Consider the following 57,671-nt stretch of genomic DNA (forward strand, 5'->3'; position numbering starts at 1 on the left):
CGCTCTTGTCCTCCTCTTTATTTATTAAGGGTTTTACGTTAAGTTGACACCAATGGTCCTGAGTGAACCATCCCACAAGAAGGGCAGTATGCAACCCAAATAACTAATGACTAATGATTAATGACTAATGACTAATGAATCAACCACCAGCTACAGCCGGGACAATACTCACTTCATCACCATCTTTGAGGGGTGTCTCTATCCCGTCTAAAAAGCGGATATCTTCGCTATTCACATAGAAATTTAAAAAGCGTCGCGCCTGTCCTTTCTCGTCACATAACCGGGCTTTGATTCCAGGGCAGTTTTGCTCTAAAGAATCGAACAGTTCAGAAACATTACTACCACTACAGGTCAGGGTAGCTTGGTTATTTGTAAATTTTTGCAGCGCGGTGGGAACTAAAACTTTAACAGCCATAGAAGTAGAAAATTATGAGTAAAAGGGGAGAGTTAAGAGTACAGTTAGGAGTTGAAAGTTAGGAAGAAAACTCTTAACTCACAACTTCTAACTATACGAGGACTTGTTGCCATTCCAAGCGGTCAAGTGTACGAGAGCGCTCTAAGGCACGTTCAAAGCTATCTAGTTTAGCATCAATTGTCAAAGGTTCGCCGACGTAGCCTTGTACTGCTTCTTGGGTTTTTAAACCATTACCAGTGATGTAAACCACTGTGGTTTCATCTGGGTCAATCTTGCCGGCTTCGACTAATTTTTTCAGCACAGCAATGGTTGTACCACCTGCTGTTTCTGTGAAAATACCTTCGGTTTCGGCTAGTAGCTTGATGCCGTCAATAATTTCGGCATCATTGACTGATTCAATATTACCGCCAGTTTTCTTCGCTAGCTCAACAGCATAAATACCGTCGGCGGGATTGCCAATGGCTAATGATTTAGCAATTGTATTAGGTTTCACTGGTTTAATAAAGTCGCGCCCTTCTTTAAATGCTTGGGCGATGGGTGAACAACCTTCGGGTTGAGCGCCACTGAAACGGACATCTTTAGCTTCCACCAAACCGACTTCCACAAATTCTTGGAAACCTTTATAAATCTTGGTGAATAGGGAACCAGAAGCTAGAGGTGCAACTACATGATCTGGTAGTTCCCAACCAAGTTGTTCTGCAACTTCAAAGCCTAAAGTCTTGGAACCTTCAGAATAATATGGACGTAAATTAATATTGACAAAACCCCAGCCGTGTGTATTAGCCACTTCCGAGCAGAGACGATTTACCTGATCGTAGTTGCCCTTGACTGCCATCAGTGTAGGACTGTAGATTAAGCTACCCAGAATTTTACCTGCTTCTAAATCTGCGGGGATGAATACACAACAATCTAAACCGGCATGAGCTGCGATCGCAGCTGTAGAATTAGCCAAGTTACCAGTGCTAGCACAGGAAACGGTGGTGAAACCCAATTCACGCGCTCGGCTGAGAGCCACTGATACCACCCGATCCTTAAAGCTCAGGGTGGGCATATTTACTGCATCATTTTTAATATAAAGCTTATTTAAACCCAGGCGACGAGCCAGGCGGTGGGAACGGACGAGGGGAGTCATCCCTGTTCCCACATCAATTACATTGTCAGTTGCAACGGGTAGAAAGGGACGGTAGCGCCAAATTGAATTGGGACCGGCGGCAATTTTTTCACGAGTAATCGTCAGACGTAACTCACTGAAGTCATACTTAACTTCCAGTGGACCAAAGCATAACTCACAGACATGACTGGCTTTAAGTTCGTATTCCGCACCACATTCTTTACACTTTAAAGCTTTTAAAGTCGAAGTTGTTGATTGGGTATCTTTGGTGATTGCCTGAGTCATAAATGAAGCCTTCCCTGTTTTGTCGCTCAACTGTCGCCTGATACTAACACGAGTTAAAATACCCGTCAAACATACCCGACTATTTTTGTCGGGTATAGCTGTGTAATTCATCTCACATTCAGGTTTAACAAGGACTCAATCCCTTAGACAGAGCGCTAAATCAGGCATCACACACCACTAGTCAGAGGAGACACAACTTCTAAATTCTTAGGATTGACTTGAGGACATGAAAAGCCTTGAATCCTTAAGAGTCGGGACTGATTCGGTGGGTCTCACCCTTGCTAACTCAAGGCATTTGACAGGAGCGATCGCTATGACAATGACAGGATTGGATATTTTTGATACCACAATTCAGACAACTATTCCTTGGGTAAATGACTTGTGTAATAAGCTGGGATGGGAAAGTAAGCACCAAGTCTTTCAGGCACTACGTGCTACATTACACGCTTTGCGCGATCGCCTAACGGTAGCAGAAGCCGCACATTTAGGAGCGCAGTTACCCATTCTATTGGGGGGATTTTATTACGAAAACTGGCGACCTGGCGCAACTCCCACCAAAGAAAGGAATAAAGAAGTATTTTTACAGCATATTCGTGATTACTTCCGCAACACAGACCCGGAAATTGATGCGGAACGAGTTGTGCGTGCGGTATTTCAGCTATTGGCTGAACGCATTACCAGAGGTGAAATTGATGATGTGATCAATATGTTACCGCCGGCTTTGCGAGAACTCTGGCCGGAAGAAGTCAGAGCGTAATGTAGAGGTAAATAGACCACGCAGTATGGGCGCAAGGCCTTGCGCCCCTAAGAATTAGCCCCCACTCACAGGGGGAATTAGCACGACTTCATCACCATCTTGCAGTAGGCTATCTGGTTCGACAAATATTAAATTAATGCCAAAACGGGTAATATCACGCCATTGGCTGAGTTCTGGGTGTTCGGCAATCAGGCGATCGCACACTGCCCTAACTGCTGTACTGTTTGGAAATTCCAGTTTCAGTTCTGAAGCACCACAGGCTTCTTGATAAGCTGCAAATAACTTGACGGTTATCGTAATTGTAGACTGGGACATAAAAAATAATTCAAAATACGCTCTTCGCTTGAACTCGCAGACAATCTAGACGCTATTTTGTGTGGTTTAGTTACTGGTTTGCTGAATTTGCAGTTATTGGTAAAAGTGAAGGAACCGCCCAAGAGTAAAGAACAGGTAATTAATAAACGTTGAAACATTCAATCCATGATGATTGCAAGATAGCAATCCACGAATATCACAGTGACTGTAATATTACTCTATCAAGGGAATTGCATTTTTAAATAAACTGTAGGGTGTGTTGTCGCGCAGCGCAACGCACCGTTAAGAATCCCAGAGACAAAGTGCGTTAGCCTACTGCATAACACACCCTACTAAAATAATGATTTTTTTCATCAATAAAATCGCATTTTCAACACCGGATTCGACTAATGGGAATACACATTGGTGTGCCAGCAACGGGGTCTGTAACAATCTGGGAATTTAGCCCAAATACTTCCTGCACAGTAGTTTTATTCATTACTTCTTCTGGCGTACCACAAGTATAAACCCTACCCTGCTTTACCGCTACCAAATAATCTGCATAACGACAAGCTTGATTTAAATCATGCAACACCATCACTAAAGTTCTACCATGATTTTGGTTTAATTCCCATAGCAAATCTAAAACTTCAATTTGATGTGCTAAGTCTAAAAAAGTTGTAGGTTCGTCTAGTAGTAATATATCAGTATTCTGAGCCAATGCCATCGCAATCCAAGCCCGTTGTCGCTGTCCACCAGAAAGAGTATCTAACTCCCGTTCAGCGAATTCTTTCATTCTAGTGGTTTCTAAAGCTACCTCTACAAAACGTTCATCTTCCTTCGTCCACTGCTGCATCCAATTTTGATAAGGAAATCGCCCACAAGCCACTAAATCCCTGACTGTTAAACCTTCTGGTGCGACTGGCCCCTGAGCTAGAATTCCTAATTTTTTAGCAACATCTTTTGTTGATAACTTAAATAAATCTGCCGCATCTAAATAAACTGTGCCTCCATGCGGTTTTAATAACCTGGCTAACCCCCGCAAAAGTGTAGATTTACCGCAACCATTCGCACCAACCAAGGCAGTAATTTTTCCTTGGGGGATATTCAAGTCTAAATTTTTGACTATCGTTACACCATCATAACCTAAAGTTATGTTGTTAGCTGATAATTGAGGAGAAATCTGAGTATCTAATTTCATTTTTTTCTACTTTTTACTAATAGATAAATAAAGTAAGGCGCGCCAATTACCGCAGTCACAATTCCACAGGGAAGTTCCACGGGGGCGAACACTATTCTGCCTAACAAATCCGCGACAACTACAAGCATGGCTCCACATACTGCGGATACGGGAATTAACCCCTGATGATTACTACCAACTAGCTGACGGGCAATGTGAGGCGCAATTAATCCGACAAAACCAATAGTTCCAGCCGTGGCGACTGCTGCACCAGAAAGTGCGGCACTAATTAATATTAAAAAACTGCGTTGTGACTCGACTTGACTACCTAAACCTGTTGCTAATTCATCGCCTAAAGCTAAAGCGTTTAATTGTGGGGCGCTGGCTAAAGCTAAGGGGATAAATACTATCAACCAAGGTAATAAAGCTACTAGCTGTTCCCAACTGCGGCCATAAACACTGCCAGCTAGCCAAACTAAAGCTTGACTAACATTATAAATCTCGCCAAATGTCACTAATAGGCTAGTGAAAGCACCTGTTACCGCAGAAATTCCTACACCAATTAAAATCAAGCGAATGGGATGAGTACCACTATCCCAAGCGAGTAGGTAAATGATTATAGAAGTCGTTAAAGCCCCAATAAAGGCGGCTATAGGCAAACTTCCCGCAGGTAAGTTGGGAAACAGCACAATTAAGGCCACAGCCGCTAAACCAGCACCTGCATTAATTCCAATAATACCTGGAGCGGCTAAAGGATTTCTGGTGATACCTTGCATAATTGTGCCAGAAGTTGCTAAGGCCATGCCCACAAGTCCAGCAGTTAAAGTTCGTGGTAATCTGAGGGTTTTAATCACAAAAGCATATTCGGGATTACCTGTATCTATGCCTAAAACTGTTTGAATTACCGCTAGGGGTGGTGTGGGATATTCGCCAATGGAAGTGCTAATTACCATTGTTACTAAAGTAATAATTACTAAAATTAGTAAAACAATGGGAACACGTTTCTGGAGGCGGAAAGAAATGGGAAATGTTTTAGAACGGAAAATTAAGCTATTATTCCTCATTTTTTGATTTTATTTTTGGCTAAATAAATGAAGAAGGGCGCACCGACTAAGGCGGTCATAATTCCTACGGGGATTTCTTGGGGTCGAATTACCAATCTGGCAAAAATATCGGAACTTAATAGGAGAATTGAGCCGAAAAGGGCGCTATAAGGTAAAATCCATCGGTAATCTACCCCAACGAAGAAGCGAACTATATGGGGAACAATTAAACCAATAAATCCAATCCCACCAGCAACTGCGACTGCACTACCTTGTAAGAGAAAAACACTAATGGCGGCGGAAATTTTTATCCATAGAGTTTTTTGACCTAATCCTTGGGCGATATCTTCTCCTAAACTGAGTATTGTGATTTGTCTTCCCAGGAGGAATGCCAAGATTAAGCCAATAGAAATGTAAGGCAATACTTGAGCAATGAGACTGCTATCTGCACCGGCTAGGGAACCTGCTAACCAAAAGCGAATTTCTTCTAATGTGCGTTGACTGACGATTAAAATGGTAGTAATCAGTGATGCAAGTAAGGCGCTAATAGCTGCACCAGCCATAGTTAAATTGAGAGGTGTGATTCCACTGCGACCCAGGGAAGCTAAGAAATAAACGCTGATAGCGGTAATTCCCGCACCTGCGAAGGCATACCAAATATAAACACTGGGTGCAGATGTGCCAAAGATAAAGATGGCGATGACAACGGCGAAGGATGCACCGGCGTTAATTCCCAATATGCCTGGGTCGGCTAAGGGGTTGCGGGTTATACCTTGCATGAGTGCGCCAGATACGGAAATTGCTGCACCTACCATGACAGCGAGGAGCGATCGCGGTAGTCTGACTGTACGAATAATTAAATGGTCTTTTGAGCCATCAAAGTCTATCAAGGCTGTATAAACTGTTTGCCAGGAGATATCTGCTGCGCCGAGAGTGACGCTGAAAATTAGGCATATTAGGAGAATTAGTAGTCCTAGAACTAAACCCGCAACGGGTAAAGTGAGGGACTGCAAAAATCCTCTGTTTAAAGAGGACATTGATTTATTCATTACCTATGTGATATTTCTTCTCAATAGAGTTTAAACTGGTTGATAATTTATATCAAGTATATATAAAATTAAATAACACAAATTCTTATCTATTTAAATAGATATAGCGGTGATTCAGTTAAGTGAGATACAAGAACCCCACCCCCAACCCCCTCCCCGCAGGCGAGGAGGGGGCTATGATATACTTCATTCAAGTGCATACCGCTATAAGTGGAATTAATCAATTAAAAGCAGAGATTTAAATTGATTTAAATGCAACCACTAAAGCAGTTAGGAGATTGTTAATTGCTTGAAGTTCTTGAATTTAATTCTCACTCCCAAATGCTGTATTTCTTTCCAGGTAAGCATTTGGGAGATATTTTCAGAAAAATCTGACTCTTTGTCAATAAAGCTGCTCTAATTTCTCGAAGTCTCGCTGTACTTCTATTGACAGAGCTTTATTATTAGGGTCTGTCTTCAGGGCTTTTTTGAGATAAATTCTGGCTTTCAACAGTTGATTTTCCGAAATTAAAGCCCGTCCCCAGATTTGATAAGCGATCGCCTGCCATTGTCGCACTTCTGTGTCTGTGGGTAAACGTGCGGCCAAAGCTTCCACCAAGGCGATCGCTTGGGGAAATCTTCTCTCTTTTAAAAACCGTTGTAGTTGCTCATAAGTCTTCCACTTCAGCCTCTGTTCTATTTCCGCCAGATTGGGTGGCTTTGGTGTTGTCGGTGGCTTTGGTGTGGGCGGTTTTTCGGCTGTAACTGTGGTGGTTGTTGGTGCTTTTTTTGGGCGTGTGGGCTGAGTAGCATTACGCCCAGAAATTGAAACATTACTTGACTGTGGGGCGATATCCTCAAAAGGGACTACCGTTAAAAGGACTTTGTAAGCCTCTGTCAAAGCAATAAACTTGTCTTTAGCTCTGATGTCATGAGGGTTAATATCGGGATGGTATTGCTGCGCTAACCGTCTGTAAGACGATTTGATGTCAGCAAAAGAGGCTCCTGACCTTAGACCCAATAAACGGTAGCAATCTCCAAGATCCATCTTGAACTATCAGCTATTTGCTTCCAGCCGTAAACTATTAACTATAAAGAATAATAATATAGTTTATGGTTTATATTTGACTGTTTTTGTGGAATTTTACCTGGGGCTATCAGGCTGTTTCACGGATATCACCCATTTTCTGGTCTGGTGAGTCATGCGAAGCGACCCGGTTGATGGGACAATGAAAACGAGAAATCATACTGGACTGATTTCGTTTCCAGCCCAAAGGAATCTTGAGAAATGTGGAAAAAAATTGTATTTACTTTGCTCTTGGTGTTGAGCATCAGTCTAAATAATCCTGGTGTAGCTGCTGCGGCTGGATTCAACAGCTTTGTAGACTCTTATGATGGCTATGAGTTTTTATACCCTAACGGCTGGGTACAAGTTAAAGTTGCCGATGGCCCTGATGTAGTGTTTCACGATTTGATTGAAATGTCGGAAAATGTCTCTGTGGTCATTAGCCCGGTTCCCGACAACAAAAGTTTGACAGAATTGGGGACACCCACAGAAGTAGGCTATAAGCTAGGAAAAGCGGCTCTTGCTCCTCCTGATTCTGGTCGTTCGGCGGAATTGATCAATGCTTTTGAGAGAGAATCAAAGGGGAAAACATACTATATCTTAGAGTATGAAGTGAAATTGCCTAATCGGGAAGACCGACACAATGTGACTAGTGTTGCTGTCAGCCGTGGTAAGTTGTATACTTTCAACGCTTCAATTCCCGAAAGACGTTGGTCGAGAATTCAAAGCTTGATGGACTATGTTGTAAGTTCTTTTTCGGTGTATTAATAAGAATCGGGGGAATCTAGGGAAATTTCTAAATTCTTCCCTAATGCCTAATTGAAAATTGCCATTTTTAGCAAAAATGAAAACACCTCAATTTGTACTTGCTTCAGCTTCACCGGCGCGCCACCGCTTGCTGCAAACTGTTGGGATTACGCCGATAGTTCAGCCTAGTGATTTTGATGAGTCGCAAATTCAACTCGATGAACCTGCACAGTTAGTACAAATTTTGGCACAACGCAAGGCGGAAACTGTGGTTCCCCAGTTTGAATCAGCTTTGATTATGGGTTGTGATTCGGTGTTGGGTGTGAATGGTGAAATTTATGGTAAGCCAGCCGATGCTTCCGAAGCGATCGCTCGTTGGCAATTAATGCAAGGTAAGTTTGGTGACTTGTATACTGGTCATGTGTTGATTGACCTTAGCCAAAACCGGACTTTAGTTAAGTGTCAGGTAACAAGAGTATACTTTGCCAAAATGAGCGATCGCACTATTCAAGCTTATGTTGCTACAGGCGAACCCCTCAAGTGTGCTGGTGCTTTCGCCCTTGAGGGTTTTGGTAGTTTATTTGTGGAGAAAATCGAAGGTTGTCACAGCAATGTCATTGGACTGAGTTTACCCCTGCTGCGACAGATGCTAGAAGATTTGGAATATGATGTGACTGATTTCTGGCAATAGCGAATTTTGCGTCAACCAGTAGGTGTTTAAAAAGCAAGTTGGATTTTAACGTCGCAAATGCTGACACTGTATGGTTTTGACCCTATAATTTTGATATTGAGGTTGACGCAAAGGTATGAAACTATTGCTGTAGTTGCTTTTGAGGATATTTGCTCAAGTGTTAGTATTGACACCTTCGTGCCTGAAAGGTTATTGTTGTTTTAGATTGACGCAACCGCACCTTGAAAACTACATATTTAAAGGCTTTCAGACCTGGGCAGTTAAAATCACCCATAATCCCTATCAGGGATTGAAACAAAGTTGCCATTAAGGACACCTCGAAAGTCTCCTAGGTTAAAATCACCCATAATCCCTATCAGGGATTGAAACGACATGATCAAAAGTCGATACAAGGAATTTATTTTTGTTAAAATCACCCATAATCCCTATCAGGGATTGAAACGCCGAGTGAAATTAAGAATTTTATTCGCGGCGGTTTTGGGTTAAAATCACCCATAATCCCTATCAGGGATTGAAACGAACATTTAACTCGCGCTGGGGTGGAGGTGCGTTAAAATCACCCATAATCCCTATCAGGGATTGAAACAAAAAGCAACTCATCGGACGATAAAGACAACAAGGTTAAAATCACCCATAATCCCTATCAGGGATTGAAACAAGTAAGACATCTCTATTACACAAGCCTATTACGTTAAAATCACCCATAATCCCTATCAGGGATTGAAACATTTCTTGTGGTATCGGATTTTGCTGTGCATCATCGTTAAAATCACCCATAATCCCTATCAGGGATTGAAACGTTATGGAGTACCAAGGCTTACAGACTATATTAGTGTTAAAATCACCCATAATCCCTATCAGGGATTGAAACGCTTGGATTGCTCGCTGATTTGAGCCTCCAATTCCGTTAAAATCACCCATAATCCCTATCAGGGATTGAAACTGAGTAGCGCGATCGCACTTCGCGATCGCTAAAGTTAAAATCACCCATAATCCCTATCAGGGATTGAAACGAGTTTTCCCCTGTGCGGTCGGTGGCAGGCTCCAGTTAAAATCACCCATAATCCCTATCAGGGATTGAAACAACACTGACATCATAATAGTTATTCGGCATTATGTTAAAATCACCCATAATCCCTATCAGGGATTGAAACAAAAAAGTTGAATGGGTTAGGCTGAGAAACTGTTTTAGTTAAAATCACCCATAATCCCTATCAGGGATTGAAACCTCTGTATCCCGTGTAGCCCTGAAAGACGCTGCGTTAAAATCACCCATAATCCCTATCAGGGATTGAAACTACCGCATCCAGAGGAACGAGGCAAAAACGTATGTTAAAATCACCCATAATCCCTATCAGGGATTGAAACAACCCAATCGTTTCTCTACGCGTGTTCACTGGCGTTAAAATCACCCATAATCCCTATCAGGGATTGAAACCTGGTTTGAGTCTGTCTTTAATGCGATAAATAGGTTAAAATCACCCATAATCCCTATCAGGGATTGAAACAAAGCCAATATTAAAGGTGTGATAACTGGTGATAGAGTTAAAATCACCCATAATCCCTATTAGGGATTGAAACTAATATAGATATAATGGGAAGTTAAGGAAATAAGCCATCGCCAAAGAAGTATACCAGCCAAAACCATTACAGGTATAGCTTGGGGTTCAATTTTGAATTTTGACTGATCAAAGGTACTCAAAATGAGCGATAACAAATTGCTACAAAGGATTAAGTTTGACAGAAATATTTTGGCTGGTAAACCAATTATTCGGGGATTAAGAATACCAGTAGCAATGATTTTAGAACTACTAGCTAAAGGTGCTAGTAATCAAGAAATTATGGAAGATTACCCAGAATTAGAACCAGAAGATATCCAAGCAGCCTTATTTTACGCTTATTATCTGGTTTCTCAAGAAGAGGTTGTAGACAGAGCAACTGCATCCTAAGGCATATATGAAATTTTTAATAGATGTCAATGCTAGTCGCACTTTGGGTAATTGGTTACAAAAATTAGGTCATGATGTAGTTTTTGTAAGTGACACCAACCCCGAAATGATAGACGAGCATATTTTAGAATGGGCAGTTGCGGAAAAAAGAGTTATTGTCACTACAGATAATGATTTTGAACAGATGATTTGGCAGCAAAGAAAGCGTCATTGTGGAGTTTTACGTTTAGAAAATTTACCTCGTGAAGCTAGGAATGAGTTATTAATAGATACTTTAAACTTATATAGTGAAGATTTACTTAATGGCAGAATTGTAATTGCTATGAAAAATAAGTTTCGGATTCGTCAGGCTAATTTTGAATAGGTTGATTTGAGATTATTTCAAGTTTACAGCACTTCCTTCTGCTATGAGGTACACATAGCGGGCAAGATGCCCGCACCACAAGAGTTTTATCATTAATATCTGTACCTCATAACACCGGGAACTGCTGTATTTACCCAAAAGTTGGAGAGACGCGATAAATCGCCGTCTCTACAGAAAATATATCCGTCAATTATTTTTTGACAAAATACTACCCACCACTGACCTCTTGCGGTCTTCTTTGCGCCTTTGCGCCTTTGCGCGAGAAAAAAATATTTTCTTATATTACCGCCAAAACAGAAGTGACACAGCAGCAGGTAGACTGACTACTAGATAGCATTTGCAAGAAAAAGATGTCAAACACTCCTACCACCTCGCTGAGAGAACAACAACATCCCTTAATTCATCAACTAGCTGATACCATTGAAGCAGTTTGGCATGAACACTTAGAACTATCTCCTTACCACTTACCGGCTGAACTAGGGTATGTAGAAGGAAGACTAGAAGGCGAGAAACTGGTTATAGAAAATCGCTGCTATCAAACACCCCAATTCCGCAAAATGCACTTAGAACTAGCGAAAGTGGGGAATATGTTGGATATATTGCATTGTGTGATGTTTCCTCGTCCAGAATATGACATACCCATGTTTGGCTGTGACTTAGTTGGAGGTAGAGGTCAAATTAGTGCTGCGATCGCAGACCTATCTCCTGTAGACTTAAATCGCACCTTACCAGAATCATACAACACCGAACTCAGCGCACTCAAACAGATAAAATTCTCCCAACCCCGTGATTTACCCGAATGGGGTCATATATTCTCAGAATTCTGCCTGTTTGTGCGTCCAGGTTCCCCAGAAGAAGAGACAATGTTTCTTTCCCGTGTCAAAGAAATGTTAGATATTCATTGTACCCAAGCGATCGCCTCCAGTCCAGTTTCCCCAGAAAAAGCCCTACAAATTCTAGCTGGACAACGTAACTATTGTACTCAACAGCAACAAAACGACAAAACCCGGCGGGTATTAGAAAAAGCCTTTGGTGAAGATTGGGCAGAAAATTACATGACCACAGTATTATTTGATCTCCCAGAATAAAAAGTGCTTGCTTCATAAATTAATACTGATTAATCTCCCCCCACTCCCCTCATCTCCCCCATCTGTAGGTTCTGTTACGTTTTCCTGTAACTGATGAATGTAGAATTTATTTATTCAATGAGAGTTTAATGGAGTTAGACAACAGCAGCAAGTTCTTGGAGAAGATATTTCCAATATAAATGACTGCAAAAAAACTTACTAATTGGTTCACCAAAAAGTTAAGGAAACTGTAATGTTAGGAATACTTTCTTTGACATATATTTGTAGTAGGTCGCTAACTAATACCATTTTTGAATGATAGCTGGCGTGAAATAGCCATAAATGCACCTAATTAGCCTGAATAGGCAGGCTTAGTTTGTGAGTCTGTGACACTGGTTTTATGGGCAAATAAAGCGCATCTATCGACATTTTACTGAGGCTCACACCTAATTACTCACATCCAATTGGTATGACTAAATACTCACTTGTGCCGCAGAAAAGTTTTTTTGAGCTTGTTGATATAATCTCTAAAAACTTAGCAGAAGTGATTTAAGTTTGAAAAAACACTTGTGAGATTCTTCTCGCAAATAAACGTCCGTGCGATTATATTTACTAAGTTTATACCAGGCTGCAATCAGAAAACCACTGTTGTTTGTTTTTATTGTTATCAGCGTGCAAATTACTGAAAATTGTTTGATATCAAGTTCGGTTAATTATTGACGATTACCACAATTTAGTACCCCACCCCAGCCCCTTCGATGCAAGCGAGAAGGGCAGACAAAGTATAGAGGTTTAATAAGTAATCAAACGAACATGATCTGACCCAATCTAACGCCAATTAAAAAAAAGAGTGCAATGGATACAAACCAAGAAACTGAGATCAACTCTAATGCCTCTTAATTCCTAATTACGAATTACGAATTACGAATTACGAATTCCCTTTTTTATTTTCATAAGCACAATTCAACAAACGGGCAACAACCATGTCAAGGGTGACTGAGAAGCAAGGCTCAAAAGAGCTGCTACTTGATCCGGAACAACCTAAGATTTGGTGGGGTATCGCTGTAGCCCTACCAATTGTCATCGCTGCTGGTTTACTCACTACTGCTAAAGTTGAGCAGCTAAAAAAAATAGGCCTACCTGTACCCGTAAAACCACTGGCCAATAGCATTAGTTCTGTGGGGCGTTTGGAACCAAAAGGGGAAGTTTTGAGACTTTCGGCTCCCGCAGCTGGATTGCAGTCTTCATCACGAATTCAGCAGCTTTTCGTGCGCGAAGGTGAGCGAGTGAGAAAAGGTCAAGTATTGGCGATTTTAGACAACCATGATACCCAAATAGCAGCCCTAGAGGAAGCAAAAGCCAGACTGCAAGAAGCACGGGCTAATTTAGCTCAAGTCAGAGTCGCTTCACCTAGAGATATTCAAGCACAAACCGCAGTCATTGCTCGCTTACAAGCCCAGTTAAACGGAGAAAGGGATGCTCAACAAGCGGCAATTGCGCGGATAGCTGCCCAGCTAAGTGGAGAAAAAGTTGCTCAACAAGCAGGTGTTGAACGCTTAGAGGCTGAACTCAGAGGACAACAAGAAAACTTAAGAGCAACTGTTGCTCGCATCCAAGCCGAACAGCGTGATGCTCAAGTTGATGCTGGACGGTATGATTATTTATACGGTGAAGGTGCTATTTCCCAGCAAGAACGGGATACCAGAAGACTCAGAGCGCAAACTGCTAATCAGCAAGTTCGAGAAACCCAAGCTAGCCTACGAAAGGCGCAGGAGACTTTACGAAAACAATTAGCCGAGGCTAGAGCTACTCAGGTACAAACTATTGCCACTTTGCAACAACAGCTAGTTGAAGCTAGAGTGACTCGTGATCAAACTATCAGGACTTTGCAAAGTCAGATTAACGAAGAACAAGCCAGATTGAGCCGAATTCAAGACTTTCGTCCGACTGATATTCAGAGGGGACAAGCTCAAGTTAGTAATGCGATCGCTAATGTAAAACGAGCCGAAGCCGAACTAAAATTAAGCTACGTTCAATCGCCAATTGCGGGAGAAATCTTAGCAGTTCACACCAAATCAGGAGAATCTATCGGTGCAAGTGGCATTGCTGAGATTGGCGAAACCAATCAAATGACCGTTGTTGCTGAAGTTCCTGAAGATACTATTTCTCAAGTACGTATAGGTCAAACCGCTACTGTCACGAGCGAAAATGGAGCCTTTACTGGGGAATTAACAGGAACCGTCACTGAAATTGGTAGAAAAATTGGCAAGAAAGATGTCTTGAGTACAGATCCCGTAGCAGATGTAGACGCTAGAGTTGTGGAAGTCAAAATTACCTTAACTCCAGAAGATAGTCAGAAAGTGTCTGGTTTCACCAATGCTAAGGTACTTGCTCAAATCAATAAAGAATCAAATCCTAATCCTAATTCTAATTCTGATTCTGATTCTGATTCTGATTCTAATTCTGATTCTGATTCTGATTGAACATTAATACCAATAGTCAAAAAGCATTTGACTAGAACCAAACTTTAGATTTTGGATGAAATATTTCCATCCAAAATTTAAACTTTAATAGCTTGTTCAATTACGAATTACATTAGCGTAGCTCTACCAAAGGGAGCATTACGAATTACGAACTACGAATTACGAACTACAAATTACATATAATGGCTCGTAAAATACCCCTGTCTTGGCTACAACTGACGAGAGATAAAAGTCGCCTAGCCGTTGCTTTGGCAGGAATTGCCTTTGCTGATATTCTCATGTTTATGCAAATTGGTTTTCGGGATGCACTCTATTATAGTAACGTGCGGTTACATGGTAGCTTAAAAGGCGACATCGTTTTAATTAATCAACAATCTAATGCATTGCTAGCAATGCAAACCTTTTCTCAACGAAGGTTGTATAAAGCTTTAGAATTAGAAGCGGTAGAATCGGTACATCCCATATATTTGGACTATACAACCTGGAGAAATCCCGTCACGGGTCGTCCTCGGAGTATTTTAATCTTTGGGATGAATCCAGAGACTAATCTATTTGATTTACCAGGTATGCAGGAGAACTTAGAGAAGTTAAAACTACCTGACGTGGTTTTATTTGACAGTTCTTCTAGAGAAGAATATGGTCCAATTGCTTCTGAGGTAGAGAAAGGAAATACTTTGACAGCAGAAGTCCAAAGAAGACGAGTTAAAGTAGATGGACTCTTTACTTTAGGTGCATCTTTTGGCGCTGATGGTAATTTAATTACCAGTGATGTGAATTTTTTGAGAATATTCGCCAATCGTCAACGAGGATTAATCGATATTGGTTTAATTAGATTAAAACCAGGACAAAATTCTACTGTTGTTGCTCAACAATTGCGGAATTACTTACCTAAAGATGTCAATGTTTTAACAAAACAAGAATTTATTGATTTTGAGCGTAATTACTGGGCTAGCAGTACGGCGATTGGATTTATCTTCACTTTAGGGACAATTATGGGTTTTATTGTCGGGACTGTAATTGTGTATCAAATCCTTTATACTGAAGTTTCCGATCACTTGTCAGAGTATGCGACATTGAAGGCAATAGGTTATACACAAAATTATTTGTTAACTGTTATACTTCAAGAAGCGTTACTATTAGCTTGCTTAGGATATATTCCAGGATGGATTGTGGCTATGTTCATGTACTCCAGTGCTAGAGATGCTACACTACTACCAATTTACATGAGTTATGAAAGAGCCATCACTGTGTTAATCTTAACTATAATTATGTGTTTTGTTTCCGGTGCGATCGCTGTACGTAAATTACGTTCTGCCGACCCAGCAGATATCTTTTAACAGCTATCAGTTATCAATTGCAAATTGAATCTAAAATGTTAATATTTATCTAGCACTCTGATTTATAATTTGTAAGTGATAGATATTAATTATTTACAGGATACACGCTTCCGTCTCGGAAAAAATCACACCTAAATACCTACTTGAATATGAGACAAGAACCTGTAATTGCCATAAAAAATCTCAACCATTACTATGGTAAAGGCGCACTTAAAAAACAGATTTTATTTGACATTAACTTAGAGGTTTATCCAGGGGAAATTGTCATTATGACTGGTCCATCAGGTTCAGGTAAAACAACGTTACTGAGCTTGATTGGTGGATTACGGTCTGTACAAGAAGGGAGCTTAAAATTTTTAGGTGTAGAAATGTTTGGCGCTAGTCAAAATAGACTAGTACAAATTCGGCGTAACATTGGTTATATTTTTCAAGCGCACAATTTGTTAGGTTTTTTAAGTGCCACACAAAATGTGCAAATGGCGGTGGAATTAAATAATAATGTCACTACCAGTCAAGCCATTTCTAAGTCACAAGCCATGCTGGGGGCGGTTGGTTTAAAGGATAAAGTAACTTTTTATCCAGACAGCCTTTCTGGTGGACAAAAACAAAGAATCGCGATCGCCCGCGCCCTAGTCAATAGTCCTCCATTAGTATTAGCAGATGAACCTACGGCAGCTTTGGACAAACAATCAGGACGGGATGTCGTGGAAATTATGCAAGGTCTAGCTAAAGAGCAAGGAACTTCCATCTTGCTAGTGACTCACGATAACCGGATTTTGGACATAGCGGATCGCATCGTCGAAATGGAAGATGGTCTTTTAACCCGTGATTCCCCAGGTGCAGTAACTGGTGAAAAACCATAATTTCTATCTAACTCATAACTCATATCATGTTTATACTCAGCACGGGCTAAACGCCCCGCTACCGCTAACAGCACACTTATCTTGCAGGATCGGGTCTTTTCATTTCTGAAGGCTTCTCCTGTAAAGGCATATTTGGTTGACGACTGGTGCGGAAAGTGACATTCACGCCTTCACTAGATTGTTCTAAAACCAGTAGAGGTGTAGGTTTAGCCTTTTGATCCCAATGCATACGGGCAATTCGTCCTTGAATTGTCGGTTGCCAAGTATCATCACCTTCAACGGGGCTAAGATAAGTTTCCACACAGTCAATAATTTGGCTAATCGTGGCAGAAGTCGCTTGTGTTGGTAACTTAATTAACCGAATTTGAATGCGAAACAGCACTCTTTTAGCCACGTTGGCACCAGTACCAGTCTCATATTCCACATCAAACATTTCATCTACCTGCCGTCCAGTGCTACTCGCAATGCCGACGATTCCTTGCTGGGCTTGATTGGGACGCAGTGATTGAGATATTTTCTCTTTGACCTGAATTTTAATTTGATTCAAGATTGCAAAGTGAAACACCTTTTCTGACATCCGCATTCGCAGATAGTCTAAGTTAAAATCCCGTGAATTCACTAAGTCGGGATTAGTTTCCATTTTGCGAATAGTTTCCAGCGCTAGTTTAAACTTCTTTTCTAGTTCTCGCGCCCGAAATTTTTCAAACCTAATTTTCTTCTCTAACTTCTGTAGCTGAATTTTGCCGTAGACGATTAAAGCCACCACCGATAAAGACAGTCCAGCAGAGGTCATCACTAAGAATTGTGGTAGTTGAGATTGAGTGCCTAGAACCTGCTGAGAGATGGTTGCTGTCTTGGTGATCGGAGATTGGGCAATAAAGATGGAATTTCTCATGATTGGTCACTATAAAGAAGAAATGCTTGACTTATTTTGTTAGGATGCCCAAATCCTGAATCCTATTTAGCTGTATGATAATTATTTTTTACAACTAATCGGAAATTCTATATGCACAGTCGGCCAAATTTCCTTGGGGGACATCCTCTAACTCTAAAACAACTCTCCGAGGATTCATTCAGGAATATTTGTCTAATTGCTACAGATATGGATGGGACACTGACTACAAGAGGCAAGTTTTCGGCTGCATTGCTCAAAGCTTTAGAAGATTTAGCGGCTGTGGGCATTAAAGTATTAATTGTCACTGGACGTTCGGCTGGGTGGATGAGTGGATTAAGTAATTTGTTGCCTATTGTGGGTGCGATCGCTGAAAATGGTGGTTTGTTCTATCCATCTGGGCATGATCAACCAGTCAGTTTAACGGCGATCCCTGACTTAGAAGCCCATCGCCGGAGTCTAAGTGTAGCTTTTAAAGAATTAAAAACTAAATTTCCTCAAATTCAAGAATCAGCCGACAATCGTTTTCGGATAACAGATTGGACATTTGATGTTGCAGATTTGAGTCCAGAGGAATTAGGAATACTGAGTAATCTTTGTCAGAAAATGGATTGGGGATTTACTTATAGTAATGTGCAGTGTCACATTAAACCCCCAGGACAAGATAAGGCTGTCGGATTATTACAAGTGTTACGAGAATACTTACCTGAATTTTCATCAGAACAAGTTATGACCGTTGGTGATAGTCCCAATGATGAAAGTTTATTTAACCAAGATCATTTTTCTGTTTCTGTAGGTGTAGCAAATGTACTGAAATATGTAAATCAGTTGCAACATCAACCTACTTATATGACTACTGTTGCTGAAGGGGAAGGTTTTTGTGAGTTATGCAGTTATATTTTGCCCAGCCGGGAAATACAGCACAAAATTTAAGAATTCTCATTTCAGGGTCTGCCTAAAAGTGAGGTTAATAAATATTTAACCAATGAATAGTTGCCATAGAGGAGGAATTAAGGGTAGTGTTATGTATAAGTGTTAATTTAGCTCTATTTTGGGTAACTCTATATCCAATAGTATCGTCAATGACAAATAGGTAATCTCATATCTTGCAGCTAATGATTAGAATTGCGGCTACCCAAACAAAACCTGCCCACCCAGGTGATAAAACCTTTGATTTTGCTCTCATAGTCAGTACCTGCCGACTGTGTTTGCTTAACCAAGAAAGTGCGTTGAGGCAGTCGGGTTTTTGGGGTTTCCCCCCGGAAGAACTACCGTAAAGCCTATGGCTACGCCACGCAAGAAGCTATGCATTGGGAAGCATTACCAAAAGGTTTTGGATATCTCCCCTCTAAGCAACTGGCTTACGGTTTCTAGTTATTTGAGCTTTGTGCCAGATGTGAGTAATGCCTGAATCGTTAGACGTGATCTTTGATGTTGATGATTCTTACAATCTAATCTAATTCTATATCAAAAATTATTTATGTCAGTCCAAGAAAGTAGTTTTGGGGAGAAAGCACATTTAATTATTGGTAATAGTAACCAAGAACATTCTGACTTGCAACCAAGTTCTAGTTCTGTAGGGAAGTTGGCTCGGAAAAAAGGCACTATTTCCAGATTTCTGGCTCCCTTGACTCAGGATACTTTTAAACAAGTTGTCACAGAAGTTGAGCATAAATTACAGATTGTTCATCAAACCCTATCAATGTTAGATAGTCAAGGGTTTGAAACTATTCTCCAAGAAATGTTGCATTCCATTACCCTAAAAACAGGGGAACTATTAGGAGCAGACAGAACAACGATATTTTTATTAGATGAAGATAAACAGGAATTGTGGTCAATTTTAGCTGAGGGGGAAGAAAAAGCTTCCTTAGAAATTCGGATTCCAGCAGATAAAGGTATTGCTGGCGAAGTTGCTACTTTTAAAAAAGTCATAAATATTCCTTTTGATTTGTATGAAGATCCGCGTTCAGTTTTTGCGAAAGAACAAGACAAAAGAACTGGCTATCGTACCTATACAATGCTCGCTTTGCCACTATTGAATGATGAAGGACAATTAGTGGCAGTGGTGCAATTATTGAATAAATTAAAATTATCAAATCAGGCAGATGATCCGATTTCAGAACGTATTGATAGAGCCGGATTTAGCCAGGCTGACGAACAATTGTTTCAAGAGTTTGCTCCTTCGATCCGATTGATTTTAGAGTCGTCGCGCTCGTTTTATATGGCGACTCAAAAACAGAGGGCGTTAGCAGCGTTGATGAAGGCGATTAAGTCTCTGAGTCAAAGTAGCCTGGACTTAGAAGATACTCTGAGACGGGTGATGCAAGAGGCCAAGGAACTAATGAATGCTGATCGCAGTACTCTATGGCTTCTCGATCGCGATCGCCATGATTTATGGACTAGAATTACCCATGATGATGGCTCTACTAGAGAGTTGCGAGTCCCTGTAGGTAAAGGATTTACTGGCATCGTAGCGGCATCTGGACAAAAGCTGAATATACCTTTTGACTTGTATGAGCATCCAGATTCAGGTACGGCCAAACAAATGGATCAGCAGAATGGTTATCGTACCTGTAGTTTATTGTGTATGCCCATATTCAATGCTGATCAAGAATTAATTGGGGTGACACAATTAGTTAATAAAAAGAAATCAGGAGATTTTCCCGCATATAATCCGGCTACATGGCCAAAAGCGCCGGAATGCTTCCAAGCTAGTTTCAACCGCAACGATGAAGAGTTTATGGAAGCTTTTAATATTCAAGCGGGAGTTGCACTACAAAATGCTCAGTTGTTTGCCATAGTCAAGCAACAAGAACAAATGCAACGGGATATTTTGCGTAGTCTTTCTGATGGCGTAATTTCCACCGATAAGTCCGGTGCAATTATTGCAGCCAATAAAAGCGCCAGAGAAATATTAGGATTAGAACCAGAATACCGTTTAGAAGGTAAATTAATTACGGAAGCGATCGCGATTAAAGAAGGTGACTTTAGTAGGTGGTATAGAGACGCTTTACAAACCAATAATTTAAAGCTGCGCCAGCAATATTACCCTGACCGGACACTCATGAGTGATGGTCTAGAAAAGCACAGTATTAATTTGTCAATTAACACAATTGCTGATGCTAGCGACCAAAAGCAAGTCCGGGGGGCGCTGGTGGTGATGGAAGATATCAGCGATGAAAAACGCCTGAAAAGTACCATGTACCGCTATATGACTCAGGAATTAGCGGAAGAATTACTGAAATTGGATGATGCTAAACTAGGAGGCGATCGCAAAGAAGTTTCCATTTTATTTTCTGATATTCGCGGTTACACCACTTTAACTGAAAGTTTGGAAGCTGAAGAAGTGGTAAGTATGCTCAACGAATATTTTGAGTCAATGGTAGAGGCAGTTTTTAAACATAAAGGCACTCTAGATAAATATATCGGGGATGCCATCATGGCTGTTTTTGGTTCCCCTCTAGCTTTGGCAGATCACGCCTGGATGGCCGTGCAAACATCGCTAGAAATGCGCCATCGCTTGCTGGATTTTAATCAACGTCGCTTCGCTGATAGTAAGCAAGAAATTAAAATCGGCATTGGGATCAATTCTGATACTGTCATTAGTGGCAATATTGGCTCTAGTAAACGAATGGAATTTACGGCAATTGGAGATGGGGTTAATCTTGGTTCCCGACTAGAAAGCATTACTAAACAGTACGGTTGCGATATTATTATCAGTGATAGTACTTATAAACCTTGCCAAGACAAAATTTGGGTGAGAGAATTAGACCGCATTCGTGTCAAAGGTAGAAATGAGCCAGTAGGTATTTACGAATTGGTAGGTTTGCGTTCCGATCCCATTAGTAGTGAAAAATCAGAAATAATTGAACATTATCAGAAAGGACGCAAATATTACCTCAAGCAGCAGTTTGACTCTGCCAGAAAAGAGTTTGCCGAAGTTTTAAAATTTGACAAGGATGATCTAGGTGCTACATTGCATCTCAACCGTTGTAACCACTGGTCGCAATTCCCGCCCACAGAGTTGGAATGGTCGCAGGGAGTCTGGACTTTTGAAGAGAAATAATTAAGCCACGGAAGACGCGATTTCTCGCGTCTCTACAACTGTTACATAAATTAAATATTTGCAAATAAATTTAATATTATTTAAAAAAACATTAAAAAGATAAAATTCATTACTTTTTGAAGTCATGAATATGTTTGTAAAAGATAATTTATATGTGTTGTGAGAACGACTCTTTCAGTTAGACTCTAAAAATAAAACGCAAGCAATTATTTTTCTTATGAATACTACTTCTACAGTTGAATTCAAGCGGCCTAATTGGCAAACAGCTATCATGTTTGCCTTGGGCTTTTGGTTGAGTGCTAGCCTAGTTTTAGACTGGGTAATTATGCCTAGCCTTTATCTTTCTGGCATGATGAGTCAAACAGATTTTACTACAGCAGGCTATGTGATTTTTTGGAATTTTAATCGCATGGAATTGTTATCTGCGGCTGTAGTCTTGACTGGCGTACTGGCTGTCAGCAAAACCAAATCTAGCTGGAATCCTCAAGTTATTATTTTTGCAGTCATGCTGCTGACTATTACTCTACTGGATACCTTTTTCCTGACTCCGCAAATGTGCGCTGTTGGAACTCATCTGAATTTATTCACCACCACTTCTGCAATTCCAACCCAGATGAATTTACTACACAGTGGTTATTTTGTATTAGAAGCAGTCAAACTATTGGCAGGCGGAACACTTTTAAGCTGGTGCTGGCGAGAACAAGTTTAGCTAGAATATGCTTAAGCTTCAATTGCATCCAAAAACACAAAGAGGCTAAGTATATTTGAGCTTTTTTGTGTTTTTTAAATTATTCAGAATCGGGTGACGCTTCATTGTTAAAAAATAGCAACCGTGCAGCCAGGATAGCAAACCCTACAGCCGCGATCGCCTTTAATAAACGCGTAGGTAATAATTCCGCCACAGCACCCCCGGCTAATGATCCCAAAAGACTAGTTAGCAACAATGCGCCAGCAGTACCGAAAAATACAGCTTTCCGAGATTGAGAACCTCCTGAAAGTGCGATCGCTGCTAATTGGCTTTTGTCACCTAATTCTGACAGAAAAACTGTAATAAAGCTGAGTCCTAAAAGATGCCAGTCCATATTTTTGGGAGAATGGGGTGAGTGTGAGTTTGTTAATTACGAATTACGAACTACGAATTATGAATTACATCCCAAAACAGCATCAGGGAAATAAACAGTAACATCATCCCTGCTGATTTTTCTACAGTTTTGGGACTGAGGCGATTAGCCATCCAACCACCTAAAAGCACACCTAACAAGCTGGTGGTAATCAGCGCCGCACCAGATCCGAGAAACACTACCCACGGTGCATGAGATTCTGCACTCATCAATAATGTGGATAGCTGAGTTTTATCGCCAATTTCTGCAAGAAATATTGTAATGAAAGTGGTAGCGAAAATTGCTAGTACTGATTCCTGCTTCTTTTGACTATCAGTAACTACAGGCTGAAGTGGCTCAATGATTGCAGTCGTTAAGTTCGATTCGTTACAGTCTTTTATTTCTAGTTGGTGTTCAGTCTCAGATGTGACAGAAAAAGTTACAGGTACAGAGTCAAGATTCACAGGCGGTAGCTCTAGTTGCTAGATGGCTTTCATATTTGTCTCATTTTCTCAGATTGTGGTCATAAATTGCAACCCCATTGCCCAAAATGCCGCCCTGATTGCGGAACGGGTGGGGACACCCATCCCACAAGAAAATTTGGTGTTTTTTTTGGAAGTCGCTAAGGGAACACCAAAAAATAAATTACCCAAAAATTGTAGGGTGGGTATAGCCCAAGGGGTATGGCTACGCTAAAGCGCAGCGTAACCCACCTTAAATTCAAGGATCATGGTGGGTTACGGACTACCGTCCTAACCCACCCTACAAATTGGGGATTTTTTTATTTGGAACTCCCTAACTGATAACTGATAACTGTTAACTGATAACTGTGTGATGCTGTTTTGTCGGTTTGGATATGAGAAGCCAAAGAAAATAAGGTGTGCCGATGAGGGCTGTAACTAATCCAGAAGGAATTTCTTGAGGAGCTAGGACAACACGACCCACGATATCAGCTAAAGTTACTAAAATTGCGCCTAAAATCGCCGCTATTGGTAATACTTGGCGGTGTCGATCGCCTATTAATATCCTAGCAGTATGGGGAGCAATTAATCCCACAAAGCTGATAGTTCCCACTGTGGATACTGCCGCAGCTGCCAAAGCAACAGCGATCGCTAATATTACACCACGAGATGCCTGTAAACGCATTCCCAAAATCCGGGGGAAGTCTTCCCCTAACGCCATCAAATCGAGTTTGCGGGCAAATAACCACCCCAAAGGCAGTAAAATCACCGGAAAAGCCAACAATTGCCACACCTCATCCCACTGACGAGCGTAGGTGCTACCAGCTAGCCACACTAAAGCCTGGGCTACCTGCAATTTTGATTTCACCACCAATAGGTTAATTCCAGCCGCACAAAAGGCAGACACCGCAATTCCGACTAATGCTAACCTCGCTGGTGCGACACCGTTTTGCCAAGCGGCTACATAAACCACCCCAAAGGCGACAACTGCACCGATAAAAGCCCCAATTGGGATAAATGTCACAGGCGTATTAGGTATCATTACTATTACCAGCAAAGCTCCAAAACCTGCTCCCGAAGTAATACCCATAATTTCGGGGCCAGCTAGGGGATTTCTCACTACTCCCTGCAACAATAAGCCACTGATAGCTAAAGCTGCCCCTGCTAATAATGCTACTAGTAGGCGGGGTAGGCGTAAGTATAAGACAATTCTTTCTGTGAGAGCGTCACTGTTACCATTAATGACTTGAATGAGTTGATGAATATTTAAATTAATATTGCCGAGGGATAGTCCTAAAACCAGCACAAATAATAAGCAGAATAACCCACCTAAAAGTAAAACAGGATATGAAAAACGGGGTTTTATAAGTATTTTTAAACCATGATTTCCACCGGATTTAGTCAATAAACGAGGCGATGAACGCACTAGCCAGACTAAAAACGGTGCGCCCAGTAAAGCTGTGATTCCACCGGCAGGTAATTCACTGGATATTTGTTGTGCAACTGTATCAGCAGCTAGTAAAAACACTGCTCCCCAGATTGCGGCAGATGGTAATAAAATCAGGTGTCGCCGACATCCCATTAATTTGACTACATGGGGTGCAACTAAACCGACAAAGCCAATTGTCCCGACCACACTCACGGCTACAGAGGCTAAAAATACAGCTAGGAGGATACTGCATAAGCGTGTCCACTGCACTTTTGATCCCAAAGAACGAGCTAAATCTTCGCCTAGCAGTAGGACATCTAAGGGTTTGGCAATTGTGAAAACTGCGATCGCTCCTAATAATACTCTAGGTGCAGCATAAATACTTCCCTGCCAATTGGTTTGTACGAGGGAACCCGCACCCCAAAAAAATAAATCACTGGTTTCGTTTTCGTATAACAGTTGTAAAGCGGAAGTGAACGCCGCTAAAGCTAGGGAAACTGCCATTCCTGAGAGGGTTAGCCTAATGGGGGTGATGTCTTTACCGACAGCAGCTATGGTGTATACAAGTAACGCCGCTAATAAACCACCGATAAATGCGATTAACAAAGGCGACCAAGCAAATATTTGTGGTGCAAAGATGGTGGTGGCGGTGACGGCTAAATAAGCGCCAGCATTTACTCCTAACGTTGCGGGTGAGGCTAGGGGGTTACGGGTGACTGTCTGGAATAATGCGCCGGCTATTCCCAAGGCTGCACCTGCTAATATGCCAATTACGGTGCGGGGTAGTTTGATGTAACGCACGATGTTATGTAGGGCGCTATCATCTGGGGTGAATATGGCGGTGATGACGGTGGTGGGATGTTGGTTGATGTGGAGGATGAGGAGTGTTAGTAGTATTAGGGTTCCTGTGATTAGGGGGCGAGTTTTGAGCATGGGGGAAGGTTTAAACGCAGAGGTACGCGGAGTTTAACGCAAAGGTACGCGGAGAGTGTCAGTTAGGGATTTGATGATTTTTTCTATTAATATTTGGGCTGATAGGTGTCCGCCAAATAGCCAAGTGTCTGGTGCGATCGCATATAATCTTTTTTGTTGGACAAATTCTAGTCCTTTCCATACGGGGTTGTTTTGTAGTTGTTGTTGGTAGGTACTGTTGGGTGCTGGTATGTAGATGAAGTTGGCGTTTTCTACTTTTGGTAGTGCTTCTACCCAAACTGTATTGAAGCCAAAACGGTCAAATTTACCTTTCCAGGTGTTGTTTAAGCCGATGGCGGTTAGTATTTGTGCAGCCATTGAGTTATCTGTGAACAGGCGCATTTGAGGGGTGTTTTCACTGAATTGTGCTAGGACAAAATCAAGTTTTTCAGTATTTTGGATGCGGGTGGCTGCTTTTTGGATCGTGGTTTGTGTTTGCTGTATTACTGTTTCAGCTACATCTTGACGGTTGACACGTTCAGCAATTTGTCGGAATGTTTGCTGCATTTCATCTAGTTGACTCAGTTCTCCCGCCGATGGATAGGGGTTAAAGAGTAAAGTGGGTGCGATCGCAGATAGGGTATCGTAAATGGTTTGATGTCTTAACTCTACACCTAGTATTAAATCAGGTTTTAATTGCGCGATCGCTTCTAAACTCGGTTCTTGGCGTGTCCCTACATCAACTACACTGTCAGCTAAGGATGGTTGTACATTCACATATTTTTGATAGCCCCGGATATCTGCAACCCCTACAGGTTGCATTCCTAAAGCTAGGAGGTTTTCTGCATACACCCATTCCAGGGCAACTACTCTGGTGGCAATTTTGCTAAAATTTTGGGGACGGGGAGAACGATTACAAGCTACGGTGAAGGCGGAAGCTGTCGCCGCAGTTAAAAAGTTACGTCTGGTAAATTTGCTCATTTTGCTATAGCTATCCTATTTGAATTTATCGTTCGCGTAGCGTGCGCGAAGCGCATACCGCCAAGTCGCCAAGGTCGCCAAGTGAAGAAGTAAAGAGGTTCAGAAATGATTTAGGACTGCTATAAGGGACTTCCAAAAAATAAATTATCCCAATAAACGAACCGCAGAGACGCAGAGGACACAGAGTTATGAGACCTTGAGAGATTTTTTACGTTAGGTGATTGGGTGTTTTTTTATTTGGAAGTCCCTAAACTAATTCGTAATCTTTAATCCTTAATACCCAATCCCTAGATGACAAGGTAAACAGGTAGGATAGCCATTGATTGGATGAGGAATTACTGTCATTTCCACATCGAATACTTGCTGAATTGTACTGGCTGTGATCACTTCTTTTGGTGTGCCAACGGCGACTACTGTTCCTTGTTTGAGCATGATTAGGCGATCGCTATAAGCTGCGGCTTGATTTAAATCGTGCAACACCCAACCAACTGTGATTCCGTGTTCTTGGTTGAGTCGTCGCACTAAACCTAAGACTTCTATTTGATGGCGGATATCTAAAAATGTTGTCGGTTCATCCAGTAATAATACTTGGGTTTGCTGTGCTAAAGCCATCGCTATCCAAGCCCTTTGACGTTCCCCACCAGAGAGGCTATCTACTATTCTGTCTGCTAGGGGTTCTAATCCCGTTACAGCCAAAGCCCATTCCATCGCTGCAATATCTTTTGGAGAAAAACCCCCTAATAGATTCTGATGGGGATAGCGTCCGTAACCGATTAATTCCCACACAGTCACACTGGGCGGTGCTTCTGAGGATTGGGGTAATATCGTTAATTGGCGTGCTAACTCTTTTGTGGGTATCTGGGTAATATTGCGACCGTTCAAATAAATAGCACCCTTATTTGCGGGAATAAGTCTTGCAAGGGTGCGTAACACGGTACTTTTCCCCGAACCATTCGGCCCCAGTAATGCGGTAATTTCTCCCAGAGGAAATGTTACTGAGAGGTCAGCAACGATGATTTTACCATCATAAGCAATTTGCAGATTTTGAGATGCGATCGCCGACAATTCCTGACCTCCTGATATTTAATAGCTTTTGACACCAAGCGGCTAGAAGTCGCAGCTACACAGATACAATTCTCTGTATTTTTACTCCTAACTCAGCACTGTTTGTTGAAAACTCTAACAACTAAGTAGGTAGGCGGAAAAATTTCAAGGTATGTCATTGCGAACGGAGCGTAGCGGAGTGAAGCATAAGACCGAAGCGGTCACGCTCCGCGAACGCAAGGGTTTTGAGGTTGTTACATTTTGTTACATAGTTAGGTTTATTTGTGCCTACCTACTTATATAGCTAATCTAATTGTGAATATCTTTGTCAAGTATTTGCTTTCATATTGATAATATTTACCAGTTTTATAGCATTATCTACTGTATACAATAATTTGCTCCCGTTTTTGCTCAACAGGCGATTGCCCTTATTTAGCCTATCAGAAAGGGAGAGCTAAAAAATTTTCCATAAACTACTTGTGTAAATTCTGGAATAGAGATATTTTGATAAAACCAGCCACTACTGCCAATATAAATCAATAATTATCTGCGATGGATTATCACTAAACATAATCCAGTTGCGAATTTTAGGTGCGAAGTGAACATGAAACCCGCAAAAATCCTTTTTATTCTCTTACTTACAGGCTCTGTTTGGTCATTAATCAACCATCCTGGCAAAAGTCAGGAAGCAGAGAAAATCAAAAACTCATCCCCTGACACCCATTTATTGACACAATCTCCAGCACCTAACGCTCAGAAATTAATTCAAGTAACTGGCGTGAGGGTTGTGCCTACAGATCAAGGTGTAGAGGTGATATTAGAAACCACCGCCGCCGAAGAATTACAGGTATCAACAGAAAATCAAGGCAATAGTTTGATTGCTGATATCACTAACGCTCAACTGAATCTGTCTTCAGGAAATACATTCAGCCAGGACAATCCAGGCACAGGTGTCACTGCTGTCACCGTCGTTAATCAAGATGACAATACCATCCGGGTGACTGTGACGGGTGAGCAAACCATTCCCGAAGTTGTATTATTTGATAGTGATACAGGTTTAATTTTAGCTTTCACACCTACAGAAGTAGTCGCCGATTCCCCAACACCACCAGAAACACCATCAGAAACGCTACCAGAACCTCAAATCCAATCAGAAGCGGATCAACCGATTGAATTAGTAGTAACAGCAACGCGTACAGAAGCACCGATACAAAATGTACCGCGTTCAATCACGGTAATTAATCGCGAACAAATTGAGGAACAGACCAGCCTTTCCCGCAACTTAATCGAAACTTTGGGTAAAACGGTTCCGGGTTTAGCACCTCCAGCACAAGGGGCGAGTAATTTTGGATTAACTCTACGCGGAAGAAATCCCCAAGTTTTGATTGATGGTGTTCCCCAATCGACAACTCGAAACGCAGCGCGTGATTTGAGAACCATTGACTCGGCGGCCATTGAACGAATTGAAGTAGTGCGCGGCCCTAGTGCAGTTTATGGTGATGGTGCGACAGGGGGTGTGATTAACATCATTACACGGCGACCAACTACAGAAAGTTTGATTTCGCGGACAGAATTAGGTGTGAGTGCAGCTTTAGGTAATTTGGAAGAGGAAAGTTTTAGCACCAACTTACAGCATTTTCTCTCAGTGAGACAGGATAATCTCGATTTTACCTTTAACTTTGGACTGGCGAAAACCGGCGGATTCTTTGATGCGGAAGGCGATCGCATTCCTTCTGATCCTAATGGCCAAGGTGGCTTTTCAGATGCTTCTAGTTTTAACTTATTTGGGAAGTTCGGTGTTGATTTAGATGCGAATCAACGTGTACAACTAACTTTTAATCGCTTCGACGAAAAGCAAGATACAGATATTGCTAGTGACCCCAGTGTTAATACTACCCCTGGAAGACAAAAGGCGCGTGCTTTGACAGGGTTGAGTTTGGATGAAAAACCAGGGAACGAAAACACTTTTTTCAACTTGCAATACAGCCATGACGACTTATTTAATAGTAAGTTGCAAGCACAGTTATATTACCGAGATTACCTGACCCGCTTCTTTCCCTTTGATGCTCGTAATTTTGCCAGTTTAGGTAACGAAATCTTTCAATCACGGGTGGAATCAGAAAAGTATGGCGGACGCTTGCAGATTGAAACGCCTCTATTTGACCAGGGTGCGGCTAAAATACTTTGGGGTGTGGATTACTCCCAAGAAGATACATCCCAACCTATATCTGTATTTGATCAAGATGCGTTTGTGGCCAGTGGGGGGTCAGCATTTCGCAAAACAGGCGATCGCTCTTGGACTCCGCCTTTAGAATTAAGCAGTCTGGGATTATTTGCTCAGTTAAATTGGGAAATAGGCGATCGCATAGTATTAAATGGTGGTGTCCGCTACGAAAATGCAGATGTGAGTGTGAATGATTTCAGCACCTTAGCTAATCCCAACTCAATTATTCCCGGTGGTGATTTAAATTTTGATGCGACTTTGTTTAATATCGGTGCAGTCTACGCCCTGAACCCAGAACTGAGCGTCTTTGCTAACTATGCTCAAGGTTTCTCATTATCAGATATTGGTTTAGTCCTCCGCAATGCCCAACCAGGATTTTCTGTAGAATCTCTGAATCCAGAACCACAAAAAGTAGATAACTATGAAATTGGGATTCGGGGACAATGGGATTCTGTCCAAGCATCTGTTGCTGCTTTTTATAACGAGTCGGACTTAGGTACAACCTTCACTGCACCGGGGACTGTAATTCGCGCCCCAGAAAGAATCTATGGTTTAGAAGCAGCAATTGACGCACAAGCTAGTCCTACATGGCAATTTGGCGGGACATTCACCCTGATTGGTGGGGAAATTGATAGCAATAATGATGGCGATTACGAATCCTTAGATGGGTTTAGAATTCCCCCCTTAAAACTGACTGCGTATGTAGAAAATGAGACTTTACCCGGTTGGCGAAATCGTCTACAAGCTTTGTTCTCTGGTAATCGAGAAGTCTTTGCTAATAACACTACCGCCTTTGGTAGAAGACCTGTAGAAAGTTATTTGACAGTGGACTATATTAGCAGCGTGAAACTCGGCGCAGGGACATTACAAGTGGGGTTAGAAAACCTATTTAATAGTCAATATTTTCCCGTAGTTTCACAACTGCAACCCAATGATAGTGCCTACGCTGCGGCTAGGGGTAGAACTGTGAGTATTAAATATTCTGTTGATTGGTAAGCGCGTGGGAATTAGTTGCATCCTGAGGACAGGTAAAATGTGCATCCCACAAGACATTCAGAAAGAGCTTTAGGGAATGAAAAAGGGAGCAACGCAAAAATGTGAGAGCGAAAGCAAAATATTCTAGATCCCCCTAAATCCCCCTTGAGAAGGGGGACTTTGATCACTTAGCCCCCCGTATTAAGGGGGGTTGGGGGGATCAATTGTTCAATTTTTGCACACACCCCTACAAAAGAATTTAACACTTCTTGATTAGTAAAACGAACAATTATTAATCCATATCCTTCTAATATTTGTGTCCTTTCTCGATCATAATTTTGCGCTAAATCTGTACTATGGCTTTCCCCGTCTACCTCTATTACAAGGCTTAAATTTGGATAATAAAAGTCAACAATAAAGTTATCTATAGGTCTTTGACGATGTACTCGAAATTGAAAAGTTTTTAAGTAATCATACCATAGCTTTTTTTCTGCTTTCGTCATATTTTTTCTCAGGGTTTTAGCCCTTTCTACCAGTTGTGGATTATAAGGTAAATGGAAATTGCTGATTTTCATAAGTTTGACCCCCCCTAGCCTCCCTTAAAAAGCTACCGTGTACACACAAGTCTTATCAAGTTGCCTCATCACGTTTTGATCCCCCCTAGCCCCCCTTGAGAAGGGGGGAATTTTTCTTAAAGTCCCCCTTTTTCTACGCCGAAGGCGCATCCCCGAAGGGGTTTAGGGGGATTTAGGGGGATCTAAAACGTTTTGCTACTAAAAAGAGGACTCTAATTCCTAGTTTCACTGAGCAACGCCCAAATTTTTCTTGTGGGATGGGTGTCCCCACTCATCCCCTAAAAACCAATGGCTTTGTCAAAGCGGAGAATTTCCAAACTGCGATCGCCATAAACTCCCTCTATTTGCTGACGACAGCAGTCAATGGCAAAATCGTCAAGTTCTTCTGGCTCAATTTCGTACATATCCTGAAATATTTCTGGTTCTACACGACAGAACCGGGGACGATTTGCATAGATACTGCATTCTCGGCTGGTATGATCGAAGTTAATACACCATCCGCCTTCGCCTACCATGCTCAGGTATAGTTCTAACTCGGCTGGTGAGAGATACTCTGCTAAATCTGGACGCTCTGCGGGGTCAAGGTTACAACAAGCCCCACATTGTTTAACACATTGCCAGTTTGCCATTTTATTGCTTTTCCTATAATTTTGTTAAGTAAATTAAATCTAACAGCCCACGGCCAGATATGATTAATGGCGAGTTTTGCAACTGAGTTTCTGTATCTATTTTGAAAAATTAAGAGGACAAGGGAAAAATGTTTGATACTTTAAGCAATCTTAATTGGGAAGTCATCTTCCAACTAGCTTCCGTTGGACTAATCATCATTGCTGGCCCAGCAGTAATCTTTGTACTGGCGTTTCGCAACGGCAATATGTAAACGGCAGAGTGCTGAGTGCTGAGGATATTGAACACTCATAACTCAGGACTCAGCGGACACTGAGCGTAGTCGAAGTGTGCCGATAATGCCTGAAGAGCAGCGTGGATAATGTTGTCATACTGTGGTTGAGATAAATCAACCTCTTTGGAGTCTTGACGATTTTTGCCTAATAGACCATTTGTATGTCCTGGTTGCATGACTAAAACTTTGCCTTCAGGATTTTTAATTCTTAATTCTGATAAAACATCATTTTTATAGATACCACAAGTATAATTTCGCTGCTGGTATTGAAAGTTAGCTTTTAATGGACTAGCAGAGGACTGGTTAAACAGATGAGATAGTGTTAGCTGTGGGGAATTAATGGCTGGCTCGCTAAAATGCTCATTGGGAAGTCTCACACCGAGTAATTCTAACTCAATGGTAGTATTGCCGTTGAAGTGATTCTCTCGCAGCTTGTAAGCAATATCGACTCGCGGCGGTAAGGGAAAATAGTCGCCCCAACGCCAGGCGATCGCTTTAATTTTATACTGTTGATCATGAATAGTTTGGCTCAGTGTCAATTTAATGTGACCTTTACCCACGATTTTTTGCTCAATGACTTGCACCCCAGATGTCCAAAATAAGGGGTCGGGGTTCTCCATACCACAGGGATGTAGAGCATTAATTTGTTGGTAAAGCTGCTGATTAAGTTGATGTAGACCAGCTTCAGCATCAATTCTGAGTAGTGGTTTCAGGTGTTGTAGTTCTAGACACTGATTAGCAAACTCAGATAAACGCGATCGCAATATCTCCAAATTCTCGGCTGGGAAAGAAAAACCGCCGGCGGCTTTGTGTCCGCCAAATTTACCTAGCAAATCGTGACAATATTGTAACGCTTCAAACACGTTAAACTCAGGAATTCCACGAGCCGAACCCCGAATATGTCCCTCATCCTCATAAGTGCCAATAAATACAGGCACACCGTAGCGTTCCACCAAGCGAGAGGCGACAATCCCAATTACACCGTGATGCCAATCCGGTCGCACAACCACTAATACACGGTGTTTGGGGAGAGAAGATACAAACACTTCTTCTACATAACTTATTGCCTCTTGTTCAATTTCCTCGCACATTTGCTGACGGCTAATGTTTGTTAACTCACATTGGGTAGCACGTTCTAATGCGATCGCCATATCATCAGTAGTTAATAATTCAATCACAGTCTGAGGATCACCAATGCGACCAATAGCATTAATGCGTGGCCCCAAGCGAAAACCAATATCTTCAGGCTTTAAAGATTTGGCAGATGAGACAGAGGTCTTTCCCTCTGCTCCCTGCTCCCCTACCCTTCGGGATGCTACGCAAACGACTGCGCTCAGGGCAAGCCTGCTCCCTGCTTCTTCGCGCACCTGCAACCCAGCTACTTGAATTAACGCCTTAATTCCTGGTAAATCAGATTTAGGTAAATGCTTTAAACCACGTTTGACCCAGCGACGGTTCACCCCCGTTAAAGGAGCTAAGTCTGCAATGGTTCCTAGTGTAAATAAGGCTAACATCGGCTGAACTAAGCCTTTAATCTCTCCTAACTGTTGCGCTAAAGATACCGCTAAAATGTAGGCGACACCTACACCCGCAACACTCCGATAAGGTGAAGATTCGGCGATTAGTTTCGGGTTGAGAATGGCGTTAGCTGGGGGAAGTTTTGGGGGGATGTCGTGGTGGTCTGTGACAATCACATTCAGACCGAGTTCTCTAGCTCTAGCAATAGGTTCATAAGCAGAAATCCCATTATCTACAGTGATAATTAGTTCTACACCTTCACTGTGAAATTCTTCGACAATGCGGTTATTAATTCCATAACCATCGTGCATCCGGCTGGGAATAGCATAATTTATTTGCGCCCCTAAACTGCGAAGACTACGCAACAGTAAGGCCGTGCTAGTCATACCATCAGCATCATAGTCACCACAAATGGCAATTTTAGCTTGGGATGCGATCGCCTGTTGCAATAACTCCACACTCGCTGCTAAATCGGGAAATTCTTCTAAGGGTGAAGGTAAGACTAAAGACTCTGGATTTAAAAATCCTAGTGCTGCTTCTGCTGTTGTAATACCACGATTAATCAATAACTGACCAATAATCGGGGAAACATTGGTCATCATCGCCAAATTTTGGGCAAATTCTGGTTGCTGGGGATAAATTTCCCAGCGCTGATTAGGTAAATGCTTATCAGGTGTGATCGGTTTTGGGAAAGCTTGATCTAACATCAATTATCAGTTGTGAGCAAGTCTAGGTAGGGGCGGGTTTAGCAATATCCCCGTTAATCATCAAGGATATCTGTGAACCCGCCCCTACTCATAACATTTTTTGCTCACTTAAAATACATCAACCCGACCATCATTCAGGATATACACAGAGCGATCGCCTGGGAAACTCTCATTAGGACGTAATTCCACTTGTAATGTCCCAAAGTTAGGTTTCGAGACATTCGCTTTTATCGATAAACCCGTATCATCCCAAAAAATCAGAGAAATATTTGGTTTTGTCCCGTGTCCATGCTCCAAAATTAATTCCTCTCCTGGTTGTAGGGAAATAGTATCAGTGGCGGCTGGTTTTTGTAATTTCAGCAAGCGGGGAGTGCGATTAACAACTTGAACTCTAATGAATTGACCAGGCGTAAATTGCATGGGACGCGGACCACAGTTAGAAGCGCAAGTTCCCGCTAAGGTGACTTGTGAAGCATTAGTTGATGTTAATAGTAAAGCTGTAGCGATTAAAGTTGCTGGTATTAAGTTAGTCATTTAACTCATGTTTATAAGAATACACTAGCCTAACACCGCACTCAGAAGTTTGAGTAGTGGTAAATTTATTTGATTAACGCTCTTAGAGAGAACCACCTCTGGGTTAAATACCGCAATTCGTCTAATTGTAGGGGCGGGTTTAGAGATATGATTCATGATTAACCAACATATTTGTAAACCCGCCCCTAATCGTTGAACTACTCCCCCTTCATCTATTGCCAAGGAAAGATTTCCAAATGAACTGTTGCTTTATTCCCCAAAACCTTTTTCCCTCGTTCAGGTAAGACAATATCAGCTATAAAACCATTTGCATTAGGATTAGGATTTATGGGAATGTGTGGTGTTTCATTTTCATAATTCCAGGCGTACTTAGCCTCATATACACCATCTAGGACTGTGACATCGACAATGAGATAGTCAGACCAAAGAGGTAATTGATCTATATGGCTACCAAATAGCCAGTCTCGCTCTTTTTTGACAAAGGAATGCAATGCTAATTTAATCGCATATCTGCACGTACCATCACCACTAGCTGAGTAACTGGGAACCATGAAAGCTGTAAATAGTGGAATGGGTTTTTCCCTAGTTAACTCTAGTGTGATGGGACAATAATGATCAATTGCTTGTTCATGTATAGCAACAGGAAGACCACGCAAAGCAGATCGGACTTCCATCTGATAAAAAGTATCTTTGCGATCGCTTAATGCGACCTGATTCAGAGACAGTTTTACTTTAATATCACCAAATAAAAATCGTTGCAGATTTTGATAAGCTTCTTCCGAGTTGACCATTCCATAACGTCCACCATGAGTCCGATAAATATAGGCGCGATGCGATCCTCTGACATAGGCTTTTTCAATCTGAACCAGACCATCACTTTGAGGTCCGACAGTCTTCTGTGCAGCACCAAAAGCTACATCGTAATCACGGGCATTTGTACCAATAATACAAAAAACTCGGTCTGTGGGAAAAGCGTTATCAAGGCTTTGGGCATCAAAATTATCAGGTAATAAAAGTTTTTGCTGTGGTTTAGGTGTTAAATATTCATACATCCGCCGGGGGCCAAAGTCATCACTATTATTTAATCTGAGTGTGTCTCTAATTTTTTCGAGTATGCCACCACCGAGTTGAAAATGAATGCCACCATGAGGTGTACCATAAGTAAATAACTTATCAACGTGATCAATAGCTTTCTCGTTATTTTCGGGATAAATCTTTTGCATGAGACTGCGACAAACAAGACCCCCCATAGAGTGGGCAATTAAGTAAACTTTATTAGCACCTGTCTTAGATTTAACAGTCTTGATCAAGTCTCTTAAACGCTCTGCTATTTGCTCTATTGTCAATCTGATAGCTGTCTGAGAACCAAAGCTTTCGGTGGTTTCATCATAAAAGCGGTAGATCCAAATAGATTTTGGGTTTTTGCTCAACTGCTGATCATGATGGTCGAAAACAGGACGATAACCGTGATCAGTTATTAGCCGTAGCAGTGGACTCTCGAAAAAAAACTGCTCTGGATTTCCTTGCACACCTACCCGAATATGTGCCGAGCCATAATTGAATCCATAAAACGGATCTTCAACCGCTTCCTCAACGTTTCTATCTGAGCCAGCATATCCACGCACATAGATAATTGGTAAATATTTCATTTCTTCTAAAGTTAAATTTAGTTTGCAGCTACAGTTGCAATTAAAAACTATCAGAAGATAGATTTTTTGAGATGAATTTGTTAGATTTTTTATTATTATTTGGGCTGAGATCAGCAAATTGAGCATTTGCCGCCCCAAAATAGTAGGGCAATGACATTACAGGTATTTTCAGGTAAATAAACCACACGTTAGGGGCGCAAGGCCTTGCGCCCCTAGGACAGATTTGGTTCCAATACATGAAAACTGACGTAAAAACTAGTAATTCGTCAAATTTTAACTGTATTTAATACTACAGCTATCATTTGAAAATACATATATAGTTAAAAAACATCTATCTAAAGAGATAAATATTGCAATTTAATGAAAAACTGGATCACGAAATCTGACTGTTCACGGGATCTGGCAAACCCCTCTCCAAACCTCTCCCCTGCAAGGAGAGAGGCTTTAAATTTTCCCCCTTCCCTACTAGGGAAGGGGGTTAGGGGGTTAGGTTCCGCGTTAGCTTTTCCACATAACGTGAAAAGTCGGATCACGAAATTAGTAATGTGCATAATCTTAGTGTGCAATTTGCTACTCAATATTAATTACGCAGCAGCCAGCCAAGTTTCCTCTCCTGATGTGCAGCAATTAACCCTACTCCCAGAAATTGAGAACTTTGGGAACAATATGAAGGAAGATTGGCCTCGATTTCGTGAGGTAATTAAAGCCACAGATAAATTAGCAGGACTGTTCACTCTATATTCCAGTCAGGAATCCGGCAAGATTTACTGGGAAATTACACCAGAACAACTAAATAAAAATTACCTGGCGACAGTGACATTAGAATCAGGTATTGGCGAAAGTGGTCTTTATAGTGGCTTACCACTTTCTGACTTTCTCTTCTACTTTCGGCGAGTCAATAATAATTTACACTTTGTGGTGCGGAATGTGAAATTTCGTGCAGAACCACATCAACCAGAACAGCGATCGCTTGCTCGTTCATTTAGTGACTCGGTTCTGTATTCGCTGCCAATAGAAAGTATTGATTCATACAGTAAAAATATTTTAATTAATCTAGATAATTTGTTAATGCAGGATTTTCCTGGATTAACCCCCTTATTAAAATACTCCTTACAGGCTGATTATCGCCTAGAACAAAGCAAATCTTACTTTGGTGCTATCAACAGTTTCCCAGAGAATCTAGAAATTGATGCAATTTACGGGTTTTCCTCACCAGACGGAGCAAATTTAATTACCTTACCTGATAGCAGAGCGCTGACTCTGCAAGTACATTACAGCTTTTCCCAACTCAAAGAAAATAACGGTTATATTCCCAGACTTGCTGACGACAGAGTGGGATATTTTATTACAGCTTTCCAAGATTTTGCTGACCATAACGACTACAAACCATTTGTACGTTACATCAATCGTTGGCATCTAGAACCATCCGACCCTGATGCACCTATATCTCCACCGAAAAAGCCGATTGTGTTTTGGATTGAAAATGCTGTTCCCCTGTCTTACCGTGACGCAATTCGTGAAGGTATCTTAATGTGGAACAAAGCATTTGCCAAAGCCGGATTCCAAAATGCCATTGAAGTCCGACAAATGCCAGATGATGCTGATTGGCAACCAGCAGATATCCGCTACAACACGATTCGCTGGTTCAATTCTCTGGATGCAGGCTTTGCTAGAGGGCCAGTGCGCGTCAACCCGTTAACTGGGGAAATATTGGATGCAGATATTATCGTAGATGCCAATATGGTGCGCTCAATTCAGCACGAATATCGCGCCTTGATGGCAAAAAACCAATGTCCAGGTAATTTATCTGCAATAAGCAGCTTATCGAATGATATCTGTTATGGGATGGAGTCTTCAGAGCAAGCAGCGATGGGGGCGTTAGTGTTATCAATTTTGCAAAACACTACACCGAGTAGTGAAGCAATGCAGGATTATGTCCATCAATATTTACGTTCTTTAATAGCTCACGAAGTTGGGCATACTCTCGGTTTACGCCATAACTTTCAGGGTAGCACCATGTTAGCACCCGAAGATTTAAATAATCCCGAAATCACTCATACCAAAGGTTTAGTAGGTTCGGTGATGGACTATTTACCTGTGAATATAGCACCACAAGGAATCGTGCAAGGTGACTATTTTCCCGTGATTGTTGGCCCTTACGATGAATGGGCGATAGTCTATGGTTATAAAACTAATCTTCACCCAGAATTAGAGAAAAGTTTTTTAGAAGAGATTGCTTTAGCATCGCCTCAAGCTGAATTATCTTACGCCACTGATGAAGATATTTGGGATATTAATCCTTTGGCAAATCTTTGGGATATGAGTAGCGATGTCCTACTGTATTCTCAGGGGCAAATGGATAATGCTCGTGTAATGTGGCAGCGTCTTGATAAGGATTATTTATCACCAGGAGAAAGCTATAGTAACCTACGGGTTTTATTTAATCAAATCCTGAAATACTATTTTCGGAACGCCACCTTATTGCCTCGATATATTGGTGGACAATCATTTCAGCGTCTCCATCTGAGTGATGATCCTGACTGGGCATTTGTACCAGTTTCGCTGCTAAAACAACGTCAAGTATTGACAAAATTACAAGAATATGTTTTTGCTGAAGATGTTTTCAATTTTTCACCGCAATTACTGAATCAGTTAGCACCGTCACGCTGGCAACACTGGGGTAATTCTGTACCCTATAACCGCCTTGATTATCCTATTCACGAAACAATTATCAGGTTCCAAAGCGAAATATTACGATCGCTCTTGGATGGCGATCGCCTGAATCGGTTAAGAGATATAGAATTAAAATCTCCGCCTGGAGAAGCACTTTCTATCCCCGAACTGTTTGACACCTTGCAACAAAGTATCTGGACAGAAGTATTAGCCCCAGAGAAACCACAGACAATTTCCAGTATCCGCCGTTCATTGCAACAAGAACACTTAAATATTTTGCTAGAAATCATATTGCATCCTACAGACACACCCGAAGATGGTCGCACAATAGCTTGGTATAAAATATGTCAACTGCAAAAAGCTATTGATATCAACCTTAAAGAATTTGGTGCAAAACTGGATATTTACACCATAGCTCACTTACAATTTGCAAGCGATCGCGTAAGCGCTGTTGCAAAGCAGATCGCATCACCAAAACATTAAACGCCCAATTAATCTCCCACTAATCGACCCCCGCGCCTTCCAACCAAATCTCCACGTCATCTGCGAGTAACTTCTCTGCTGCTTCCACCATAGATGCAGCGATATCCTTCAAATCTTCGCGATTATTCAAGTAAGTTTTCAGCGCTGACCTGGGGTCAATACTACTACTAGCGGTCAATTCCGGAATTCTGGGTCGAGCCAACTGGCTGACTAATTCTGCTTGAATCGTGTAATTGTGGGCTGGAGTTAAGGCTGTATGAATAGAAGCGCTATCAATTATATCCATCTGTTCCGAACGGAGTTTATAAATTAACCGCACCACAGCATCTTCAATATTATATTTAGCGATCGCTTTCATTAAAGCAGCTTGCGGATCTTCGGCTTTAGATATATCCACCTCTATAGTGCGGAAAGTCCGAACCGGTAAAGGACAAAATTCCCAATGAACGCTTCCTCGCTCCAGTTCTATCATCACATAGCCTTTATCTTCCTTTTCTTCACTAAAATCAACCCGCTCGATACTTCCGGGATAAATCACCGGCGGGTTATTGGATTTATTCAAATTTTGGTGACGGTGGACGTGTCCTAATGCCACATAATCAAAACAAGGTCGCGTCAACAAAGATAGAGGTAAAGTAAAACCCTTACCCACGGCTAAAAAACGCTCGGCTCCTAAAGTCGCATTGTCAGCCATCAAGTGAGCCAAAAGCACAGTTGGAACTTCAGGGTCAAGACGGCGAATTTCTCCTTCTAAAACCACTTTTAACCGTTCTGTTAATAATTCATTGACTTCAGCCAAAGACGATTTTTCTGTTTCCTGACGAGTCATCAAGGTAGAACGGGTGAGCCAAGGTAAGGTAATTACTTGGACTTTGCCATTACGAGTTTCAATACTGTGAGTTGTTACAGTATCACCCACCACAAAACCCTTAACTCCCAAGGTGCGGTAAATATTTAAACTCGCTCCTCCCGTTCCTTGAGAATGTTGGTCATGGTTCCCGACTAACAGCACTGTGGGAATATCTGCATCCACAAGCCGACGAAACTGACTGGCAAAAGCTTCTTGCACATAAGGCGGTGGTGTAGCATCAGGAAAGGCATCACCGCCAAATATCACCAAATCCACCGTATCTTCTAGCGCTCGGTCAATACATCGAGATAATGTCTTGACAAAATCCTCTAATCGTGTATTTAATCCCGTCGCCGGATTCATGCGTCCGTGGGAGAAACCGCTTCCTATATGGATGTCGGAGAGATGCAGGATTTTAATCATATTTCTCAGGTGGTGAACAATTTTAGATTTTCAATTTTTCAATGAGTTGTCTTATTCCTTAAGTTTATGGTGGGTTACGGACTATCGTCCTAACCCACCCTACAAATTGGAGATTTTATTCCTGGGAAGTCTTTTACGGTTTTTCAGGTAAATACTCTCATATTTACGAATAAACTTTACAATATCTTAAGTTTTATAGTGTTTTTGTAGATATTTATGCGGTTACTGATAATTTAAAAGAATCATAAAACTCAGGATTTTACAAAAAATGAATAATTCAAATCTGCCTAATCAATTCGGTCAATCGATGATTATGGGTGCTTTAATCATGTTGACCAGCGTTAGCATTATTGCCATCATGAACGTGTTTTAAGAACTGTAAAGCTAAAAAAGCCCTGCTCAATAATGAGTAGGGTTTTTACATTTATTTACAAAAGTACATTAATCTATCACAATTTGAATTTCATCTAGTTGATTAATTACCACATCCGCGCCTTGGACATGATCTGATTTACCCACCCAGGTAATACCAATACAACCTGCGGCTTTGGCATTACGTGCCATTTGCATATCACCAACAGCATCCCCCACCATCAATGTATGCCGTGGTTCTACGCCCAAAGCTTCACAAGCCTGTAACAACAACACTGGATCTGGCTTACCGGGGCCGTCATCTACTCCTTTTTGCACCTGGATGTAATCAGTTAACTCGTGTCGGACTACAAAATCACTAACTTCGGCTGTGGTTGCGGCGGAAATAATACCGAGTTTTATTCCTGCTGCTGACAAGGACTTTAACAGATCCAAAGTACCTGGAAATAGGGGCGCAGGAGTTGTACCCAAATACTTTTCAGCTTCGTCTAAGGATTGACGAGCTATTTTTAAAGATTCAAACCATCCTCTCCCAGTTTCGGCGATATATGCAGCTGCGGCCACTTCGGTTTCACGACGACTGGCGACGGCGATTAAACCTGCTGGATCTAGGGTATTGCTATTGATGCCAAAGGCCATTAATAAGGGTTCACCAATTCCAGGAATTTGCGCGTCTATCATCCTCGCACCTTTTTGTCCAAGCGATCGCAAGTACGCTTCAGAATCTTCTAATGTGCCATTTTTATCAAAAAAAATTGCCTGGATATTAGAGAAGCTCAGGTTTCTACATTTAATAGTTACCAAAATATTTCACCCTATTTATTCAATTCACCACAAAAAAAGAGGGGTGTTCCCTCTTTAATTAATAGTTTAATAACTACAAGCTTTTGAGCTTTCATTTCAGGCTTATCATTCGCTTTTATTAAATGTAGCGAAGCATTACCCTATCTATAACAGAGTTTAAATCGAGACTTTGCTCAACCTTCATGTTCAACAGTTGCAGGAATCTCTTTTTCAGCCTCGGTTGCTGCTGGGGCTTCTTCTTCCACCGCAGCCACAGCCGATACTTCTTCGGTTGATGCTGGGGCTTCTTCTTCCACCGCAGCTACAGCCGATACTTCTTCAGTTGCTGCTGGGGCTTCTTCTTCCACTGTAGCCACAGCCGATACTTCTTCTTGAGTTTCAGTTGCTACTAGAATTTCTTCCTCAGTTGTAGCTTCTACCGCTTCTTCAGCACTCACAACTTCTTCAGCTTCCGCAGGCGCAGCAGTAATACCTTGCTGTTTAGCTAGCATCTGTTCACGATACTTAGCTGCCATTTCTTCCGCTTTATCATAAACCAAATCACGGTTCTTAATCATATCACCGGGTTCGGGTTCCAACTGCTTGGTAGACAAGGAAATCCGACCCCTTTCTGCGTCCAAATCAATGATCATGACTTTAACTTCATCATTGACATTGAATACGCTATGAGGTGTATCAATATGCTCGTGAGAAATTTCAGAAATGTGCAGCAGTCCGCTTACACCACCAATATCAATAAATGCACCATAAGGTTTGATACCGCGAACTGTACCAATTACCACTTCTCCCACTTCTAAGCGGTTCATCTTACGCTCAACTAGCGCTCGACGGTGGGATAGAACTAGGCGGTTGCGTTCTTCATCTACTTCTAGGAATTTCAATGGTAGTTCTTCCCCTACCAATTCTTCCTTCGGTTTGCGGGTGCTGATGTGAGAACCGGGGATGAAGCCGCGTAATCCTTCAATGCGTACCAATGCACCACCACGGTTAGTAGCAAATACACCAGAACGAACAGTAGCATCTTCTGCTTGTAACTGCCGCACACGTTCCCAAGCCCGCATATATTCAATGCGACGAATGGAAAGGGTTAGCTGACCATCTTCGTTTTCATCGGTCAAGATGAAAAATTCTCTGGTTTCGTTTGATTGTAAAACTTCTTCCGGGGCATCGACCCGGTTAATAGACATTTCTTGTATAGGTATGTAGGCTGCTGTCTTAGCCCCTATGTCAATCAGAGCGCCGCGCGGCTCTATACTGAATACTGTTCCTGGGACAATATCCCCAGGGCTGAAGTGATAATCATACTTGTCAAGTAGAGCAGCGAAATCTTCGTGAGTGAATCCAATTTCTGTAGCGGTTAAGTTCTGATTGACCATGCTAATTTGTTCCTGGTTCTAGTCTCCGTAAGGGTTGTGGCATAGGCGTGATGTATATGCGAAGGCACTAGGCGGGAGGGACACCTACATCTTTTTTTTATCCTAGCGCAGAAAAGCTAGTATTAACACATATTAACTTCTAGATAGAATATTGTATCACATATTCTATAAATTTTTTATTTATTCATATTGCTAATTTCACTCTTCAAAGGTATTGACAAAATTAGATATCCGCCGCTACCACCATTGGTAACAACGGATAATCAGGTTTAAATGCTCTTAAATCTCTGGTAAGAGCAGTCTATTTTTCTTCTTTCTTTTCGATGCGGGGTGGTTCGCGGAATGCGATCGCAAAGAAAAGAACTCCGATGGCCAGAGCCAAAATCAAGATATATGCAACGCTTTCCATATTAAAAGCTCCTGCCTAACCAGCCAGTAATGATAATTTATTCAGTCTTTGAGATATGTGGTAAGGATTGGGTAGTTACATCAAGTATTCCCCAATCCCTAGTCCCCAAAAATTAGAGAGCTTCTTTCCGGCGGGTAGATTTGTCACCCACTTTCTGGAATAGACCCCATTCAACTTGCTCTTCAAGATCCGCTTCAACACCAGCAAAAACGTCTCGGTAGATTGTCCGAGAACCATGCCAGAGATGACCGAAGAAGAATAGCAGAGCGAATACAGCGTGTCCAAAGGTAAACCAACCTCTGGGGCTGGTGCGGAATACACCGTCAGAGTTCAAGGTTTCGCGGTCAAAATCAAAGATTTCGCCACCTTGAGCCTTACGAGCAAATTTCTTCACATCTGCTGGATCTGTAAAGGTTTGACCATTGAGATCACCGCCATAGAAGCTGACTGTGACACCAGTTTGTTCAAAACTATACTTAGATTCTGCCCGACGGAAAGGAATATCAGCGCGGATCACTCCATCAGCATCGGTCAAGATAACTGGGAAGGTTTCAAAGAAGTTAGGGAGACGACGCACGGTCAATTCTCTACCCTTAGCATCTGTGAATACGGCGTGACCTTGCCAAGATTGGGCGATTCCATCACCCTGAACCATTGGACCAGTACGGAATAAACCACCTTTAGCGGGGCTATTGCCGACATAATCATAGAAAGCCAGTTTTTCGGGAATTTCTGCCCAAGCTTCTGCACGGGTTGCACCGTCAGCCATGCTGGTTTGAACGCGACGCTCAATTTCCTGAGTGAAGTAGTTTTGATCCCACTGATAACGAGTCGGGCCAAATAGTTCAATCGGGGTGGTAGCGTTACCGTACCACATCGTACCAGCAACAATGAAGGCTGCGAAGAATACCGCAGCAATACTGCTAGAAAGTACTGTTTCAATGTTCCCCATCCGTAGGGCTTTGTATAGCCGTTCGGGGGGTCTGACTGTGAGGTGGAATAAACCAGCAATAATGCCAACAACGCCTGCGGCGATATGGTGAGCAACAACGCCACCAGGATTAAATGGGTCGAACCCAGCCGGACCCCATTCTGGTGCTACTGCCTGGATGCTACCAGTGACTCCGTAGGCATCAGAGACCCACATACCGGGGCCAAATAGTCCGGTGAGGTGAAAAGCACCAAAACCAAAACAAAGTAAACCAGATAAGAACAGGTGAATGCCAAACATTTTTGGCAAGTCTAGAGCAGGTTCACCGGTGCGAGGATCTCTAAAGAGTTCCAAATCCCAGTAAACCCAGTGCCATACGGCAGCTAGGAATAATAAACCAGAAAGCACGATGTGAGCCGCAGCTACACCTTCAAATGACCAGAAACCAGGATTGCTGGCTGCGTTACCAGTGACGACGCTCCAACCACCCCAGGATTCTGTAACACCTAAACGTGACATGAAAGGCAGGACGAACATTCCTTGCCGCCACATGGGGTTAAGAACCGGATCACTGGGGTCATAAATAGCTAGTTCGTACAATGCCATTGAACCAGCCCAGCCTGCAACTAAGGCTGTGTGCATCAAGTGTACAGAAATCAACCGACCTGGATCATTCAGAACGACTGTATGTACTCGGTACCAGGGTAGTCCCATCGACTACGCTCCTCCTCGATAAATTATGTTTACAAAGCAATTTTATGACCGAGATGCTGAGTCCGGGAACAGTCGCTTAGGTGGGATTAATCCTCCTATTGCGATGCTTTACCGCCATTCAGTGAACTCTCTGAGTTTTTTTATTGCCGGGATCTTGAATTTAACCACAAATTCGTTGATAAATCAGACAATGTGGCTAGTTTGGCAATATTTTGAGACGCTGGGTAGCTTGACTTGATTGAGTCGCGATGATCGCCTGTGTTAATGCCGAGAAATTTTTTATGGAAAAATTTCCTCCTGGTTCTTGAGGAACCTGGCAAACGCCTGTAAGACCTTTGGACATTAGGATATACCACCCTTGAGTCAGCCACCTTTTGAGCATCTACGAAATTGCCAAGCAAAAATGAGAATGTTTTAAAAAGTGTAACTATTTGTGGACTGCTTTGCAAGCGTGTAAATAGATGCGATCGCATAGAATTTCTGTATCGTATAGATACAAATCTCTCTCATAATTTATTTTGCGTATGTCTGGGCTGATCTAAATTTGGTTATTGTGAGATGCAAAAACCCCACCACCAACCCCCTCCCCGCAAGCGAGGAGGGGACTATGATGTACTTCACTCAAGTGCATACGGCTATATTAGTCCGAAATATATTCGCCTATTCGCCTAGCTCAGATGCACCATTTTGGATATCACGAGCTGTTTTTTTAGCACCTTCTACGTATCCTGAACCAAATTCGGTAAAAGCTTCTGCTGACTCTTCCCCAATTTTTTGCAGTCGCTGAATAGGAGAACCTTCTGTTTCACGAGCTTCCTGATTCCATTCCCTGATAGTTTTTGGTCTTTGGGAATCATCTTGCTGTATATCTTGACGGACTTGCTCTTTTAAAACTTGATTATTTTGCCCAAAAGCAACATTTGTCGTTAGCGTCATCAAACCAACTAGGACAACAGCTAATAAGCTTTTTATTTGAACTCCCTGAAATAGGAATTTAATGTGATTCATCGTCCTAGAAATCAAATTCATCATGTCAATACTTTATATTTGTGCTGTTTACAGTTTCAGAATATGTCTGGCTCGTTCCCAATTCAGCTATTTCATTATTGAAAAACTGAACTTATTTTTAACTGAGATTATGAATAATCTCAATAAATAGAATTATTATTTAGTGATGAAATCTGCCAAAACTTTCACTATATTTGAGCCAATCAATTTCTTGAGATTACAAATAAATATTACCTAAAAAAACCAAATTATCCTTCTAACGAAAGATATATATTAGTGATAAAAATATATGTCGCAGGTCTAATTAATGATTTTCGTGGTGATCAAATCTGAGATCATGTCAAACGATAGGCAAAGCCCCACCATAGGCGATCGCCTACAAAAAGCTAGGAATTACTACCAAGTAATTATACGTAAGTAAAATTATTAACTAGGCTTTTCATCGATTTAGAATGGTTTGCTTATTTCTGCTGTGCTGTACTAGTATGTTGCGAATATTTAAGTATTACAGCCACATATCTATAGTATGATAGCTGACTGCTAAATTGAAAAATCTGAATAATATGAGCTGGTTTTCCTTGACTGCAAGACGATGGCGTGGGATTCCCCAATTTTTATCATTGTTTTTTCTGTGTGTACTTTTGGTTGTGAGTTGCGCTCCTCGCCAGCAAACAACGACTTTATCACCTAGTGCAGGTGATGGTAGAATTACTGTCGGTACAACACTGAAACCTAGAACCCTCGATCCGGCTGATACCTACGAATTGGCTTCTTTGGGTTTGGTGTTAAATATGAGCGATCGCCTGTACACTTATGAACCAGGTAGCACGGAAATTAAACCCCAATTGGCGACAGCATTACCCCAAATCAGTGCTGATGGTTTAACTTACACCATCCCCTTACGTCAGGGAGTTGTTTACCATGATGAAACTCCCTTTAACGCCAAAGCAATGGAGTTTAGCATTCAGCGATTTATAGAAAATAAGGGAAAACCCTCGTTTTTATTATCGGATACGGTGGAATCAGTGAAAGCCACAGATGAATATGAGTTAACAATCCAGTTAAAACGACCATTTGCAGCATTTCCCGCACTGTTAGCATTTTCTGGCGTGTGTGCAGTGTCGCCCACAGCTTACGAAATTGGGGCGGGGAAATTTCAGCCGAATACCTTTGTCGGGACTGGCCCTTACAAGTTAGCGCAGTATGGTACAGATTCACTGAGATTGGATGTATTTGAGAAATATTGGGGCGAAAAACCAGCTAATCAGGGCGTGAATGTGCAAATTCAGACTAGCCCAGTGAATTTGTTTAATGCTTTCCGCACAGGTACAGTGGATGTGGCTTATCTATCCCTACAACCTGATCAAATTCGTAGCTTAGAAGCAGGAGCAAAAAAAGGAGATTGGCAAACAATTACGTCTCAGGGTAGCGCTGTTAGTTATATGGTGTTGAACCGGAATCAAAAGCCTTTAGATCAGCCAGAAGTTCGAGCTGCGATCGCTTCCATGATTGACCGTCCACTAATCAATGAACGAGTTTTACTTAATCAAGCTGATCCACTTTATAGCATGATTCCCACTACTTTTAATGTTTCTCAGCCATTATTTAAAGACAAATATGGCGATGCTAACTTTGCTCAAGCTAAAGAATTATTAACTAAAGCTGGTTTCTCCAAAGAAAATCCCGCAAAAGTGCAAATTTGGTATCCTTCTAGTTCAGCTAGTCGCAGTTTAGCAGCACAAACCCTGAAATCTTTGGCTGATCAACAAATGGAGGGATTACTGCAAATAGAAATTAGTAATGTTGAAAGTGCTACTTTCTTTAAAGACATTTCCAGGGGTATATATCCCGCAGCTTTGGTTGATTGGTATCCAGACTTTTTAGACCCAGATAATTATGTCCAGCCATTCTTGTCTTGTGAAAAAGGCTCGAATGCTCAAGGTTGCGAAGATGGAGGTAGTAAAACTCAGGGTTCATTCTACTATAGTGAAGCAATTAATAAACTTATTGCTCAACAACGCCAAGAGCAAAACCCCGCAACGCGTCAGCAAATTTTTACAGAAATCCAAACGCAAGTAGCGAATGATGTGCCTTATATTCCTTTGTGGCAAACCAAAGACTATATATTTGCTCAAAATGGTGTAAATAATGTGCAACTTGACCCTACGCAGAATTTAATTTATAAAACCATCACAAAACAGTAAAATCTGAGATGTTTTTAAAGGGCGGGCTAGAAGCCCACCCCACAATATTTATCTCTATTCACCTCTAAGCAGGTAGGCACAAATAAACCTAACTATGTAACAAAATGTAAAATCCTCAAAACCCTTGCGTATCGCTGAAGCGAAAGCTACGCTAACGCGTAGCGTCTCCCCTTGGGAGAAGGAAAGAAAGATAAAAAGAAAGGTATGAAAATTACGAACTACGAATTACGAATTACGAATTAAAATATGTCTCGATCTAAAGCTTTACAATATTACATTGCTTCTCGGTTAGTTCTGGCTCCACTGCAATTGTTGACTATTATTACCATTGTATTTTTATTACTACGAGCCACACCAGGAGATCCCGCAGATGCGATTCTGGGCGGACGTGCGCCTGAAGCCGCTAAAGAAGAGTTACGCCAACAATTAGGTTTAAATCTTCCTCTGTGGTTACAGTATTTGAATTATCTGGGAAATTTACTGCGCTTTGATTTGGGGACTTCTTTAACCAGTCGGGGACAGTCCGTTTGGGACATCATCGGCCAGTATTTCCCCGCAACTGTGGAGTTAGCTGTATCAAGTATGGCGGTAGCTCTGATTGTCGGTATTTTGGCGGGTACTCTTTCGGCTTCTCGTCCTGGTACTTATTTTGATATTGGGGGGCGATTATTTGGTATTATTACTTACGCACTTCCGATGTTTTGGGCAGGAATGCTTTTACAGTTAATTTTCTCAGTTCAACTGGGTTGGTTTCCCAATTCTAACCGTTTTCCGCCGAATCTTCCGGCTCCTACTGCGATCACTGGACTATATACCATTGATAGCTTACTGACGGGAAATTTCAGTCAGTTTTTTATATCTTTGCATCATTTAGCCCTTCCTAGTCTGACTCTAGGAATTTTGCTCAGTGGGATTTTTGAACGCATTGTGCGCGTAAATTTAAAGGAAACTCTCAAAGCAGATTATGTAGAAGCCGCTAGAGCCAGAGGAATTGCTGAAAATAAAATTTTAGTCTCCCATGCCTTGAAAAATGCCCTAATTCCAGTAATTACTGTCTTAGGATTAACTTTTGCATCTCTGCTGGGTGGGGCAATTTTAACTGAGGTGACGTTTTCTTGGCCTGGTTTAGCAAATCGCCTTTATCAAGCCATTTCTGACCGAGATTATCCCACTGTCCAAGGAGTATTAGTATTTTTTGGGGCAATTGTTGTCACTGCCAGCATTTTAATTGATATTCTCAATGCTTATGTAGATCCACGTATTCGCTATTAATTGTCAATCACTGTAGTAGTCGGCAGCAAGCTGAATCTGCATATACATTTTTCCTGAATCCCTCGTAAATCCTGTGTATCTACCTGTGTTCATCTGTGGTTTTTTCCAGAGATTTTCATAAAACCTTGCTATCGTTGAAATTACCAAATGTGCCGTTTACTTGCCTACTTGGGTTCGCCTGTGAGTTTAGAGGATATTCTGTATAAACCTGAGCATTCTTTGATAGTTCAGAGTTACCAACCTCGTGAAATGACTTCTGGAGTTGTGAATGCAGATGGCTTTGGTGTGGGTTGGTATCACAGTCAAAAACATACAGACCCATTTACGTACCGAAATACACTCCCGATTTGGAATGATTTAAATCTGCCTCATCTTAGCCGTTATGTAGAATCTAAATGTGTACTTGCTTATGTTCGCAGTGCTACACCTGGACAAGCGTTAGATTTTGCTAATTGTCAGCCGTTTAATTATCAACAACAACTATTTATTCACAATGGATACATTGAGAATTTTCGCAAAACATTACACAGAAAAATCCGCAGTATATTAAGTCCTGATTTTTACGAACAAATTAATGGTAATACAGATTCGGAACACATCTTCGCGTTGTTACTTTCCCAAAGTCAAATCAATAAACATCGACCTCCAGAATCTGCTTTACGCAACACCTTAGTAACATTATTAGAAATGGCAAAACGCCATCAAGTTCAGGCTTCAGCCAACATCGTCTTTAGTGATGGAAATCGTCTAATTGCTTCGCGCTTTTCTACCAATGTCCCTGCTCCATCGCTATATTATTTAAAAGATCATCAAAATTTTCCTAAATCTGTATTCATTGCTTCCGAACCGTTATTTACTGGTAATTGGACTGCTTGTCCAGAAAATAGCATTATCAGTGTGGAAGAAGACTGTGATATCCAGATTAAACCAATCTAGTGTGAAAGAGGCTCTGTTTTGCGACCTTGTTGAATGTCGTCTCAAAACCTTACAGCTGTTTGAGGCTATGGAGCAATCTACATTTTGTAGTCAGCCTCATCCTGAGTTTAGTCCCGTTGGTTGGCATTTAGGACATATTGGTTTTACAGAGTCTTTATGGTTATTAGAACACAGTGCGGGTTTACCCTGTTCATTCCCCCAATACCGGAAACTATTTGCGGCTGATGGTTTACCTAAATCACAACGTGTAGAGTTACCTAATCTACAGCAAACGCTTGATTACTTAGAGACAGTGAGAAAAGATGTTTTGCAACGCCTAGAAGTAGTTGATATTGCAAAAGAGGAACGTCTTTGGCGCTTTTTAATTCAGCACGAAAGCCAACACTGCGAAATTATCAGCTTTGTGCTGGAATTAATGAAATGGGAAAAGGGGAAGATAGAAAATATTAGTTATACGTCTTCCAACAATAATATTACGGAGATGATTCTCATCCCGGCTGGTGAATTTGAACAGGGAAGTAATGATATATATGCTCTGGATAATGAGCGCCCTGCACATAAAGTATATTTAAAGAGTTATTATATTGACCGATATCCGGTGACTTGTGGACAGTATAGGTTGTTTATGGAGGCTGGAGGCTACCAAGATTCTCAGTGGTGGTCAGACGCTGGGTGGAAATGGCGAGAAACTGAGCAGGTGATTAAACCACTTTACTGGTCTGGTGAGGGCAATTGGGATAATCATCCTGTGTGTGGTGTGAGTTGGTATGAAGCCCAAGCATATTCACGGTTTGTGGGAAAACGGCTACCGACAGAAGCTGAGTGGGAAAAAGCCGCTAGCTGGGACGCAAAAGCTGGTTGTCGTCGCATCTATCCTTGGGGGGATAAATCACCAACTTCGGAAAATTGTAATTGCGATCGCCTCATTGGTCATACTACACCAGTGGATGCCTATCCAGAGGGACAAAGTGCATACGGTTTATACGATACTCTAGGCAATGTCTGGGAGTGGACTAGTTCCTGGTTTGATGGTTACGACGGTTTCCAGAGTTACCCTTATATTGGTTATTCCCAAGTTTATTTTGACAAAAAGCACCGGGTTTTAAAAGGCGGAAGTTGGGCTACACGCCATTGGGGACTGCGTAATAGTTTTCGCAATTGGTATTATCCGGGCGTTTACCAGATTTTTGCTGGGTTTCGGTGTGCTAAATGAATGTGTTAAGACGCGATCAATATGAGACGCGATGAATCGCGTCTCTACAAGGCATCGATTTTTATGAGAAAATCCTTAAAGATGGCTTAAAAGCTTGATTAATCTGGCTCAGGCGTGATGTTATGAGCTAAGGCTATGTGTTTCACTGGCTAAAGTAAAGGTTTGCCCTAAAAAGAAACCTAATATACCAATTCGGCAAAAGAAGGCTATATCCCTTTCTTAATTACGAATTACGAATTGGTATTCTACATAATGGAGGTTAAATGTCAATATCTAAAGCTGCTGGCAGCAAAATTGCTTCCCCAAAAAGCATTGAAAAACGCTTGCGGATCGAGCGTTTGGTGACAGTGAATGAAATAGTCACATTTGATACTGGAAGTGATGTGATTCAGGGACTAACTCAAACACCCAAAACCCTTCCCACCCGATACCTTTATGATGATCGTGGCTCGGAGCTATTTGAGCAAATCTGTGAATTACCAGAATATTATCTGACACGCACAGAAACGAAAATTTTACAGCAGTATGCTAGTGAAATTGCCAGAATAACTGGCCCTTGTGAATTGGTGGAACTTGGCAGTGGTAGCTCTACTAAAACCAGAATTATACTAGATGCTTACCAGCAGCTAGGCTACCCCATGCTATATGTACCCATTGATGTGAGTGCGGGGATATTAGAAAGTAGTGCTAGACAGCTATTAGCAGATTATCCTTCTTTACAAGTTCATGCACTTGCTGGAACCTACGAATTAGCCTTGGCAAAAATTCTGCCATCAGAATTACCCAGTCGGCTAATTGGTTTTATTGGCAGCACTTTGGGTAATCTCACGCCCCAAGAGAGTGATATTTTTATATCTCAAATTACAAATGCTCTGCAAGTAGGGGAGTATTTTTTATTGGGGATAGACTTACAAAAGCCCAAACATATATTGGAACCAGCTTATGACGATAGCCAAGGTGTGACGGCGGCTTTTAACTTGAATATTTTGGAGCATTTAAATCAGCGATTTGAGGGTAATTTTGACACAACGCAGTTTGAACACTGGTCGTTTTATAACGAAACCGAAAATCAAATTGAGTCGTATTTACGCAGTTTGCGATCGCAATCTGTAGAATTACACGCTCTCAACCTCACGGTTAACTTTGCTCTTGGGGAAACTATTCACACGGAAATTTCCCGCAAATTTGATCTGAAAATTATACAACAACAACTCACAGCACGGGGTTTAGTACCCCTGAATGTGTGGACTGATCCTAATCAGTGGTTTGGTTTGTTGCTTTGTCAAAGGCAAGCATAAAATCACCCCACCCCCAACCCCTCCCCGCAAGCGAGGAGGGGAGTTAAAGTGCAGCTTGGGTTGAGGTTCTCCGGGGGCAAATTACCGGACTATATCTAGGCAGTTCTGAGTTTTATTAGCAAATTTGCTGCAACTTTGCCAAACGATACAAAAAAATGTCCCACTTTTTGCCAAGATAATATTACTATTTTCCAAAAAATAAACTAGCAATAATCGGCATGAGTGAAAAAATAATAGAAAGCAACGGGAAAGGGTTTCTCGTTCTACTTTTGCCAATCTCTTTTTTGATTATTTTCCTGGTTGCTACCTGGAGAATTTTACTGGCAATTCTGATGCTGGCAATTGGGTTCCAAGTTTGGCAACAATATCAATGGCAACAGTGGTCTGGGCAAGTTAATCCGGTTTTCCATGAAATGATTCGGGAAACTCAAGGAAAAATTACGCCAATGGATTTGGCACTGAGGGGAAATTTTTCGGGGACAACGGCAAAACGCTATTTAGATAGTAAGGCTAGTGAATTTGGTGCCAGTGTACAGAATTCACAAGAAGGCGGTGAGGTTTATTACTTTATGACTGCCAGTATTCTGGGGGATATCCTTGATAGTAGTGAACCTGTTGAAGCGCTTCCCTCTCAACCAGTTACTAAAACTGCGCGTTCGCTTTTAGCCGCACCAGAACCCCAACCAGTGGAGTCAGAACCAGAAACCGCAGCACCAAAACCAGAAACCCATCAAGAGGTTGAGCGATCGCTAGAAAAGCAGTTAATGTTTGGTTCTTTGATCCAATCAGAACTTGCCAAACGGTTAAATGTTTATTCCAGCACAGTTTACAAACGTCGCAATGATCCAGAGTTTCCAGAGTGGTGTCGTAACAAAGACCCTGATGGTATCGCCTGGACATACTCGGAAAAAACCAAGGAGTTTTTCCCACTGGAGGAAGGTTAACAAAGAAGCTGGGGGGCAGGGTGCAGGGTGCAGGGGGGGAGAAACTTACTCAGCACTTTCTTCACTCTCTTGTACAGACGCGATTGATCGCGTCTCCCCACTCAGCACTCAGCACTCAGAACTTTCCTACGGCTTCGGTGATGGAATTTAACTGGTTTTTTTCCAGGTGTAAAAGCAAACCTTCGAGAATTCGCCTGACCATCATCGGACCTTCGTAAACCCAGCCTGTATAGACTTGAATTAAACTTGCGCCCGCAGTGATTTTTTCCCAAGCGTCTTCTGCGGTAAAAATGCCCCCAACACCGATAATGGGGATTTGCCCTTGGGTTTGCTGCCAAATAAATCGAATTACCTCAGTGGAGCGATCGCGTACTGGCGCACCACTAATTCCGCCTGCTTCCTCCTGGGGTGATGTGCCTGTTTGTTGAATTATTTGAGTTTTCAAGCCATCACGGCTGATGGTGGTGTTCGTGGCAATAATTCCGGCTAGTTGGTAAGTTTTGGCTAAGGTAATAATGTCAGCGATCGCCTCCCATGATAAATCCGGCGCAATCTTGACAAATATCGGCTTTTGTGTTTTATTTTCCTGCTGTAATAAATCCAAGATAGAACCGAGCATGGCAGCATCTTGGAGCGATCGCAACCCAGGAGTATTGGGAGAAGAGACATTCACTACAAAATAGTCCCCCAACTCCTTAAGTGCGCGAAAACTGTTAAGATAATCTACTCCAGCTGCTTCTAAGGATGTAACCTTAGATTTACCCAAATTTATACCTATGGGAATTGACCAGGCTAACTTTTGCTTTTGTTGTGCTAACCTTATTGCCATTGCTGCGGCTCCGCTATTATTAAAACCCATGCGGTTAAGAGCAGCTTGATCCAATTGTAAGCGAAATAAACGGGGGCGAGGATTTCCTGGTTGTGCTACAAAGGTTACAGTTCCTAATTCTGCAAAGCCAAAACCTAGACTAGACCAAATATTGGCAGCAACGCCATCTTTATCAAAACCGGCGGCTAATCCTAAAGGATTAGGAAAATTTAGCCCAAACAAATTTTGTTCGAGGCGTGTATCTTTCAAACACAAGGATTGCTGTAGACGTTGATTTACCCAATGAGCAGAAGGGTTGCTGGCCTGTGATAACCAACTTAAACGATGAATTGTCTGCTGATGTAACCACTCTGGATCTGCTTTGAGCAGATTGAACAATAGAGGACGAATCGCAACTTGATAAATATCCATATAAATTTACCCAGAATTTCCAGCAATTATCCATAGCTATTTTGAGTCAGGATGTTTTTCTGGGCATCTTAATATATTACAAGCTAAGTTGATCAATAATTCAGATGGGGCAGCCACAAAAATCTTTGACCGACGAACAACAGATCCTGGCGTTGTGCAGCATCCTTCAAACCCTGAGAGAAGAGGATGATGTTGACGTTCTGATTGCAAGTACTATTTCCTATATAGAAAAGCAGTTTGACTACAGTTTAATTTGGATTGCACTTTATGATCGTCTTAAGCATACATTATGGGGTCAAGGTGGTGTTACCCCTGACCGCGATCCCAGTTTTTTAAGAAAACGAGTTGTTTTTAATCCCGGCGACATCTTAGAGCAAGTTGTCATTGAACAGGGACCATTAGGGGTAGTAGATTTACGTAAAGAAACCCGTGCTGCCACATGGCAAAAATTTGGCATAAAGTTTAATATTCAGGGAACAATTTTTTGGCCTATTCGCCATAAAGGCCGTTTTTTAGGTTTACTATTACTCGGCTCAGAACGTTGGGGTTACTTACTACCAGGAGACTCAAAGACGCGATTGACAATAGTTTTAGGAGCATTAGGGGCAGTCCTTTATCAAAAAGAGATAGATTCACAGCAAAAGCAAACTAAACGCCCTGACGAACCATTATTAAAATTATTAGAAAACATCCGCATCCTCAATAATTTAGATCAAAGACTCAAAGCATTAGTAGAAGCAACTCATCAATTTGTCTCTCCCAGTCGCACCAATATTTATTGGTTTGACCGACAAGGGCGTTACTTTTGGTGTCGGATGAGCAATCAAATGGCTAATATGGGTCGTATTTCTAATCCTGAACAAGCACCACCAGGCATGACAGTGCAGGAGTTGAGCGAATTGTATTATGCTTTGTCAGTCAATGAAATTGTTTGGATTGGTGATGCTCGTAGTTCTCTCAAAAGCCATTTTACCGCCAAATTGTTACAACGCTTGCGGGTGCGATCGCTTCTAGCAGCTCCGATTATTTGGCAAAAGGATTTACTAGGTTTTTTGGCTGTGGAGGATCATGAACCACGGATTTGGGTAGAGGCGGATAAGAATTTTGTTCAAGGTGCTGCGGGGCTAATATCTTTAGTTGCTCCCATTGACAACATGGAAAGTACCATTCAAAAAATTCAAGATGATACTTATCTGACTAGCCAAGTTGCCCAAGCTATTTATTACAAGCATGAATTTAACGACATTCTCCGTACCTGTGCGACAAAGGTTTTAGAGCGACTATCTGCTACCCGCTTTTTACTATTACTATATGACGTTGACCAAAATAATTATCAAATTATCTACCAAAACCAACCTCATAATCGCCGACCGTTGATATTCGCTTTCAATGAACTGACAGAAGTGGATATTTCTTTATTAAACTCGGCGACAACTGCGGTAGATGTGGAGAAATTAGACGAAGATTTACGGTTTTTTAACTGGCAATCTCCCCTGCTAGAATATGGCGTGCGATCGCTGTTAATTTGTAATTGTACTCAAGGTCATGCACCAAACGCATTACTGCTGATTACTCACGAAAATCATCGCAGTTGGTCAAGTTTAGAAAAAGAATTGCTGTGGGTCGTGGGTCAACAAATTGGTGTAATTGTCCACCAATGGCAACTGCAAACTGATAATGACCAACAAAAAAAGGTATTGTACAGCATTCAGCAATGCCTGCGAGTGCTGGAACAAAGTGAGCAAAGTTCCACAACCGAAATCAGAGCAAAACATCTAGAACGTACTGTACTCGAACAAATAGCTTATGTTCTCGGCTGTCCCTTGGTACTGATGTTATCTTGGTCTTCGGGTCAAACTCATGCAGAAATTAT

General features: G+C 41.7%; 50 protein-coding genes and 1 CRISPR repeat array (1 of these 51 running past the window's edge). Of the genes, 24 read left to right on the forward strand and 26 right to left on the reverse strand.

The features are described from left to right. Positions 1-139 precede the first annotated feature (139 nt). Both ACM0OW_RS20990 and thrC read right to left on the reverse strand, forming a co-directional pair. Positions 140-415 carry a MoaD/ThiS family protein gene (locus ACM0OW_RS20990; protein WP_089093423.1) on the reverse strand — a complete coding sequence of 92 codons (276 nt, stop codon included), beginning with the start codon at positions 413-415 and terminating at the stop codon, positions 140-142. 91 nt (positions 416-506) lie between these two features. Beyond that, complete coding sequence (gene thrC / locus ACM0OW_RS20995) at positions 507-1,811, reverse strand: threonine synthase (RefSeq protein WP_089093424.1); 1,305 nt, start codon at positions 1,809-1,811, stop codon at positions 507-509. A gap of 313 nt (positions 1,812-2,124) precedes the next feature. Between thrC and ACM0OW_RS21000 the strand changes: the two genes are divergently transcribed. Next, positions 2,125-2,568 (forward strand): DUF2267 domain-containing protein, encoded by a 444-nt coding sequence (locus ACM0OW_RS21000; RefSeq protein ID WP_414552130.1) that lies wholly within the window; start codon positions 2,125-2,127, stop codon positions 2,566-2,568. A 54-nt stretch (positions 2,569-2,622) separates the two neighbouring features. On the opposite strand, the gene ACM0OW_RS21005 is transcribed toward ACM0OW_RS21000, so the two are convergent. The 5 genes from ACM0OW_RS21005 to ACM0OW_RS21025 form a co-directional block, all read right to left on the reverse strand. After that, positions 2,623-2,883 carry a MoaD/ThiS family protein gene (locus tag ACM0OW_RS21005; RefSeq protein ID WP_414552077.1) on the reverse strand — a complete coding sequence of 87 codons (261 nt, stop codon included), beginning with the start codon at positions 2,881-2,883 and terminating at the stop codon, positions 2,623-2,625. A 370-nt stretch (positions 2,884-3,253) separates the two neighbouring features. After that, positions 3,254-4,063, reverse strand: a complete 810-nt coding sequence (locus ACM0OW_RS21010) for an ABC transporter ATP-binding protein (RefSeq protein WP_414552078.1) — start codon at positions 4,061-4,063, stop codon at positions 3,254-3,256. Next, positions 4,060-5,106, reverse strand: a complete 1,047-nt coding sequence (locus ACM0OW_RS21015; RefSeq protein WP_414552079.1) for a FecCD family ABC transporter permease — start codon at positions 5,104-5,106, stop codon at positions 4,060-4,062. Before ACM0OW_RS21015 ends, ACM0OW_RS21010 begins: the two co-directional genes overlap by 4 nt. After that, positions 5,103-6,134, reverse strand: coding sequence for a FecCD family ABC transporter permease (locus tag ACM0OW_RS21020; protein ID WP_414552080.1), 1,032 nt, complete (start codon positions 6,132-6,134; stop codon positions 5,103-5,105). The genes ACM0OW_RS21015 and ACM0OW_RS21020 overlap by 4 nt, the downstream gene beginning before the upstream one ends. 382 nt (positions 6,135-6,516) lie before the next feature. Beyond that, complete coding sequence (locus ACM0OW_RS21025) at positions 6,517-7,161, reverse strand: DnaJ domain-containing protein (protein ID WP_414552081.1); 645 nt, start codon at positions 7,159-7,161, stop codon at positions 6,517-6,519. A 240-nt stretch (positions 7,162-7,401) separates the two neighbouring features. Here ACM0OW_RS21025 and psbP point away from each other — a divergent pair, with 240 nt between their 5' ends. The 8 genes from psbP to ACM0OW_RS21065 all read left to right on the forward strand — a co-directional run bounded on the left by psbP (position 7,402) and on the right by ACM0OW_RS21065 (position 16,680). Then, a complete protein-coding gene (psbP, locus tag ACM0OW_RS21030) occupies positions 7,402-7,947 on the forward strand; it encodes a photosystem II reaction center PsbP (protein WP_414552082.1) in 546 nt (181 codons plus the stop codon). A gap of 76 nt (positions 7,948-8,023) precedes the next feature. Beyond that, the gene (locus ACM0OW_RS21035; protein WP_414552083.1) at positions 8,024-8,617 is read left to right on the forward strand and encodes a Maf family protein; all 594 of its coding nucleotides are present in this window, start codon (positions 8,024-8,026) and stop codon (positions 8,615-8,617) included. Positions 8,618-8,876: 259 nt separating this feature from the next. Next, positions 8,877-10,198: direct repeats of the CRISPR family, unit length 37 nt; unit sequence GTTAAAATCACCCATAATCCCTATCAGGGATTGAAAC. 122 nt (positions 10,199-10,320) lie between these two features. Next, the gene (locus ACM0OW_RS21040) at positions 10,321-10,566 is read left to right on the forward strand and encodes a DUF433 domain-containing protein (RefSeq protein ID WP_414552084.1); all 246 of its coding nucleotides are present in this window, start codon (positions 10,321-10,323) and stop codon (positions 10,564-10,566) included. A gap of 7 nt (positions 10,567-10,573) precedes the next feature. Continuing rightward, positions 10,574-10,930: a DUF5615 family PIN-like protein gene (locus ACM0OW_RS21045; protein WP_323211381.1), complete on the forward strand. Its 357-nt coding sequence runs from the start codon at positions 10,574-10,576 to the stop codon at positions 10,928-10,930. A 350-nt stretch (positions 10,931-11,280) separates the two neighbouring features. Beyond that, positions 11,281-12,018 (forward strand): phycocyanobilin:ferredoxin oxidoreductase, encoded by a 738-nt coding sequence (locus tag ACM0OW_RS21050; protein WP_414552085.1) that lies wholly within the window; start codon positions 11,281-11,283, stop codon positions 12,016-12,018. Positions 12,019-12,980: 962 nt separating this feature from the next. Then, positions 12,981-14,480 (forward strand): HlyD family efflux transporter periplasmic adaptor subunit, encoded by a 1,500-nt coding sequence (locus ACM0OW_RS21055; protein ID WP_414552086.1) that lies wholly within the window; start codon positions 12,981-12,983, stop codon positions 14,478-14,480. A gap of 182 nt (positions 14,481-14,662) precedes the next feature. After that, complete coding sequence (gene devC, locus ACM0OW_RS21060; protein ID WP_414552087.1) at positions 14,663-15,817, forward strand: ABC transporter permease DevC; 1,155 nt, start codon at positions 14,663-14,665, stop codon at positions 15,815-15,817. Between the two features lie 149 nt (positions 15,818-15,966). Continuing rightward, positions 15,967-16,680 carry a DevA family ABC transporter ATP-binding protein gene (locus tag ACM0OW_RS21065; RefSeq protein WP_414552088.1) on the forward strand — a complete coding sequence of 238 codons (714 nt, stop codon included), beginning with the start codon at positions 15,967-15,969 and terminating at the stop codon, positions 16,678-16,680. Positions 16,681-16,756: 76 nt separating this feature from the next. On the opposite strand, the gene ACM0OW_RS21070 is transcribed toward ACM0OW_RS21065, so the two are convergent. Then, complete coding sequence (locus ACM0OW_RS21070) at positions 16,757-17,575, reverse strand: hypothetical protein (protein ID WP_414552089.1); 819 nt, start codon at positions 17,573-17,575, stop codon at positions 16,757-16,759. 111 nt (positions 17,576-17,686) lie between these two features. On the opposite strand from ACM0OW_RS21070, the gene ACM0OW_RS21075 reads away from it, so the two are divergent. The 3 genes from ACM0OW_RS21075 to ACM0OW_RS21085 all read left to right on the forward strand — a co-directional run bounded on the left by ACM0OW_RS21075 (position 17,687) and on the right by ACM0OW_RS21085 (position 22,347). After that, positions 17,687-18,505, forward strand: coding sequence for an HAD-IIB family hydrolase (locus tag ACM0OW_RS21075; RefSeq protein ID WP_414552090.1), 819 nt, complete (start codon positions 17,687-17,689; stop codon positions 18,503-18,505). A 547-nt stretch (positions 18,506-19,052) separates the two neighbouring features. Continuing rightward, the gene (locus ACM0OW_RS21080; protein ID WP_414552091.1) at positions 19,053-21,638 is read left to right on the forward strand and encodes a GAF domain-containing protein; all 2,586 of its coding nucleotides are present in this window, start codon (positions 19,053-19,055) and stop codon (positions 21,636-21,638) included. Positions 21,639-21,855: 217 nt separating this feature from the next. Then, on the forward strand, positions 21,856-22,347 hold the full coding sequence (locus ACM0OW_RS21085) for a hypothetical protein (RefSeq protein ID WP_414552092.1): 492 nt from the start codon (positions 21,856-21,858) through the stop codon (positions 22,345-22,347). 79 nt (positions 22,348-22,426) lie between these two features. Here the strand turns inward: ACM0OW_RS21085 and ACM0OW_RS21090 are convergent, their stop codons facing one another. Together ACM0OW_RS21090 and ACM0OW_RS21095 are read right to left on the reverse strand one after the other, a co-directional pair. Next, on the reverse strand, positions 22,427-22,720 hold the full coding sequence (locus tag ACM0OW_RS21090; protein ID WP_414552093.1) for a TMEM165/GDT1 family protein: 294 nt from the start codon (positions 22,718-22,720) through the stop codon (positions 22,427-22,429). A gap of 50 nt (positions 22,721-22,770) precedes the next feature. After that, entirely contained in the window at positions 22,771-23,202 is a 432-nt protein-coding gene (locus tag ACM0OW_RS21095) for a TMEM165/GDT1 family protein (protein WP_414552094.1), read from the reverse strand. 55 nt (positions 23,203-23,257) lie between these two features. Here ACM0OW_RS21095 and ACM0OW_RS21100 point away from each other — a divergent pair, with 55 nt between their 5' ends. After that, positions 23,258-23,434 carry a hypothetical protein gene (locus ACM0OW_RS21100; protein WP_414552095.1) on the forward strand — a complete coding sequence of 59 codons (177 nt, stop codon included), beginning with the start codon at positions 23,258-23,260 and terminating at the stop codon, positions 23,432-23,434. 120 nt (positions 23,435-23,554) lie between these two features. Here ACM0OW_RS21100 and fhuB read toward each other — a convergent pair whose 3' ends face one another. The 3 genes from fhuB to ACM0OW_RS21115 all read right to left on the reverse strand — a co-directional run bounded on the left by fhuB (position 23,555) and on the right by ACM0OW_RS21115 (position 27,586). Next, positions 23,555-25,561, reverse strand: a complete 2,007-nt coding sequence (gene fhuB, locus ACM0OW_RS21105) for a Fe(3+)-hydroxamate ABC transporter permease FhuB (protein ID WP_414552096.1) — start codon at positions 25,559-25,561, stop codon at positions 23,555-23,557. A gap of 33 nt (positions 25,562-25,594) precedes the next feature. Continuing rightward, entirely contained in the window at positions 25,595-26,521 is a 927-nt protein-coding gene (locus ACM0OW_RS21110) for an ABC transporter substrate-binding protein (RefSeq protein WP_414552097.1), read from the reverse strand. Positions 26,522-26,794: 273 nt separating this feature from the next. Then, positions 26,795-27,586: an ABC transporter ATP-binding protein gene (locus ACM0OW_RS21115; protein WP_414552098.1), complete on the reverse strand. Its 792-nt coding sequence runs from the start codon at positions 27,584-27,586 to the stop codon at positions 26,795-26,797. Positions 27,587-28,169: 583 nt separating this feature from the next. On the opposite strand from ACM0OW_RS21115, the gene ACM0OW_RS21120 reads away from it, so the two are divergent. Next, positions 28,170-30,785, forward strand: a complete 2,616-nt coding sequence (locus ACM0OW_RS21120; RefSeq protein WP_414552099.1) for a TonB-dependent siderophore receptor — start codon at positions 28,170-28,172, stop codon at positions 30,783-30,785. Between the two features lie 167 nt (positions 30,786-30,952). Here ACM0OW_RS21120 and ACM0OW_RS21125 read toward each other — a convergent pair whose 3' ends face one another. Then, a complete protein-coding gene (locus tag ACM0OW_RS21125) occupies positions 30,953-31,339 on the reverse strand; it encodes an endonuclease domain-containing protein (RefSeq protein ID WP_414552100.1) in 387 nt (128 codons plus the stop codon). Between the two features lie 278 nt (positions 31,340-31,617). Beyond that, the gene (locus tag ACM0OW_RS21130) at positions 31,618-31,968 is read right to left on the reverse strand and encodes a YkgJ family cysteine cluster protein (protein ID WP_414552101.1); all 351 of its coding nucleotides are present in this window, start codon (positions 31,966-31,968) and stop codon (positions 31,618-31,620) included. A gap of 128 nt (positions 31,969-32,096) precedes the next feature. Here ACM0OW_RS21130 and psb30 point away from each other — a divergent pair, with 128 nt between their 5' ends. Beyond that, positions 32,097-32,219: a photosystem II reaction center protein Ycf12/Psb30 gene (psb30, locus tag ACM0OW_RS21135; RefSeq protein WP_414552102.1), complete on the forward strand. Its 123-nt coding sequence runs from the start codon at positions 32,097-32,099 to the stop codon at positions 32,217-32,219. A 35-nt stretch (positions 32,220-32,254) separates the two neighbouring features. Here the strand turns inward: psb30 and ACM0OW_RS21140 are convergent, their stop codons facing one another. The 4 genes from ACM0OW_RS21140 to ACM0OW_RS21155 all read right to left on the reverse strand — a co-directional run bounded on the left by ACM0OW_RS21140 (position 32,255) and on the right by ACM0OW_RS21155 (position 36,648). Then, positions 32,255-34,465, reverse strand: a complete 2,211-nt coding sequence (locus ACM0OW_RS21140; protein WP_414552103.1) for a single-stranded-DNA-specific exonuclease RecJ — start codon at positions 34,463-34,465, stop codon at positions 32,255-32,257. Positions 34,466-34,573: 108 nt separating this feature from the next. Continuing rightward, the gene (locus ACM0OW_RS21145) at positions 34,574-34,999 is read right to left on the reverse strand and encodes a hypothetical protein (protein WP_414552104.1); all 426 of its coding nucleotides are present in this window, start codon (positions 34,997-34,999) and stop codon (positions 34,574-34,576) included. Positions 35,000-35,023: 24 nt separating this feature from the next. Further along, positions 35,024-35,221, reverse strand: a complete 198-nt coding sequence (locus ACM0OW_RS21150; RefSeq protein ID WP_414552105.1) for a hypothetical protein — start codon at positions 35,219-35,221, stop codon at positions 35,024-35,026. Beyond that, entirely contained in the window at positions 35,212-36,648 is a 1,437-nt protein-coding gene (locus tag ACM0OW_RS21155; protein ID WP_414552106.1) for a lipase/acyltransferase domain-containing protein, read from the reverse strand. The genes ACM0OW_RS21150 and ACM0OW_RS21155 overlap by 10 nt, the downstream gene beginning before the upstream one ends. Positions 36,649-37,047: 399 nt before the next feature. Here ACM0OW_RS21155 and ACM0OW_RS21160 point away from each other — a divergent pair, with 399 nt between their 5' ends. Next, positions 37,048-39,804 carry a zinc-dependent metalloprotease gene (locus ACM0OW_RS21160; RefSeq protein ID WP_414552131.1) on the forward strand — a complete coding sequence of 919 codons (2,757 nt, stop codon included), beginning with the start codon at positions 37,048-37,050 and terminating at the stop codon, positions 39,802-39,804. Between the two features lie 19 nt (positions 39,805-39,823). On the opposite strand, the gene sbcD is transcribed toward ACM0OW_RS21160, so the two are convergent. From sbcD to psbB, 5 genes are all read right to left on the reverse strand, one after another. After that, on the reverse strand, positions 39,824-41,077 hold the full coding sequence (gene sbcD, locus ACM0OW_RS21165; RefSeq protein WP_414552107.1) for an exonuclease subunit SbcD: 1,254 nt from the start codon (positions 41,075-41,077) through the stop codon (positions 39,824-39,826). 441 nt (positions 41,078-41,518) lie between these two features. Continuing rightward, positions 41,519-42,253, reverse strand: a complete 735-nt coding sequence (locus ACM0OW_RS21170; protein ID WP_414552108.1) for an HAD family hydrolase — start codon at positions 42,251-42,253, stop codon at positions 41,519-41,521. 173 nt (positions 42,254-42,426) lie between these two features. Then, a complete protein-coding gene (locus ACM0OW_RS21175; protein WP_414552109.1) occupies positions 42,427-43,629 on the reverse strand; it encodes a 30S ribosomal protein S1 in 1,203 nt (400 codons plus the stop codon). Positions 43,630-43,930: 301 nt separating this feature from the next. Next, positions 43,931-44,038 carry a photosystem II reaction center protein T gene (locus ACM0OW_RS21180; RefSeq protein WP_089093525.1) on the reverse strand — a complete coding sequence of 36 codons (108 nt, stop codon included), beginning with the start codon at positions 44,036-44,038 and terminating at the stop codon, positions 43,931-43,933. A gap of 112 nt (positions 44,039-44,150) precedes the next feature. After that, positions 44,151-45,683 (reverse strand): photosystem II chlorophyll-binding protein CP47, encoded by a 1,533-nt coding sequence (gene psbB, locus ACM0OW_RS21185; protein ID WP_414552110.1) that lies wholly within the window; start codon positions 45,681-45,683, stop codon positions 44,151-44,153. Positions 45,684-45,708: 25 nt separating this feature from the next. On the opposite strand from psbB, the gene ACM0OW_RS21190 reads away from it, so the two are divergent. Beyond that, complete coding sequence (locus tag ACM0OW_RS21190) at positions 45,709-45,921, forward strand: hypothetical protein (RefSeq protein ID WP_414552111.1); 213 nt, start codon at positions 45,709-45,711, stop codon at positions 45,919-45,921. Positions 45,922-46,343: 422 nt separating this feature from the next. Here the strand turns inward: ACM0OW_RS21190 and ACM0OW_RS21195 are convergent, their stop codons facing one another. Continuing rightward, complete coding sequence (locus tag ACM0OW_RS21195) at positions 46,344-46,691, reverse strand: hypothetical protein (RefSeq protein WP_414552112.1); 348 nt, start codon at positions 46,689-46,691, stop codon at positions 46,344-46,346. A gap of 563 nt (positions 46,692-47,254) precedes the next feature. On the opposite strand from ACM0OW_RS21195, the gene ACM0OW_RS21200 reads away from it, so the two are divergent. The 6 genes from ACM0OW_RS21200 to ACM0OW_RS21225 all read left to right on the forward strand — a co-directional run bounded on the left by ACM0OW_RS21200 (position 47,255) and on the right by ACM0OW_RS21225 (position 54,558). Beyond that, on the forward strand, positions 47,255-48,895 hold the full coding sequence (locus tag ACM0OW_RS21200) for an ABC transporter substrate-binding protein (RefSeq protein WP_414552113.1): 1,641 nt from the start codon (positions 47,255-47,257) through the stop codon (positions 48,893-48,895). Between the two features lie 246 nt (positions 48,896-49,141). After that, positions 49,142-50,167, forward strand: a complete 1,026-nt coding sequence (locus ACM0OW_RS21205) for an ABC transporter permease (RefSeq protein WP_414552114.1) — start codon at positions 49,142-49,144, stop codon at positions 50,165-50,167. A gap of 147 nt (positions 50,168-50,314) precedes the next feature. Continuing rightward, a complete protein-coding gene (gene egtC / locus ACM0OW_RS21210) occupies positions 50,315-51,103 on the forward strand; it encodes an ergothioneine biosynthesis protein EgtC (protein WP_414552115.1) in 789 nt (262 codons plus the stop codon). Then, positions 51,078-52,316 (forward strand): ergothioneine biosynthesis protein EgtB, encoded by a 1,239-nt coding sequence (locus tag ACM0OW_RS21215; protein WP_414552116.1) that lies wholly within the window; start codon positions 51,078-51,080, stop codon positions 52,314-52,316. Before egtC ends, ACM0OW_RS21215 begins: the two co-directional genes overlap by 26 nt. Positions 52,317-52,579: 263 nt before the next feature. Further along, positions 52,580-53,614 (forward strand): L-histidine N(alpha)-methyltransferase, encoded by a 1,035-nt coding sequence (gene egtD, locus ACM0OW_RS21220; RefSeq protein ID WP_414552117.1) that lies wholly within the window; start codon positions 52,580-52,582, stop codon positions 53,612-53,614. Positions 53,615-53,832: 218 nt separating this feature from the next. Next, a complete protein-coding gene (locus ACM0OW_RS21225; RefSeq protein WP_414552118.1) occupies positions 53,833-54,558 on the forward strand; it encodes a hypothetical protein in 726 nt (241 codons plus the stop codon). A gap of 115 nt (positions 54,559-54,673) precedes the next feature. On the opposite strand, the gene ACM0OW_RS21230 is transcribed toward ACM0OW_RS21225, so the two are convergent. Further along, on the reverse strand, positions 54,674-55,798 hold the full coding sequence (locus tag ACM0OW_RS21230; RefSeq protein ID WP_414552119.1) for a quinone-dependent dihydroorotate dehydrogenase: 1,125 nt from the start codon (positions 55,796-55,798) through the stop codon (positions 54,674-54,676). A gap of 104 nt (positions 55,799-55,902) precedes the next feature. On the opposite strand from ACM0OW_RS21230, the gene ACM0OW_RS21235 reads away from it, so the two are divergent. Further along, positions 55,903-57,671, forward strand: the 5' portion of a protein-coding gene (locus ACM0OW_RS21235) for a GAF domain-containing protein (RefSeq protein WP_414552120.1). The gene runs 1,105 nt beyond the window's last position; the window shows 1,769 of its 2,874 coding nt (coding positions 1-1,769); its start codon is at positions 55,903-55,905; its stop codon lies off the right edge, out of view.

This window comes from Anabaena sp. CCY 0017, from assembly GCF_963920885.1.
In the GTDB taxonomy this organism is placed as follows: Bacteria; Cyanobacteriota; Cyanobacteriia; order Cyanobacteriales; family Nostocaceae; genus Nodularia.

Coding starts and splice junctions, on each gene's coding strand:
- ACM0OW_RS21205 (WP_414552114.1), top strand. CDS start 49,142: ATGTCTCGATCTAAAGCTTTACAATATTACATTGCTTCTCGGTTAGTT.
- ACM0OW_RS21145 (WP_414552104.1), bottom strand. CDS start 34,999: ATGACTAACTTAATACCAGCAACTTTAATCGCTACAGCTTTACTATTA.
- ACM0OW_RS21090 (WP_414552093.1), bottom strand. CDS start 22,720: ATGGACTGGCATCTTTTAGGACTCAGCTTTATTACAGTTTTTCTGTCA.
- ACM0OW_RS21080 (WP_414552091.1), top strand. CDS start 19,053: ATGTCAGTCCAAGAAAGTAGTTTTGGGGAGAAAGCACATTTAATTATT.
- ACM0OW_RS21175 (WP_414552109.1), bottom strand. CDS start 43,629: ATGGTCAATCAGAACTTAACCGCTACAGAAATTGGATTCACTCACGAA.
- ACM0OW_RS21005 (WP_414552077.1), bottom strand. CDS start 2,883: ATGTCCCAGTCTACAATTACGATAACCGTCAAGTTATTTGCAGCTTAT.
- ACM0OW_RS21120 (WP_414552099.1), top strand. CDS start 28,170: ATGAAACCCGCAAAAATCCTTTTTATTCTCTTACTTACAGGCTCTGTT.
- ACM0OW_RS21200 (WP_414552113.1), top strand. CDS start 47,255: ATGAGCTGGTTTTCCTTGACTGCAAGACGATGGCGTGGGATTCCCCAA.
- ACM0OW_RS21065 (WP_414552088.1), top strand. CDS start 15,967: ATGAGACAAGAACCTGTAATTGCCATAAAAAATCTCAACCATTACTAT.
- ACM0OW_RS21040 (WP_414552084.1), top strand. CDS start 10,321: ATGAGCGATAACAAATTGCTACAAAGGATTAAGTTTGACAGAAATATT.
- ACM0OW_RS21125 (WP_414552100.1), bottom strand. CDS start 31,339: ATGAAAATCAGCAATTTCCATTTACCTTATAATCCACAACTGGTAGAA.
- ACM0OW_RS21035 (WP_414552083.1), top strand. CDS start 8,024: ATGAAAACACCTCAATTTGTACTTGCTTCAGCTTCACCGGCGCGCCAC.
- fhuB (WP_414552096.1), bottom strand. CDS start 25,561: ATGCTCAAAACTCGCCCCCTAATCACAGGAACCCTAATACTACTAACA.
- ACM0OW_RS21070 (WP_414552089.1), bottom strand. CDS start 17,575: ATGAGAAATTCCATCTTTATTGCCCAATCTCCGATCACCAAGACAGCA.
- ACM0OW_RS21000 (WP_414552130.1), top strand. CDS start 2,125: ATGACAATGACAGGATTGGATATTTTTGATACCACAATTCAGACAACT.
- ACM0OW_RS21110 (WP_414552097.1), bottom strand. CDS start 26,521: ATGAGCAAATTTACCAGACGTAACTTTTTAACTGCGGCGACAGCTTCC.
- ACM0OW_RS21155 (WP_414552106.1), bottom strand. CDS start 36,648: ATGAAATATTTACCAATTATCTATGTGCGTGGATATGCTGGCTCAGAT.
- ACM0OW_RS20990 (WP_089093423.1), bottom strand. CDS start 415: ATGGCTGTTAAAGTTTTAGTTCCCACCGCGCTGCAAAAATTTACAAAT.
- ACM0OW_RS21010 (WP_414552078.1), bottom strand. CDS start 4,063: ATGAAATTAGATACTCAGATTTCTCCTCAATTATCAGCTAACAACATA.
- ACM0OW_RS21020 (WP_414552080.1), bottom strand. CDS start 6,134: ATGAATAAATCAATGTCCTCTTTAAACAGAGGATTTTTGCAGTCCCTC.
- thrC (WP_089093424.1), bottom strand. CDS start 1,811: ATGACTCAGGCAATCACCAAAGATACCCAATCAACAACTTCGACTTTA.
- ACM0OW_RS21055 (WP_414552086.1), top strand. CDS start 12,981: ATGTCAAGGGTGACTGAGAAGCAAGGCTCAAAAGAGCTGCTACTTGAT.
- ACM0OW_RS21190 (WP_414552111.1), top strand. CDS start 45,709: ATGTTTACAAAGCAATTTTATGACCGAGATGCTGAGTCCGGGAACAGT.
- ACM0OW_RS21025 (WP_414552081.1), bottom strand. CDS start 7,161: ATGGATCTTGGAGATTGCTACCGTTTATTGGGTCTAAGGTCAGGAGCC.
- ACM0OW_RS21045 (WP_323211381.1), top strand. CDS start 10,574: ATGAAATTTTTAATAGATGTCAATGCTAGTCGCACTTTGGGTAATTGG.
- devC (WP_414552087.1), top strand. CDS start 14,663: ATGGCTCGTAAAATACCCCTGTCTTGGCTACAACTGACGAGAGATAAA.
- ACM0OW_RS21195 (WP_414552112.1), bottom strand. CDS start 46,691: ATGAATCACATTAAATTCCTATTTCAGGGAGTTCAAATAAAAAGCTTA.
- psb30 (WP_414552102.1), top strand. CDS start 32,097: ATGTTTGATACTTTAAGCAATCTTAATTGGGAAGTCATCTTCCAACTA.
- ACM0OW_RS21085 (WP_414552092.1), top strand. CDS start 21,856: ATGAATACTACTTCTACAGTTGAATTCAAGCGGCCTAATTGGCAAACA.
- ACM0OW_RS21050 (WP_414552085.1), top strand. CDS start 11,281: ATGTCAAACACTCCTACCACCTCGCTGAGAGAACAACAACATCCCTTA.
- ACM0OW_RS21015 (WP_414552079.1), bottom strand. CDS start 5,106: ATGAGGAATAATAGCTTAATTTTCCGTTCTAAAACATTTCCCATTTCT.
- ACM0OW_RS21180 (WP_089093525.1), bottom strand. CDS start 44,038: ATGGAAAGCGTTGCATATATCTTGATTTTGGCTCTGGCCATCGGAGTT.
- sbcD (WP_414552107.1), bottom strand. CDS start 41,077: ATGATTAAAATCCTGCATCTCTCCGACATCCATATAGGAAGCGGTTTC.
- ACM0OW_RS21225 (WP_414552118.1), top strand. CDS start 53,833: ATGAGTGAAAAAATAATAGAAAGCAACGGGAAAGGGTTTCTCGTTCTA.
- psbP (WP_414552082.1), top strand. CDS start 7,402: ATGTGGAAAAAAATTGTATTTACTTTGCTCTTGGTGTTGAGCATCAGT.
- ACM0OW_RS21130 (WP_414552101.1), bottom strand. CDS start 31,968: ATGGCAAACTGGCAATGTGTTAAACAATGTGGGGCTTGTTGTAACCTT.
- ACM0OW_RS21075 (WP_414552090.1), top strand. CDS start 17,687: ATGCACAGTCGGCCAAATTTCCTTGGGGGACATCCTCTAACTCTAAAA.
- egtC (WP_414552115.1), top strand. CDS start 50,315: ATGTGCCGTTTACTTGCCTACTTGGGTTCGCCTGTGAGTTTAGAGGAT.
- psbB (WP_414552110.1), bottom strand. CDS start 45,683: ATGGGACTACCCTGGTACCGAGTACATACAGTCGTTCTGAATGATCCA.
- ACM0OW_RS21230 (WP_414552119.1), bottom strand. CDS start 55,798: ATGGATATTTATCAAGTTGCGATTCGTCCTCTATTGTTCAATCTGCTC.
- ACM0OW_RS21140 (WP_414552103.1), bottom strand. CDS start 34,465: ATGTTAGATCAAGCTTTCCCAAAACCGATCACACCTGATAAGCATTTA.
- egtD (WP_414552117.1), top strand. CDS start 52,580: ATGTCAATATCTAAAGCTGCTGGCAGCAAAATTGCTTCCCCAAAAAGC.